Source organism: Bacteroides sp. 41_26 (genome assembly GCF_949740115.1).
Lineage (GTDB): Bacteria > Bacteroidota > Bacteroidia > Bacteroidales > Bacteroidaceae > Bacteroides > Bacteroides nordii.
Genome location: NZ_CATJGZ010000132.1, coordinates 1 through 54,246, shown reverse-complemented (window position 1 = coordinate 54,246; position 54,246 = coordinate 1). Strand labels below are relative to the sequence as shown.

Sequence of the window (54,246 nt, the reverse complement as noted above, 5' to 3'; positions counted from 1 at the left end):
TTTCCATGAAGTGATTGGTTCCGATAGCCCAGAAGAAAGACAAACGAGGAGCAAATGCATCGATATCAATACCCGCAGCCGTACCAGCACGAAGGTATTCCAGACCATCGGCCAGTGTATAAGCCAACTCAATATCGGCTGTTGCACCTGCTTCCTGCATGTGATAACCGGAAATAGAGATAGAGTTGAACTTCGGCATCTTCTGCGAAGTATATTCAAAGATATCAGAGATAATCTTCATAGAGAATGCAGGCGGATAAATATAGGTATTACGCACCATGAATTCCTTCAGAATATCATTCTGAATGGTTCCCGCCATCTCTTCCAACTGTGCACCTTGTTCAAGACCGGCATTGATATAGAAAGCCAGAATCGGAAGAACCGCACCATTCATTGTCATAGATACAGACATCTTGTTCAAAGGAATACCATCAAACAGGACTTTCATATTCTCAAGCGAGCAAATAGATACACCGGCTTTACCGACGTCACCTACTACACGTTCGTGATCGGGGTCGTAGCCGCGGTGCGTAGCAAGGTCGAATGCTACCGACAAACCTTTCTGGCCGGAAGCCAGGTTACGACGGTAGAAAGCATTGGATTCTTCGGCAGTAGAGAATCCGGCATACTGACGGATTGTCCAGGGACGAAGGGTGTACATCACTGAATACGGGCCACGCAGATAAGGAGGGAGTCCGGCTGCATATTCCAGATGCTCCATACCTTCAAGGTCTTCTTTTGTATAAACAGGCTTCACACTGATGTGCTCCGGAGTCTTCCAGTTACTTTCGATTCCGTTAGCCTTTTGCCACTCTGCACCGTTAGCGGGCTGAAATGCAGCATATATATCTAAGTTCTTAAAATCTTTTCGCATGTTCTTATTTACAATTTACGATTGAAGTTATTTCTTCAACAACTTAGCGTTAAACTCTTTAAGTGTATCGAGTACGTTGACACGCACATGAATGAAGTTTTCAATACCTGCGGCTTTCAACTCGTCCATGCAAGCAGGAGCACCGGCAACAATGAACATCGCACGGCCATTCACTGCTTTGAAGGCAGGAATAGCATATTCTGCATATTCATCGTCACTGGAACAAAGTACTACAATATCAGCCTTAGCAGCCATTGCAGCCTCCACACCAGCTTCAACCGATTCAAATCCTAAGTTATCAATTACCTCATATCCGGCACAAGCCAGGAAGTTACATGAATATTGTGCACGTGCCTGACGCATAGCCAAGTTACCAATGGTCAACATGAATGCTTTAGGACGTTTTCCGGAAGTCTCCGTTTCAAGACGCAATGCCTCAAACTCACTGGCAGCACGGTCAAAGTTCAGTGTAGCCACCTCTTTTTCGCAGGTATCGTGTCCGCCACAGCAGCATTTTGCTTCTACCGGCTTCTTTTCACCTGCTTTTTCGTTGAAGTTCGGGAACTGATTGGTACCCAACAGGATCTCACGACGCTGTGCTACAGCTTTGTGACGGGCTTTATTACTTTCATTCACAGCAGCCTGTACCGTACCGGCCTTGAGAGCAGCATAGAATCCACCTTCTTCTTCTACAGCCAGGAAAAGTTCCCATGCTTGTCTGGCAATGGATACTGTCAGATTTTCGATATAATAAGAACCTGCAGCCGGGTCAACCACTTTATCAAAGTGAGACTCTTCTTTCAGCAACAATTGCTGATTACGGGCCATACGCTCAGAGAATTCATCCGGAGTTTCATAAGTTTTGTCAAACGGAACAACCGTCATTGAATCTACACCTGCCAAAGCAGCACTCATCGCCTCTGTCTGTGTACGCAGCAAGTTCACATGAGCATCAAACAAAGTGAGGTTGAAAGTAGAAGTTTCGGCATGTACTCGCATCTTAGCAGCGCAACGACATTCGCCGTTTGCCCCTTTATTATCGCAATCGCGCAGACATTCGGGATTATAGAAAGCTACAATATTGGCCCATAGCATACGGGCAGCGCGGAATTTAGCTATTTCAAGAAAGTAATTAGAGCTAATGCCGAAGTTAAATTTGATCTTCTTAGCTACTATGGCAGCAGGTACTCCGGCCTCAGTGAGCTGATTCATATATTCATTACCCCATGCGAGTGCGTAACCCAGCTCCTGAGAGATATAAGCACCTGCATTATTCAGCGAAAGCGCATTTACATTGAGTACGCGATAGAAGGGTAACGGCTGAATAGCTTCAATCAAGGCTTTCGCCGTCTGAACCATATCCCCTTTCTCCTTCCCCCTAGAGAGCATTTTGTTGAAATAGTCAAAGTTGATAGATCCCTGCAACTTCTTCACATCATAATCTTTCTTTTGGAAATAAGCAACCAGAAGATTAGCCAGTTCTACTACATGTCCCTGACAGGTAGAGAAGTTGAGTTCAACACATTCTGCGCAAATATCGTTCAGCAAAGTCTCAATATAAGCTGCATTAAGTTCTTTTGCTTTTACATGGAAAGAGAGAGAGTCGATACCCTTATTCAATATATCAAGTGCCTTGGTATTTGCTTCTTGGGGGGATTCTACTTTAATTTCCTGACGAACCAGCCATTCGTTACTGTCTTTTTTCGTTCCTCTCAGATAAGGAAATTCTCCGGGAAGTGCATCGGTTGTTTTCAATCCTTCAAGGTCTTCCATACGATAGAAAGGTTTTACCTTGAATCCTTCGTTTGTTTTCCAAACGAGTTTCTTCTCAAAATCAGCGCCTTTAAGGTCTGCTGTGACTTTCTCCATCCACTTCTCGGTGGAAACAGGAGAAAAGTCTGAGAAGAGCTTTTCTTTACTGTCTGCCATAGTTTATTGTAAGTTTAAAACAAGATTAATATTATCTTTATCTTAATGAATCTTTCTAAGTGCTGCCAATAGCCTTACAAAGATAGACAAATACTTCTAATGCAATACTTTTTTTAGGGAAAATTCGCACTGCCGGATAGCAAGGTGTCACCAATAAATAAAAGAGAGAATTTGTTTGATTACCTGCTTTGTTATGACTAATTTTGCGGCAATTTTAATAAAAAACTACTATGGATTGGATACAAAGTTTATTATGGGATCCCAGCTCCGTAGCACACATCGTCTTTCTTTATGCCTTTGTGATAGCTGCCGGAGTACTCTTAGGGAAGATTAAAATCTTCGGAGTTTCATTGGGAGTTACCTTTGTTTTGTTCACCGGTATCCTGATGGGACACTTCGGATTTACCGGCGACATACACATTCTGCATTTCATCCGCGAGTTCGGATTGATATTGTTCGTGTTCTGTATCGGCTTACAGGTGGGGCCCAGTTTCTTCTCTTCATTCAAAAAAGGAGGAATGACACTCAATCTGCTTGCTGTAGGTATTGTGGTATTGAATATTGCCGTGGCGTTGACTATCTATTTCATTGCTAACGGCCGTATTGAATTGCCAATGATGGTGGGTATCTTATATGGTGCCGTAACGAATACACCGGGACTTGGTGCTGCACAGGAAGCATTGACACAACTCAACTACAACGGGCCTCAGATAGCCCTGGGATATGCATGTGCTTATCCGTTGGGTGTAGTTGGTATCATTGGTTCCATCATTGCCATTCGTTACCTTTTCCGTATCAACCTTGCGAAAGAGGAAGAAGAACTCAAAAATCAGGATGCTGAACATATGAAACACAAGCCTCATCTGATGAGCCTTGAGGTACGTAATGAATCGATAGACGGCAAAAGACTGATTCAGGTTAAAGATTTCCTTGGACGTCCTTTTGTCTGTTCACGCATCCGGCACGAAGGGCATGTCAGTATTCCCAATCATGAAACCGAATTTCATATGGGTGACCAGGTCTTTATTGTTTGTTCAGAAGAAGATGCAGAGGCTATCATTGCTTTCATTGGAAAAGAGATACAGGTAGACTGGGAAAAACAAGACATGCCGATGGTATCACGCCGTATCCTGATTACCAAATCCGATATAAACGGTAAAGAGTTAGGGGATATGCATTTCCGGAGTATGTTCGGAGTGAACATTACCCGCGTCAACCGTTCGGGTATGGACTTGTTTGCCGACCCGCATCTTACTTTACAGGTAGGTGACCGCGTCATGGTAGTAGGCCAGCAGGATGCTGTAGATCGCGTGGCAAGTGTACTTGGTAACTCTCTGAAGCGTCTGGATCATCCGAATATCGTGACTATCTTCGTAGGTATTTTCCTGGGTATCTTCCTGGGTAGTCTGCCGATTGCTTTCCCGGGTATGCCAACGCCGGTAAAACTTGGTTTGGCAGGTGGTCCGCTGGTGGTAGCCATTCTGATCGGCCGTTTTGGATACAAACTTCATCTGGTTACTTATACAACGATGAGTGCCAACCTGATGCTGCGTGAGATAGGTATTGTATTATTCCTGGCCAGTGTAGGTATCGAAGCGGGAGCAAACTTCGTACATACGGTGGTAGAAGGAGACGGTTTATTGTATGTGGGCTATGGCTTCCTCATTACCGTTATTCCATTGCTGATTATCGGTGCAATTGCACGTCTATATTATAAGGTGAATTATTTCACACTAATGGGGCTTATTGCCGGTAGTAACACCGACCCTCCCGCATTGGCTTATTCCAATCAGGCTTCAAATAATGATGCACCTGCCGTGGGATACTCTACTGTCTATCCGCTAACTATGTTCCTGCGTATTCTGGCGGGGCAAATGATATTACTGCTGATGATGTGATTATTTAATTGACAGTGGACAGTTGACAATTGACAGCTACTATGCAGCATGATAGCGCAGCTAACTGTCAATTGTCAATTGTCAACTGTCAATTCGACTATAGTTTCAGTTTCCTGGCAACGAACTCTTCTATAAACCTTACCGTTTCTTCAACGCCTAACACAGAAGAATCAATGCAAAGATGATAGGTTGCTGCTGCTCCCCAGGTTTTATAGCTATAATAGTTATAATATTCCGAACGCTTCTTATCCGCCTTCTCCATCATTCCTTCAGCATCTTCTTCACTGATGCCATGTATGCTTCGAAGCCGCGCGATACGGTCTTCTTTCGATGCAGATATAAAGATGTTGACACAACGAGGATGTTCACGCAGAATATAATCGGCACAGCGTCCGACGAATAGGCAGGATTTGGTTGCCGCCAGATTACGGATAACATCACTCTGAATTTTAAAGAGAGCATCATTGCTCAGACAATTGGTACAGGGCATAGCCCCGTCACTGATAAAAGGAAAGCGCATCCCAAACAATCCGCCTATAATGCCTTGCGAAGCCTTCTCATCGGCTTTCTCGAAGAACTCCCGGCAAAGTCCACTCTCTTCCGAAGCGAGATTAATCAACTCTTTATCATAAAAGTCGATTCCTAACCGGGCTGCCAGCCTCTCGCCTATATCTTTTCCGCCACTACCTAACTGACGACCGATATTAATAACATAATTACTACTCATAGTATATTTGTATATTGGTTCTGAAGCAAACATACGGAATATTTCTGAAAAGAAGAAAAATAATGTGCTAATTATTCAATGTGCCAATATGCCAATTGGCTGCGCTGTGGCGGAGCATTGCTTAGTGCATAAGTGATCCGAAATGAATCAGTTCACCACAGAGGACACGGAGGGCACAGAGATATTATTTTCTCTGATAAAACGCGGATAATCATAGAATTCTAAGACCTGCGCAAATATTTGTGCAGGTCTTAGAATTCTGTGTTTCAATAAAGATTTAAACTCTGTGCCCTCTGCGACCTCTGTGGTGAAATACCATACAGAAATGAACTATAATTTACCACATCTTGTTTTTCACTATCGATTCGGATTATTTATTACCAAATGGTAACTTTTCTCTCCATTTCTTGCCATACCTTTGCAGTATGAAAAAGAAAGAGAATATAGAAATGAAGGACAGTATCGACTTTGGGAGCATGGATATCTCCAGGTTGTTCCGTAAGTTATTAATACCAACAGTATTAGGGATGGTTTTCTCCGCTGTATTTGTAATAACAGATGGGATCTTTGTAGGCAAAGGTATAGGAAGCGACGCACTGGCAGCTGTAAATATTACTGCCCCTCTGTTTATGATTACTACCGGAGTAGGGTTAATGTTTGGGGTGGGAGCTTCTGTAGTTGCATCCATCCACTTATCGCACGGTAAACGTAAAGTAGCAGGTATTAATATCACACAGGCACTTGTGTTTTCATCTTTGCTGATACTTATCTTATCGGCACTTTGTTACTATTTCGTAGAACCGGTAGGCAGATTATTAGGAAGCTCGGAACGACTGTTGCCGCTGGTAGTAGAATACATGAACTGGTATGTCCCGTTCCTCACCTTCTATCTGTTGCTCAATGCAGGTATGTTCTTTGTGCGCCTGGATGGAGCGCCCAACTATGCCATGTGGTGTAATGCCATTGCGGCAGTTAGCAATATCGTACTCGATTACGTCTTTATTTTCATCTTCGGATGGGGATTGATGGGAGCGGCATTTGCCACAAGTTTGGGAACAATGATAGGAGGATTGATGATACTTATTTATCTGCTGCGTTTCTCGCGAACCTTCAGGCTTTATCCCATTAAGTTGAGCCGGAAAAGCAGGCAGTTGACTTTCCGCAACATCGGTTATATGGTAAAGTTAGGTTCCTCGGCATTCGTCAGTGAGGCCTCGATAGCCTGCATGATGTTTTTAGGCAATTATGTATTTATCCGTCATTTAGGCGAAGACGGGGTAGCAGCCTTCAGTATCGTTTGCTATTTCTTCCCCATTATATTTATGGTGTACAATGCCATTGCACAATCGGCACAACCCATTATAAGTTACAACTTCGGAGCAGGCAGCAGCAAGCGAGTAGAGCAAACCTTCCGACTCTCTATAAAGACCGCCCTTTTTTGCGGCATCTGCTTTTTTATAGTAACCGTTTTGTGCAACCGCAACATTGTGTCGTTATTTATCGACCGCAGCTATGGTGCTTATGACATCGCTGTAGCAGGAATACCATACTTCGCTATCGGATACATCTTTTTTGCCTTCAACATTGTGGGCATTGGTTATTACCAAAGCATCGAACGGGCACACAGGGCTACGATTATCACCCTGCTGCGTGGTGTGGTATTTATGTTCATCGGCTTTCTGGCATTGCCTCATTTCTTTGGAGTGCCAGGCATTTGGCTGGCTGTTCCGTTGGCCGAACTATTGACTTTTCTCTATATTGTAGCAATTTATCTGAAAGATCGTTTCTTGTCCCACCGGGGAAATGTATCTTTGCAGCATGGAAACGTTTGAAGAGAAATTCCGGAACAGATATCAACTGTCTGAAGCAGATATATCAGCATTGCTGAGCCACATGGAAGAGGTACGGTTTAAAAAGAAAGAGGTAATTGTTCAGGAAGGAACAAAGAATACAAATCTCTATCTTATAAAAGAAGGTATCTGGCGGGGGCATTATCTAAAGGATGGCGTAGATACCAGTATATGGTTTGCCTCGAAGGGAGAAGCAGCTTTCTCTGTATGGGGATACGCAGATAACTCTTATTCACAAATAAGCATAGAGGCGATGTCTGACAGCATCGCCTATTGCATTTCAAAAACTGCATTAAATGAGTTGTATTCTACTTCTATCGGTCTGGCCAACCTGGGCAGACGGCTCATGGAACACCAGTTGCTGACTACGGAAAACTGGCTGATCAGCGCCGGCAGCCCAAGAGCCAAAGAACGGTACCTGACACTCATAAAAGAAACGCCGGAATTGTTGCTGCATGTACCGTTGAAGTACATTGCATCGTATCTATGGATCACACCACAATCATTAAGCCGAATAAGGGCGGGGATAGGAAAGGGGAAATAAGAACCTCTTTATTAAAGCTGTTCTATCTCTTCTCTTGTTAAGCCGGATATTTGGGTAATGGTTTCGACGGGTAAATTGAGCGCTTTCATATTACGCGCAATAGCTCTTTTCTCTTCCTGCCGTCCTTCCAACCGTCCTTCCAACCGTCCTTCCTGTAAGCCTTTCTCTCTTCCTTCCTGCAAGCCTTCTTCTCTTCCTTCCTGCAAACCCTCAAGTTTAGCGGTTCCCAACACATCATTTTGTATCATGATTGCGTCGATATGCCTGTCATAGGCTTGTCTGTCGGCTGGCTCCATATTATAATAGATCAGTTTCTTTCGTGCCTCTTCCAATCCCGGTGCTTTGGTGTCGGGACGGATACTGCCGGTTTTGAGATACTCTATCCACTCTTCCAGCGGAGTGACAGCTACTTTATTGAACTCATTGACACGGATAAGGAAATACTCCGGGAATATTTCGGCCGGTAGTTTACGCACAATGGCTCCTTTCTCTTTAGTGGTCACTTGCAGAAAATCTCCGGTATGTACGCCTACAAAAGCATTCTGACCATGATAGAGATAGTCATTACCCTGGCCTATGTCAAAATAGAGAATACTGATAGAGTATACTTTTTTGACGTCGGAGTAGATACTGCCCAGCTCAATGTGTTCGGTTATGGCTTTCGCCACTCCATATAGAATGCGTTCCAAGTAGTAGAGTTCACGAGTATTTTGTATCTCAACAATGATAATCTCATCCTTACTATTGCGGGCTTTGATGTCTACCCGGTTGAATTTATCTTCTTCACTTTGCTGGTTGCTTTCGCTTTCAAGTATCTCCAGAATATGAATATCCTCGCCCAATAGTACGGTAAGAAACCCTTCGAGCACGCCAAAATTGGCTTTGTTCCTGAGTAAGCGCTTCGCTGCCCAGTCAAATCGGATGTATCTGTCTTTCTGTCCCATAATGATCCTTCTTTTCACTTTCTACAAAGATACGCATTAATCGGAAAGAATGCAGAAGAAGAGAAGAAAAAAGAGACGAACGGAGTTTTTCAACGTTTCTATCCAAGGCTCATCTTTCTGAATTGACGGAACTGCCACCAAAGCATAATCCCCGAAACAAGGCTCGCTGCCAGATCGGATACCGGCATGCTTACCCATACGCCTGTCTGCCCATAGTATTGCGGGAGAATAAGCAAACTGGGAATGAGGAATAACATCTGCCGGGTGAGCGACAAGAAAATAGCTTTGCCTGCCATACCGATACTCTGAAAGAAATTGGATGCAACCATCTGGAACCCCACAATAGGGAAGAACATCACGACAATACGGTATCCTTCTGCCGCAAGCTGTATAAGCTCGGCGTCAGAAGTAAAGATGGAGGCAAGCAGATCGGGGATAAACATGCCAAGCAGAAAACCGGTAGTGGTAACAATAGTCGCTCCTATAATAGTCAGTTTCAGTACGCGGGTGACACGCGGATATTGCCGGGCACCAAAGTTATAACCGGCAATGGGCTGCATCCCCTGGTTCAATCCTAACACAATCATTACAAAGACAAAAACCAGCCGGTTGACTATACCAAAGGCTCCGATAGCAAGGTCGCCTCCATGACGTTTCAGCCCCTGATTGATAAGAATCACAATAAAGCAGGAAGCGAGATTCATCAGGAAGGGAGACATGCCGATGGCAAGAGAATCGAATACGATCTTACGCTTCAGACGGAAAATGCCCCGGTGGAAATGTAGCAATTCGTTCTTATTACTAAATAACCTGAACTGCCACAACAACGAAATAACTTGTGCTACAATCGTAGCAATGGCAGCTCCGCGAATCCCCCAATCAAAGACAAAGATAAATACCGGATCGAGTATGGTATTAATGACTACTGTAGCAATAGTGGCATACATCGCTTTCTGAGGATGCCCCGCAGAACGAAGCACCGCGTTCAAACCCAGATAAAGATGGGTAATGACGTTGCCCAGCAGAATCACCTCCATATAATCACGGGCATACCCGATAGTAGCCTCACTCCCTCCGAAGAAGTAAAGGATGGGATCGAGAAACAGTAACGTGAGAACGGTAAATGCCAGACCGATTATGATATTCAGCACCAGCACATTGCCAAGAACCCGTTGGGCTGTGTCATAATCTTTCTGCCCGAGTTTCACAGAAACCAGCGTAGCTGCTCCTACCCCTACCAACGAACCGAAAGCGGCCGCAAGATTCATCAACGGGAAAGTCAGCGCAAGGCCGGAAATAGCCATACGTCCCACTCCATGCCCGATGAAGATACTGTCTACCATGTTATAAAGAGAAGATGCAGTCATTGCGATAATAGCCGGAATGGCATACTGCATCAAAAGTTTTCCAATCTTTTCAGTACCCAACGCTGTGGGTGCCTTTTGTCCTGTTGTCATACCTGTTTCTTATATTCAGGGTGCAAAAGTAGTGTTTTTCAAAGAGGTGTACAAACGGAAGTTCACTTTTTGAAACTACGTAAAAGAGGTTATGTCTGTTTCAGTCTCACCCGAGCAATTCGTCCATTTAACACTTGTCACAAGAAAGCACAAAACACTATCTTTATAACACAAATACCCATTATTTACTAACAACACCCGAATACAAAATAGTATAACCAGAGAATCCGCATGAATAATACGCGCAAGAATATGCAAATTATCGCACAATAAAAGAATATACATGCAACATTCCTGCATATAAAGCCTCCTTTTGCTACCGGCAAAACTTCTGTTCCCCACCGGGGAAGGCTCCGCTCCTCACCGAGGAACACCTCGTTCCTCACCGGGGAACAACTTCTTCCTCACCGAGGAGCAATCGAAAGAGCAAAAAAAGAACTTTCTGACGCCTTTTTCGCCTATCTGACACAACAAAAAGGTACACTCACCTCTGTCATAATGAAAGAAATAGCGGAGAAATACCGCACAATAGCCCTACTTTTTCATTCATAAAGAGACAAACACACCATTATGCATCAGATAACAAGCAAAACGAATACTCCTAATCACCCTACAATCGAAAAAATAGTACCCACCCTCCGGCACACCACAACCAGCGTCTTCCTACCCCTACTTATATACATTTTGTCAATTTGACAATCTGTAATCACCGGTTTTACCCCCTTTCATTCCCCCCTCCTACCCCCCTTCGGGCAAATTAGCAGCCGGTTCATGCCGTAATATTAAAAATGTTTCGTATTTTTGCCACCAAATATTGAGTTAATACGTAACGAAATGAACCTATTAGAACTAAGTGAACAGGAAATCATCCGACGCAACAGTCTGAATGAGCTTCGTGCGATGGGCATTGAGCCTTATCCCGCAGCAGAGTATGTAACCAATGCTTTCTCTACCGATATAAAACAGGAATTCAAAGACGAAGACGAACCCCGCATGGTATCCATAGCCGGACGTATGATGAGTCGCCGCATTATGGGCAAAGCATCTTTCATTGAATTGCAGGATTCCAAAGGACGTATACAGGTGTACATCACCCGTGACGACCTCTGCCCGGGAGAAGATAAAGAGATGTATAATAGCGTATTCAAACGCCTGCTCGACTTAGGTGACTTTATCGGAATCGAAGGTTTTGTATTTCGTACACAGATGGGCGAAATCAGTATCCATGCCAAAAAGCTGACTGTACTGGCCAAGTCTATCAAACCGTTACCTATTGTAAAATACAAAGATGGTGTGGCGTACGACTCTTTTGAAGATCCCGAACTGCGCTATCGCCAACGCTATGTAGACTTGATTGTGAACGAGGGTGTAAAAGAAACATTCCTGAAACGTGCCACCATCATCAGAACCATGCGTGCCATACTGGATGAAGCCGGATATACCGAAGTAGAAACTCCGACTCTACAATCTATCCCCGGTGGAGCAAGTGCCCGTCCCTTCATCACTCACCACAACTCCTTAGACATGGACCTCTACCTGCGCATCGCTACCGAACTTTATCTGAAGCGACTGATTGTAGGCGGATTTGAAGGTGTGTATGAAATCGGGAAAAACTTCCGTAACGAAGGTATGGACAAAAACCATAATCCTGAGTTTACCTGCATAGAGTTGTACGTACAATACAAAGACTACAACTGGATGATGAGTTTCACCGAAAAATTACTGGAACGCATTTGTATTGCAGTAAACGGAAGCCCGGAAACTACCATCGACGGCAAAACAATCAGTTTCAAAGCTCCATATCGCCGTCTGCCCATTCTCGATGCTATCAAAGAAAAAACCGGATACGACCTCAACGAAAAGAGCGAAGACGAAATCCGCCAGATATGCAAGGAGCTGAACATGGAAATTGACGATACAATGGGTAAAGGCAAGCTGATAGACGAAATCTTTGGCGAATTCTGCGAAGGAACGTTTATCCAGCCCACTTTCATCACCGACTATCCGGTAGAGATGAGCCCATTAACCAAAATGCACCGCAGCAAGCCAGGGTTGACCGAACGCTTCGAACTCATGGTAAACGGCAAAGAACTGGCCAATGCATACAGTGAGCTGAATGACCCGATCGATCAGGAAGAACGCTTCAAAGACCAACTGCAACTAAGCGAAAAAGGCGACGACGAAGCTATGTTCATCGATCAGGACTTCCTCAAAGCTCTGCAATATGGCATGCCTCCGACATCAGGTATCGGTATCGGTATCGACCGCCTGACTATGCTGATGACCGGAAAGCCTTTCATTCAGGAAGTGCTATTCTTCCCGCAGATGCGCCCGGAAAAGGTCATCAAAAAAGACCCGGATTCCAAATATACCGAATTAGGCATCCCTCAAGACTGGGTAGCAGTTATCCAAAAAGCCGGATACAACCTGGTAGAAGAGATGAAAGAAGTGAATCCGCAGAAGTTACATCAAGATATTTGCGGCATCAATAAGAAATATAAATTGGAATTGACCAATCCTTCCGTGAACGATGTCACCGAATGGATACAGAAACTTAATTAAAAATGAGAAATTAGAAATTAAACAGGGAGGGGCATCTCTCGCCTCCTCCCTTTAATTTTTAATCTTCAATCTTTAATTTCTACAATATGAAACTACCCGGTAAGATAGCGATAATGGGAGGCGGAAGCTGGGCCACAGCCATAGCCAAGATGTTCCTTGCACAAGAGGACTCTATCAATTGGTATATGCGCCGTGACGATCGTATAGCCGACTTTAAACGACTTGGACACAATCCGGCTTACCTCACTGGTGTGAAGTTTGACATGAAACGCATTAATTTCAGTTCAAACATCAATGACATCGTGAAGGAATCGGATACACTCGTCTTCGTCACCCCCTCCCCTTATTTGAAGACTCATCTCAAAAAGCTGAAAACACGCATAAGAGACAAGTTCATTATTACCGCTATCAAAGGAATTGTGCCCGACGACAATCTCATCGTATCGGAATACTTCACGAAAGAATACGGCGTTCCTCCCGAGAACATAGCAGTGTTGGCAGGTCCCTGCCACGCCGAAGAAGTAGCTTTGGAACGTCTTTCCTATCTGACCATTGCCTGTCCGGACACGGATAAAGCCCGCATCTTCGCCCGCAGGCTGGGAAGTAATTTTATAAAGACTTCCATTAGCGACGACGTATCAGGTATCGAATACAGTTCCGTACTAAAGAACGTATATGCCATTGCCGCCGGCATTTGCAGCGGATTAAAATACGGCGATAACTTCCAGGCTGTGCTTATCTCCAATGCCATACAGGAAATGAGACGATTTCTCGACACCGTACATCCATTGAACAGAAACGTAGACGAATCTGTTTATTTAGGGGATTTGTTGGTAACGGGATACTCTAATTTTAGCCGTAATCGTACGTTTGGTACCATGATCGGCAAAGGATATTCGGTGAAGAGCGCACAGATAGAGATGGAGATGATAGCAGAAGGATATTACGGTACGAAATGTATCAAAGAGATCAATAAACACCACCATGTGAATATGCCGATACTCGATGCAGTCTACAACATTCTGTACGAACGTATATCACCAATGATCGAGATCAAGTTGCTGACAGATTCATTTAGGTGAAAAGAAGTAGCTTAGTAGTAAGTAGTCAAGTAGTTAAGTAGTAAGTAGAAGATAGTACTTGCTACTTGTTGGCAAGTAAAACCATCTCCTACTTACTACTTGACTACTTACTACTAAATCACTACTAAAAGAATATTTAAAACATATACATTATGATTAGTTTGAACATTGAAAAGACTTTGGGATTTATCTCTAAAGAAAAGGTTTCTGCCTACGAAGCTCAGGTAAAAGCCGCACAAGAAACACTGGAAAACGGTACCGGTAAAGGAAATGATTTTCTGGGATGGCTGCACTTGCCTTCTTCTATCAGCCCGGAACATCTGGCCGATCTGAAAGCTACCGCACAGGTATTGCGTGACAATTGCGAAGTAGTGATCGTAGCCGGTATTGGTGGCAGCTATCTCGGAGCCCGCGCAGTTATCGAGGCATTGTCAAACAGCTTCACATGGTTACAGGACAAGAAAACCGCACCGGTTATCATCTACGCCGGACACAATATCGGCGAAGACTATCTGTATGAACTTACCGAATTCCTGAAAGACAAAAAATTCGGTGTTATCAATATCTCCAAATCAGGTACCACTACTGAAACCGCCCTTGCCTTCCGCCTTTTGAAAAAACAGTGCGAAGACCAGCGTGGCAAAGAGATGGCAAAGAAAGTGATTGTAGCCGTTACAGATGCTCAGAAAGGTGCAGCACGCATCACTGCCGACAAAGAAGGATACAAATCATTTATCATCCCCGACAATGTAGGCGGACGTTTCTCCGTACTGACTCCAGTAGGGTTGCTACCTATCGCAGTGGCCGGATTTGACATTGAAAAACTGGTAGCCGGTGCTGCCGATATGGAAAAGGCTTGCGCGCTGAACGTACCCTTTGCAGAGAATCCTGCTGCTCTCTACGCTGCCACCCGCAACGAACTGTATAAGAACGGTAAAAAGATCGAAATACTCGTAAACTTCAACCCCAAATTGCATTACATTGGCGAATGGTGGAAACAGCTTTACGGAGAATCAGAAGGAAAAGAAAACAAAGGTATCTTCCCGGCTGCCGTAGATTTTTCTACCGACCTTCACTCGATGGGACAATGGATCCAAGAAGGCGAACGTACCATCTTTGAAACCGTTATCTCTGTAGATAAAGTAAACCACAAACTGGAAGTACCTTCGGACGAAGCTAACCTGGATGGATTGAACTTCCTGGCAGGCAAACGCGTAGACGAAGTGAACAAAATGGCCGAACTTGGTACTCAATTGGCTCACGTAGACGGTGGTGTACCCAATATGCGCATTGTTCTTCCCGAATTGAGTGAATATAACATCGGCGGACTGTTCTACTTCTTTGAAAAAGCTTGTGGCATCAGCGGTTATCTGCTGGGTGTGAACCCATTCAATCAACCGGGCGTAGAAGCATACAAAAAGAACATGTTTGCGTTGTTGAATAAACCCGGATACGAAGAAGAATCAAAAGCGATACGAGCAAAGCTATAAATAAAAGGCTATAAATCAGAAAGGCGGAACTTTAAAAGTTCCGCCCTTTCTATTTATATACAGTTCAAAGATTACTTTTTCGTTTCCGTTTTCAATTCTATCTTTTCCTGAGCACTTTCACATTCAGCTTTCGAAGACAGGTAGAAAGCCAATATGGCATCCGCATCGGCCACTGTCTTTACACATACCTCTACCTTTAATTCGGTATACTGTATCCCATCTTTAAACGTAATAACACCATTCTCCGGCTTCGACAAATCCGATTCGGAAGAAACTCCACCCGGTAAATCAAACCCTTTTATACCAAGCTGTTCTGCTGCTTCCTTCACTATAAACGTATTCAGATCCTCTCCGTTTCCATCCAGTCTCAATGAAACAGTCATTTCATCGCCTACTTTCAAAGAAGGCATCGAAGCCATATCTTTACTATAATCCTTCGTATCATCTCCAATGAAAAACCCCGTTATTTCAATAACAGGGCTCTCTGCCGAGCCAGAACACGAAACTAACAGCGGTAATAATAATGATACAAGAAGTAGCTTTTTCATGTTATGTAGTTCTCTTGATTATGCCACAAAAATACATAATATATCCGAATATGCAAAAAAAGCGTAACTTTGTAGCACAAAAAATCAATAGGTATCAAAGATATGTCTCAGAAAGAAATACACTTAAAAGCCGTACTATTCGATATGGACGGCGTTCTGTTTAATTCCATGCCCTATCATGCAGAAGCCTGGCATAAAGTAATGCAAGCCCACGGGTTCAATCTCAGTCGCGAAGAAGCCTATCTGCACGAAGGTCGTACCGGAGCCGGAACAATCAACATTGTCAGCCAGCGTCAACTGGGTCGGGAAGCCACTCCGGACGAAATAGAAAACATTTATCACGAAAAGAGTGAAGAGTTCAACAAATTCCCCGAACCCGAACCGATGCCGGGAGCCTGGGAGTTATTGCAAAAAATAAAAGAAGCCGGATTAATTCCTATGGTAGTTACCGGTTCTGGACAGCGATCACTACTGGACCGCTTGGAACACAATTTCCCCAACACATTCCACCCGGAATTGATGGTGACAGCTTTCGACGTAAAACACGGCAAACCACATCCTGAGCCCTACCTGATGGCTCTCGAAAAAGGTGGTTTCAATGCCAACGAAGCAATAGTCATAGAAAATGCTCCACTCGGCGTACAGGCAGGGGTAGCAGCCGGTATCTTCACAATAGCAGTCAATACAGGCCCGCTGGATAACAAAGTATTACTGGATGCCGGTGCAAATGCTCTGTATCCTTCCATGCAAGCTCTTTGTGACGGATGGGCCACCTTTACCAACAGCTTACAAGGAAATAAAAAAGCAGATGAAAAGCGCAAATGAACCGTAGAACAATAGTAGAACATTTGCTTCATACATAAAAATAAAAGGCTGTGCTTATTAAAAAGCACAGCCTTAAAGTAGCCCCGAAGGGAATCAAACCCTTATCTTAGGTACCGGAAACCTACATTCTATTCGTTGAACTACAGAGCCGGGTTGCATTTGCGACGACAAAAATAGATAAAAACTTCTTATCTTCCTAATCTTTCAGACATTTTTTCATTCTTCTTTCTATCCCCGCCTCCGAAAATGTGTTATTTTGAAACCGACATCAAGGAAATCTTTATCATATTGACATTCTTTTAGACGAAAAGCAATACATATTATAGATATTATTCCTATCTTTGTCGACAATTAACATATAATAAACCTATGAGTTATCTTATAAAACCTCAAAATTACAAACCTCTTCTTGACCTGAAGCAGACGGAACTTGGCATCAAACAGATAAAAGAGTTCTTCCAGATGAATCTATCGTCAGAACTGCGCTTGCGTCGTGTCACCGCTCCCCTCTTTGTACTCAAAGGGATGGGAATCAACGATGACCTGAACGGGGTGGAACGTCCTGTATCCTTCCCTATCAAGGATCTGGAAGATGCACAGGCCGAAGTTGTACACTCACTTGCCAAATGGAAAAGGTTAACACTTGCCGACTATCATATTGAACCCGGATATGGTATCTATACAGATATGAACGCCATACGTTCAGATGAAGAATTAGGCAACCTGCACTCATTATATGTAGATCAATGGGACTGGGAACGCGTCATGACAGCAGAAGAGCGTAACGTGGAATTTCTCAAGGAAATCGTAAATCGCATATACGCCGCAATGATCCGCACCGAATATATGGTATACGAAATGTATCCGCAAATAAAACCTTGCCTGCCGCAAAAGTTACACTTCATTCATGCAGAAGAACTCCGCCAGCTATATCCCACCCTGGAACCTAAATGCCGTGAGCATGCTATCTGCCAGAAGTACGGTGCTGTATTTATCATCGGTATCGGTTGCAAACTTGGTGACGGGAAGAAGCATGACGGACGCGCACCCGACTATGACGATTATACCACAAAAGGACTCAATGACTTACCGGGGTTAAACGGGGATCTTATGTTATGGGACGATGTTTTACAACGTTCTATAGAATTATCCTCTATGGGTATCCGCGTTGACAAAGAAGCTTTGCTACGTCAGGTAAAAGAAGAAAAACAAGAGCAACGCCTCGAACTTTATTTCCATAAACGCCTGCTGGACGACACTTTACCCCTGTCTATCGGTGGTGGTATCGGTCAATCACGCCTGTGCATGTTCTACCTCCGCAAAGCTCATATCGGAGAAATCCAGGCAAGTATCTGGCCCGAAGACATGAGAAAAGAATGTGAAGCATTTGACATACACCTTATATAAAAGCATCTCATACTATGAATGTACAAATAGAAGAGAGTTGGAAAGCTCACCTCCAACCCGAATTTGAAAAAGACTATTTCCGTACACTGACAGAATTCGTGAAAAGTGAATACAGTCAATACGCCATCTACCCTCCGGGAAAGTTGATTTTTAATGCTTTTAATCTCTGTCCGTTCGACAAAGTAAAAGTAGTTATTATCGGACAAGATCCTTATCACGGCCCCGGACAGGCACATGGCCTTTGTTTTTCTGTGAACGACGGAGTACCCTTCCCGCCATCATTGATCAATATCTTTAAAGAGATAAAAGCAGATATCGGTACCGACGCTCCTACTACCGGAAATCTAACACGATGGGCCGAACAAGGAGTGCTACTACTCAATGCCACCCTGACTGTACGTGCCCATCAAGCCGGTTCACATCAACGACGTGGCTGGGAAGAATTTACGGACGCTGCTATTCGTGCATTAGCCGAAGAGCGGGAACATCTTGTTTTTATTCTTTGGGGAGGTTATGCACAACGCAAAGGGGCGTTCATTGACCGTAATAAACACCTCGTGCTCAGTTCTGCACATCCCTCACCCCTATCTGCCTACAATGGTTTCTTCGGAAACAAGCATTTCAGTAGAGCTAATGAATACTTAAAGACATACGGAGAAACAGAAATCGTTTGGTGACGACTTTGTCTAAAATTATAAGTTGAGAGTTGAAAATTGCCGTACAGCATAATAGCACAGCAATCTTCAACTCTCAATTTTTACTTTCCTGAGAACCATAACTTCCGTTCTCAATCCGTTAACTGATATACCCTATCTTTTTCCACCTCTCTTCTCCAATCAGGCCGCACAGAACAAGCAATAATGCATAAATATACACTCAAGAATTGACGTTTTAGACTATTTAACACTACACTATCACACAAAAGATAGCTTTACCGATGCTTTAGAACATATTATAAAGATGTTTTAATAACCATTTGTTATTATTACAATGTTTCTTCATAAACAAAATTGTTATTTTCATATTTATTAATATATTTGCATTCAGAAATGGCATAATATACAAAATTAAACCTCAAGAAACTTATGATTAAAAAATTAATGTTATTATTAACATGTTTGCTGGCTGGCACAAACATAATAATAGCGCAAACCTCCAAAGTAACGGGCGTAGTAATCTCTGAAGAGGATAATTTACCGGTCGTTGGTGCCTCCGTTTCAATTATTGGTACTGATATGGGGACCATTACTGACATAGATGGCAACTTCACTTTATCAAACATTCCAAGCGCTGCACATAAAATACGAATATCATTCATCGGTCTGGCAACATACGAAGGTGAAATCAAACCCAACATGAAAGTTATCCTAAAATCGGATTCACAATTGGTTGATGAGGTTGTAGTAATCGGATATGGCACGGGCAAAAAATTAGGTTCGGTAGTAGGTTCAGTTTCTACGGTTAATAACAAAGTATTAGAAGCAAAACCAACTATGAATTTTGCAGATGCACTCCAGGGACAAGTTGCTGGTATGCAGGTATTCACTTCTTCGGGAGAACCTACAGCCACTTCTTCGATGCGAGTACGTGGATACACCTCCCTCAATGCAGGAACTTCACCTTTATATATATTAGACGGTGCACCGGTTTCAAATGACGTTTTCACTTCTCTCAATCCAAATGATATAGAAAATGTAACAGTATTGAAAGACGCCTCTTCAACCTCTATCTACGGTGCACGTGCAGCCAATGGAGTTGTCTATATTACAACCAAGAAAGGGAAAATGAGTGAAAAGGCAAATATTACGATTCGCGGACAATACGGAATCTCCCAATTACCAGATTTCAAAAAGGACATGATGAATGCACAGGAATTTATTCAGTTCAAATTAATGTGTGACCATTCTCTGGCTAATAATGCACAGTTTCAGGCTGATAAAGCCAAGATAGAAAAATATGGTTTAAGTATGGATTGGGCCGACTATGTATTGAGAGATAACACTCCAACCTATTCTATAGATGCGAACATAAGCGGTGCTTCAGGTTCTACAAATTATTATGTAAGTGCAGGTCATTTTGATCAGGAAGGAACCTCATTCCAATCGGGCATGACTCGCGAGAACTTCAGGGTTAATCTCAATACTAAATTAAAAGACTGGTTAAAGTTTGGAGTAAACTCCGCCATTTCCTATCAGGATTACGCAACCACTCTGGGTATCAGAGACAACAATGAAGGCGCCTGGGTTAATTCACCACTTATATTGGCACGTACAGGCCGCCCTATCGATTTTCCTTATGAAATCATAGAGAACGAAAATGGAACATGGTCACGCGGAGAAGATTTACTATACTTACCGGGAACAGGATATACTAACCCAATGATGATTTTCCGGAATTCATCTATCAAGAATGAACGAATTTTAGGTAACCTAAACACATTCATTGAACTAACTCCACTAAAAGGACTGACCATAAAAGGAGCACAGGCTTTTGAAGGATATATATATAAATACAGAGGAGTAAACTACCCTTGGGAAGATAATGAATTCAACGGAAATGTCTCTGAGCAGTTTCAAAGAGCAAGCAACTGGACTTTCACCAACACAGTTGAATATAAACATACATTTGCAAAGAAACATTTCGTGACGTTACTAGCGGGACAAGAATCAATCATACACAATGCAGATGGTTTCTCTGCTTCAGGCAAAGGTATTGAGGACAAACGACTGACTCAATTATCCGCCATTTCGGCTTCATCGGCAAAAGTTGACGGTGCACGTTCCGAGTACGTATTCAATTCCTATTTTTTCCGTGGAGAATATAACTATGACGAAAGATACTATCTGGATGCTTCATTCCGTAGAGATGGCTCTTCACGTTTCAGCAAAGACCATCGCTGGGCTTCTTTCTTCTCTGTTGGAGCCATGTATAATATCAAAAACGAAGCTTTCCTTAAGGACACAAAATGGTTGAATGATTTACGGCTAAAAGTCAGTTATGGAACCACTGGAAATTCAGAAATCGGAAACTATGCTTCCTTAGGTATGGTAGCTGGTAGTGGTAAATATAACTATAATAATCAAAGTGGCTGGGTAATTGGTACAGTTGGCAACTCCGATTTGACATGGGAAACTTTGAAAAACTTTTCAACAGGTATATCTACCCGGGTATTCGATCGTTTGGATTTCAGTATTGAATACTATCGAAAGAAAACTGTTGATATGCTAATGGACGTACCCTTCTCACTCACTACCGGACATTCCACCGGTATGGGAAATGTAGGTACTCTCTTGAATACCGGAGTTGACCTGAATATGAATCTTGACCTTTTGAACACCAACAACTTCAGATGGAGCGTATATGCCAATTTCAACTATAATAAAACCAAAATTGAATCTCTGTTCAATGGGCTGGACGAACTGGCATTTCCACAATATGGTTTGAAATACCAGGTAGGACATGATCCCAATGAGTATTACTCAGTGCTATGTGCCGGAGTAGATCCCAGAGACGGTTCGCTCATGTACTACGACTTAAATGGTAATAAAACCAAGACATTCACCATGGACAACATGCAATTTACCGGAAAGAAAATGTTTGCTCCTTGTAGTGGTGGTTTCGGAACATCTTTGGGCTGGAAAGGAATAACCATGATGATAGATTTTTCATGGATAGGTGAAAGATACCTCATTAACAACGATCGCTTCTTTACAGAAAATCCAACCAATTCAAATATGGTTAACATGAATAAACGCATGCTCAGCATGTGGCAAAAACCTGGTGACATCACTGATGTACCGCGCTATGGCACTGCAAGCGAGAATTTACTTCGCACCAATTACTTTTTAGAGAATGCAGCGTTTGTCCGTTTAAAAAACCTGACTATAGCTTATGAATTACCCAAAAACATATTGAAGAAAACCAAAATCATAGAAGGAGTCAGAGTATTTGCTACCGGACGTAATCTACTCACATTCACCCAATTCTCTGGTATAGATCCGGAAATTGATTCGAACCTGGCATTAGGAGACTATCCCAACTCAAGGCAATACACAATAGGACTGGAAGTTAAATTTTAAAGAACTACAAATATATGAAAACATTAAAGTCAATTATATTAACCTCTATCTTAACACTAACACTGGTATCCTGTGATATGGACAAGTATCCTTATGACAAGATCCCTTTAGATAGTGCTGCCAAGTCATTTGCTGATTGCCAGAAATTGCGCACAGGGATGTACCGCGACTTGCGGATCATCGGAGTTTCAGTCAATGCACTGGCATCTGAAATACAAGCGGATGGCTTTATTCCGCTCTCTTACTTTGGCAATCAACTCGGAGCCATCTACCGTTGGGAAGCAAACGCCTCAGAAAGTACTTTTTCTACTGTATGGAGTAATTGCTACGTCACTATTGCCCAATGTAATTTACTCATTAAAAGCATAGAAAAACTTCAGGAGGAAGATATATTTGAGGTAAGTGAGCAACCAATAATAAAAAACTATCTCGGAGAAGCATATCTGATCCGTGCTATTGCTTACTCTCAGTTAGCTGAAAAATTCTGTGCAGCTTATGACCCGACTACTGCAGGAAACCAATATGGTATCCCCTTGGTAGACGAATATACTCCAACATCCGATAACACTAAATATCCTTCACGTGCTACTTTAGCTGCAACCTATGACTTTATCAAAGAAGATATCAGGTTGGCCAAAGAAAACCTAAGTGCTAAAGGAGCGCAATCATCGGAATACCTGACAGTAGATGCCCTAAGCGCATTCGAAGCACGAATAGCCTTACTAACCAAAGACTACGACACCGCCATTGAAAGCTCCGAAAGCTTACTTAAAAGTGCACGGTATCCACTCATCAATAATGAAGCGAAACTCAAAGAGATGTGGAAAAATGATATTACTACGGAAGTAATCTGCCAACTATTCTGTTCTAAACAAGAATTGGCTCCTACTATTGGAAACTACTTCCTGGACGATATCAACGACAAACCGGTATTCCTCCCTTCTAAAGATATCATCAACTCGTTCAGAGAGAAAGATATACGCATCAACTGTTATTTTGCTTTCAAAGAGATAGCTTTCTCAACAAATCAAAAACAGAGATTAATAGTCTTCACTAAATATCCCGGAAATCCGGAAATGTATGAAGGGGTTAATAACTATGTGAATAAACCCAAAATTTTCCGTATTGCTGAACAATATCTTATCACAGCCGAGGCCTATTACCTGAGAGGAGAAGCGGGTGACGAATCAATGGCATATGATATATTATTTGAGTTAATGTCAGCTCGTGATGCCTCCATCCAATATGCACCGGTGACAGGATTGACCCTCAGAAATCTAATCCGTGCCGAACGCGAACGTGAGTTATTCGGCGAAGGATTCCGTCTTGTTGATTTAAAACGATACGGTGAAGAGTTCAGACGTCAAACACCTCAATCAGTACAACTATCCTATGAACTAGCTTTAGATCTGAATGTGAAAACGGATAACATACGTTGGGTATGGCCTATCCCTAAAGCGGAGATAGATGCTAATCCTCAAATTAAGAACCAACAAAACCCAGGTTACTAATCTCAACACATAAAATGAAACTGTTATGAATTATTTCAAATTACTAACCATATTCCTCTTATCATTTACTATGATTGCTTGTAGTAGTGATGAAGATTTTAATACCAAAGAAGCTACTGTTGAATTTCAATCGGCTGAAATTGAGGTAAAAGAGCTTACCTCCATCCTTAATCTGCCCATCGTAGTAAAAGGAGAGCGTAACGGACTCATAAAAGTACACGTTATCCTGAAAGAAAACAATAGTGGCTTTGAAAGTGAAAAAGCGATCCTCATAACGGAAGACCACCTATCCATTCCGATGCGAACAGAGTCAGTAAATGTGGAAACCCTTCTTTCAATAGCCAATGAGCAGATAGTGCAGAACCGTTCTTTTTCAATAGCAATTGCAGATGTAGAAGGGGCAACTGCCGGTTCAATAAATACGTGCAAAATTAATATAGTAGAAAACAGTCCTATAGAAGGAAAATACTCGATGGAAGGAAAAAGCCAGCTTCCGACTCCAACCGGAGTAACGGGCTATGCATGTACTCTTACTTCTGTAGACAATACCTTCCAACAGATATATTTAGACTTTGGACATGGTGGAGCTGCTATCGCAGATGTAGAAGAAACAGAAAATGAAGGAGAGTATAAATTGACTATTATAGCCAGCCAACCTGTAGGAATGTATAGTGATAACAGAGTCGAACTCACTCACAAACAGATATCAGGTGGTATGTGGGTTAAAACCTCCGACCCTATAACAGGTATTTACAAAGACAAGGTAATCAGCTTCGAAGTTGGTCATGCTCTCGGTTTAGAAATTCCGGCTTTAAACAGCTGGTTAGGTCTTGTAGGCAGTTACACTGATGACAATGGAAAATCGGTTCCATTAAAGTTCATTAAACAATAAATAGATTACTCACAATTAAAAAACATGCGCTTATGAAAAGATTATTACTTTTGTTGGCATTGCAATCAACAGCACTGGTAGCAATGGCCGAAGAGCCGGCAAAGCACCTCTTCTATGAAGACTTTGCAGCTGAAGAGAATTTCACCAATAATTGGGTGGTACTTGATAATAATAATGACAAATCAACCTGGCTGAATGACAGAGACAGTAACCCCGACGCTGATGGCGGAATAGGAATAGCAAGGTATCAGTATAACAGCAAGAATGCAGCAGATGATTATCTCACTACAAAAAATCCTGTTACCCTGAAGGCCGGAGCTAATTGTATCTCTTTTTACTATCGCACATCATCGTCAACTAATTATCCGGAAAGATTTGAAGTACTCTATGGAAAATCAAGTGACGTTTCCACAATGACGGTCATAGCGTCTTTGATAGACAAAAAATCCAAAGAATGGGTTGCCAGTATCAACGACTTTGAAGTAGCAGAAGCCGGAGACTATTACTTCTCTTTTCACGCTATATCAGAAAAGAATAAAGGAAGTATCTATATAGATAATATAGCTATTGATGAAGGTAGTTTTAATGGAGTTCCGGACATTGCTTTGGAAAATCTGATACTTCCTCCTTCCGATTGTACATTGGGAAGTAGCCCTATCAAAGTAACTGTCAAAAACTTAGGAACAGGACCTATCAACGGTTTCAGCCTATATTATGAACTGGAAGATGAAGATATCAAAGTAACACAAGAATTTACCGACATAATAGCTGTAGATGCTTCATTGGATGTTACTTTTACCACACCTGTTGATTTTTCATCTGTAGATCAAGGATACAATATAAAAGTAGTAGCTCAGTGTGCAGGGCAAACGAATTTTGCCAATGATACGGTGGCTGGTCGTGTTATCAATCTGTCACCTGCCCTATTACCGTTTGAATCTAACTTCGAGAAAGCCATTGATCTGCTAAACTGGAATCCTATAACCCCTAATGGTTGGATTTATAAGTCCGGAGCTTATAAAGCAGAAGTACCTTCTTCTTTATTATCCAGATGTATTCATATGGAACCGGGTAACTATCGTCTCAGCTTCAATTACAGTGCAGGAAGCGAACTGCTTATCGGAGGTATAAAATATGACCTGTTTAACATTACATTTGGAAAGAGTGGAAGTGATATGGCTAACTGGAGCGAATTAGGGAAATTCAAAGAATTTACTAATTATACTACAGTTAAGAAAGATATAACATTTACTGTAACCGAAGAAGGTAACTACGGTATCAGCTTCAACGCAACCGAATTATCTTATCTTGAGATATTCAGCATCAGCGTAAGTAAGATTTTGGAACATGATATTAAGGTAGAATCAATCACCAGCGAAGAGAAATACCCAAGAATGATTCCTCAATTCCACATCAAAAATACAGCACAGAAGTTTGAAGTAACTGTTGCAAACTATGGACAACAGGTTGAAAACAACATCAAACTGAACGTGAAAGCTTATGATGATGTTTTAGCAACTACCACCATCCCGACCCTGGCTGTAGGAGAAACGAAGAAGGAAACCTTCAATTTCAATCTGGATAATATAGTAAGCAGTAAAGAGCAAGTACCTGCTTTCTCTGTCGAAGCTAGCATTGCTCAGGATGATGACCTTGTAAACAATACAGCTCAGCTTACAACGATTGTAACCGATTCTATTTATGCCTGGGATAACCCAACCGATTTCAAATTTGGTGTAGGTAGTGGTAGCGGTCCCGTTGCATTTGGTGCAGCATTCACTATACTGAAAGAGGACGTATTAACCTCACTCAGCCTTGGTTTCATGCTTAAAGAAGAACAAGCCAACGATAAAATCACCCTGAACGTATATAAAATAAACACTAATAATAACTCAGAGATAGGAGCAACGATGGTTACTAAATCTGTACTCAGAGGTAAAGGTGGAGAAGAAATCGTTTACAAACTCCCTGAAACAAATCTTGCTCCCGGTAAATATATGTTTGAGGTAAAACAAGAAAGTGCAGTGAACATGGGATTAGTATGTGACCAATCAAAAGATGGATTAATTGCAGCATCCAAAAATGGATTCATGAGTGAACTACCTGGTTATGGTGCTCCTTATATCCGTCCAAACTTTGGCAAGAATGCTCCTACTGGTATTAAAAATGATACTACTGTGAAAGCAGAATTATCACTTTATCCAAACCCTGCAAGCGAGCTGGTCAACATCAAGACCAATGGAAACCAGATTAAAAATATTACGATCCATAATCTACTCGGACAAACTGTACTTACTGCTACAGGTAATGAAACATCTGAACAGAGTATGAATATCAGTACACTTAGTTCAGGAACTTATCTGGTTGTAATTGCTACCGATGCAAAAACAGAAACAGTAAAACTGATTGTAAAATAGAAATATTCTATAAATAAAAAGATCAAAGCCAACTAGTCATCGAACTAGTTGGCTTTTTTATTTCTTTAAAGTTCTATGGAATATATACTTAAAAGCAGAGGGAGGTTTTTAATACCACTGTATATTACTCTGCGTCTGACTTCTTTGCTCCCACTTTAAATCCTGCAAGATACTTGCATTAGCACTGATCTTAAAGTTATAGTATTTCCAACGTCCAAAAGGAGAGAGACTTGCTGACATATTGAAACAGTGTAAGTCACGGGAAATAGTCATTGACGTCTGAGTTACTTCTTTCGCCTGAAAATCGTAACCGGTATTAAAAGACACCTGCCAGTTATTTGAAAGCTTGATATTACCGGAAGCATTAATATTGTGCGTATAAGTAAACGGATAACGCATTGAATGCACATTAATAGGCTTACTCTGATCTTCACGAATATTAAATGAATAGTTCACACTCAAAGACCATGGCATCTTGAACACCTGATAACCATCAGCGTCCGCCTGTGCCTTCTCCACTTTTTTTGTGGTTCCGGTATCATTTCCGGCATCCATATCTTCGCTGTCTTCCCCATTCTGATCCTTGTCTTTATCCTTCTGATCCTTGTCGTCTTTAGGCCCAAACCATTTCTTCCAAGTTTCATTATTGAAGGTATAATTAAATGAAGATCCCCAACCGGAGAAACGTCCGAAACGTCCGTAAGACCATTCTGTACGATCACCAGTCACAACCCTGCCCTCTTTATCAAACGTATAGGCATATGTAGCAAACGTAGAATTCAGATTGAAAGTATAGTTCTTTGTCAGTTTTAAGCGTAGACGCAAAGTAAGGTCACTCCACGGTCTCTTCTCAGCAGCCATATTATAAGAAATATAACCTCCTAATTCATCAATCAGACTTATCTTTTTAATAGAGTCATTCCGGTCCTTAAACTTCATCTCTATATTGTTCGACAAATCAAAAGTCACTGTCCCCTGTTTCTCACGTGGCGCTGTACCGAACTGCTGACTGGTATAAGGAGAAAAATACGACATGTTTCCATTGGCATCTTCATGTTCCTGCCAATACTTCCCAAAACCCGGCGCACCGCTCACACTCACCTGCGGAGTAACAACATGACGAATCTGTATCTCTTTCTTCTTCATAAAAAGAGGCTTATACATACCATAAAGTTTCGTACTCAATCCCAAAGAGAAATTATAATTGGACACGCGATTAAATCCATAAATAGTATCGGTAGCCACCCATTGACGCTTTTCCTCATCATAATAATTATCAGTCTTATGGGTATACCAGCGTTCTGTGTAATTGAATGACGGGGTCAGATTGAAATATTTGAAAAGAGTAAATGTAGCACTTACTGGTATGGTGTGCTGCATAGCATTTTTCCAATCCTTTACCAGATTTGATTTAAACAACCGATCATCTTTAGTTGTAATAGAATTTGTCAAACGACCGGTATATTGAAATGAAATCTTTTCATACCAACGCTCTGCACCTGTTGCTTTTTTCCTCTTGAACGGAAAACGGCGGGTCAATGAAATGTTAAGGTCAGGTAATGTTACCGCAATAGAAGAATCCTTCATTGTTTGCGCTATATTGGCAGTACCCGAAAGTGTCAGACCGATATCCGGAAAAGTGCGTGAGTAACTGACGCTTGATGTTTTGGTATTCTGTGTCAATAACTGCGAATTATACAAGTTACCGATATTGGTACGTTCGTAACTACTGGTTGAGAAGTTTACACTTGCCGAAAAAGTAGCATTGGGGTTTGCTTTAGGATCCTGCCGATGACTCCATACAATCTTAAAGTCTTTTGATACCGAATAGTCCGGCATATTCTTATCTCCCGTCTTCGTCACTTGATAATCGGCCATCAAAGAACCGGAAAACTTATAACGCATGTTGTAATTCGTCTCCAGCCCCAGCCTCCACGAACCTTTCGTAAAGATATCACCTGTTACTTTCAAATCCATCAAATCACTGATAGCAAAGTAATATCCTCCATCCGATAGACCAAATCCACGGGCAGAATCATCAAGAACAGTAGGCATAATAAACCCGGAAGAATAACTGCTGGAAAAGGGAAAGAAGAAAAAGGGTACAGCCAATGGTAACGGTACATCTTCCACCACCAGATAAGCGGGCCCCGTTACCACATTCTTTTTCGGACGGACTTTAGCTTTTGTTAGTTGAAGATAAAAGTGAGGATGATCATGATGATCACAGGTAGTATACCTACCATTCTGCATAAACAGCTCATCATCAGCACCTTTTTTCGCATTATTACCGGTTACATATCCTTCACCTTGCTGACTGACAACGTTATTAATATATCCTTTTTTACTCTTAAAATTGTAGCGGATAGCCTCGGTGTCATAAGAAGTATCACCGTCTTTAAAAACAGGTTTTCCGGTTTCTACTCCCAGTGAATCTTTCACACCACGAGCATACACCGTACTACTATCCATATTCATAGTGATAATTTGTGCTCCCAGCTCTACCTTCTGATAGTTCACTTTTCCATCTCCGTAAAGGTGAGCATATCCTCCTTCTTCAAAAACAATGGAATCGTTTGCCGAATAGATCACCGGAGCATCCAGCGGTTGTTTCTTAATGGGTTTAGCAACAACTGAATCTGTTCTTACCGAGTCAGTCGTCAAAGAATCTGCATTCAGAGCTGCCGGAGGGTTAAATGTCTCTACACCTCCTTCTACTCCCCTGTTTCGGCGACGTTGAGACATGGCCTCATCAGGAAGCACCAGTAAGACAAACAGTAGTATAAATGATATTAATGTATTTGCTTTCAATGGCGTCATTAACTAATAGTTTACGCTTGAAGGGGCAAAAGTACACAATCTTCATCAATTATACATCGGAATCTCTCTTTTTAATTATTTTTTAGTGCTACAAGAATAGCTCACACCAGCGATTGAAACGGCTCAGTCCCTCCTCTCCATACTTCGCAATACTTTTCCGGGCACCTTCTACCGTTTTTTCTCTGTCAAGATGAGTCTTTGAGTAGAATTTATCCGCAAAACATATTACCTGTTCTTCCATACTCACAGGAAGCATTTCGCGATGAGGAATCGGAAGCTGTTGACGAATAATTTCCTTCAATGAAAGCCCGGCACCCGTATGCCTTTCACATACCAAAGCATGTAACGGAAAACCTTCTTTACGCATTAAATCCGCTCCCAGATAACCATGGCAGATGTAAGGTTCTGTTCCAAAACAATAAATAGGAGCAGCATCCGTCAGAAAAATACCAAGATCATGAAGCATGCCTGCTTCATAAAGAAATGTTTCATCAAGATTTAACTCCGGATGCCGCGCAGCTATCCACAGTGCTTTGTCGGCCACCGACTGGCTGTGTACTAATAAAATATGTTTCAATTCATTATCCTGCGGATAGTATTTATCAATTATATCAATCGGATTCATAACTTCACCTATTATAACTTGTAATAATCAATACAAATAGATATTTTTGTGCAATATTACTAAAAAATACCGAGATGCACCGAAAAATAATCTTCATTCTCACCAGCCTGTTTATCGGCATTAGCACCCTCTTTGCAGAAGGCACTCTCGTTACCGGAGCAGAACGTACCGAAGAATACCTGCCACTGTTGAAAGGGAAACGGGTAGGAATGGTAGTTAACCACACCTCCATTGTTGGTGAAGAACAAACCTGCCTGCTCGATACCCTTTTACAACTAAACATTAATGTAGTGAAAGTGTTCGCCCCGGAACACGGCTTCCGTGGCAATGCTGACGCAGGTGAAACGATAAAAGACGGAAAAGACAGTCGGACAGGAACTCCCCTCATCTCACTCTATGGGAATAATAAAAAGCCTACCATGCAACAATTGCAGGATATAGATATTATTATATTCGACATACAAGATGTAGGAGCACGATTCTATACCTATATCAGTACAATGTTTTATGTAATGGAGGCTTGCGCTGAGAATGGGAAAGAGATGATTGTACTTGATCGGCCCAATCCTTGCGACTATATAGATGGCCCCATTCTTCGTCCTGCTTTCCGTAGTTTTGTAGGTATATTGCCTATCCCTATACTCCACGGTTGTACCATTGGCGAACTGGCTCTCATGATAAATGGTGAAGGGTGGATAAATAAAACCCCGGACGCTTGCCGGTTGACAGTCATTCCCATGACGGGCTGGGAACACGGCCAACCTTATTCTCTTCCCATTAAGCCCTCGCCTAATCTGCCCAATGATCAGGCTATACGGTTATACGCTTCTCTCTGTCCGTTTGAAGCAACCCGTATCAGTGTGGGGCGGGGTACAACCTTCCCATTTCAGGTGCTCGGTGCACCGGATAAAAAGTATGGTGACTTTACATTCACTCCGCATTCACTACCCGGTTTTGACAAGAATCCCATGCACAAAGACCAACTGTGTTATGGAGAAGATTTAAGAAGAGTTGCCAATATAGATGGATTCACTCTACGTTACTTCCTGCGCTTTTACTGGAAATCAAATGCCGGGAGCGCATTCTTCGACCGGGCACGCTGGTTCGATCTTCTAATGGGTACAGATACTGTACGTAAAGAGATTTTAGCAGGAAAAAGTGAAACAGAAATACGGGCAGGATGGAAGACGGAACTGCAAAAGTACAAAGAAATGCGGGAAAAGTATCTACTATATTGATTCGGAACACGAATGTTTCATCTTGTTTCAATCCTTTGAGAAAATATTCTCAACGCATTGAAACTAAATTCTCACCGTATTGAGAAATCTTTCTCAATAGGTTGAAACAAAATTCTCAACTTAATGAAACAAAGCGAAACCTTAAAGGACAGCATATACTCCCTCCCATCAAACAATTAATAAACAACAATTATAGACACATAGCAATATGGAAACAATTCAAATACAATACTATCAATCCATATGCGGGAAGTTAATACTTGGATCTTTTGAAGAGAAGCTCTGCATGTGCGATTGGATGAATGAGGAACGTAGAGCAGTAATTGACAAACGACTACAGAACACACTACATGCTAAATATGAAATAGGAAATTCTGAAATAATAACGGAAGCAATGGCGCAATTAGATGAATATTTCTCTCGAAAAAGAACTGCATTTGATATTCCATTAGCCTTTATCGGAACAGACTTTCAAAAAGCCGTATGGAATGAATTACTTAATATTCCTTACGGAACAACCATATCTTACGCAAAACTATCGCAAAGATTAAACAATCCTAAGGCCATCCGTGCAGTAGCAGCAGCCAATGGTGCAAATCCCATTTCCATATTTGTCCCTTGCCACCGTGTTATTGGCAGCAATCACAAATTAACCGGATATGGTGGTGGGCTAGCAGCCAAAAAGATATTATTAGAATTAGAAGCAGGCATAAAACACCTACTGTAAGAGAATAACAAAAAAACTAAGAAAGCTTGGATAACGATTTATCAATCGTCCTTAATGCCCTTTTAATGATATATTTTGTTTCTATCGTGTCGCTTTCTTTCTCCCATCGTTTACAAAGTTCTCTCACAAATTCAGGTTGTGTCTTGCTTGCATCGTTCAACCAATTCCCAACGCTGTTCTGAACATACTTGGATTTATCGGATTTTAATGGTTCTAATATAGATAATCCTAATTTAGGATTTTGTTTCAAAACCTCAATATGTTCACACCAAACACCTCGTGGCCTGGTTGCTTCACTTGCAAACCGTCTTATGTTTTCATCACTATCCATTGCCCATGTAGACAATATCGCAATGCTTTCAGATAGATTTCGTATAATACTTTTCCTCACATCAGCCCAAGCACACTCTCTAACATTAAAATGTCTGTCTGTAGCAAATGGTCTTATTTCCTGAAGCATTTGCCCAATACCCAATTCTGTGTTTTTTCCTATAATGTAAGTTGCCCAGCATCTAACTATATCCGATTGATGCGTTGAAATAATATATAAAAGTTCGCTGTCATTATGAACCTTTATCTGTTCAAAAATCCCTGTTGCAATTATTTCATAAACTGTTTTTGGAGTTCGTTTTTCCAGCTTATCTATCTGATTCAAAATCGGTTGTACATATTTCCCCCTGCAGCATTGGCCTAACAGGTTCTCGAGCAATTTCATCCGATCTACCCCAAGATACTCCACCAAGTTGGCCGATTCTATTTCGCCATGATTCAGTTGATTCAATACATCTTCAGGAATATCTTTGATAGATCTTGCTCCTTTCCTTTTAATTTCTGCCATTCTGATTTTTTTAGATTTTCATCGGTTTGAATTAACCGATTGATGAATAAACTTTTAAATACTGTTCCAAGATACACCTAAAATTGGTAAAGTCATTTATTAAATGATAAAACGTATATCTGTTTTTCCGAATTATCCTTAAATGCTTCTTCTTCAAAACCGCCAAACTTGTGAAGAACATTAAATCCAGCACATTCCAGATATGAATCTAATTCTTGAGGAAAAAACAATCTCATATCCATATTTTGGATTGAATGAAACTCACCATTTATAAAATAATGCCATTCGATACGATTTATTTGGGTTGCGCTTTCATAATGCATTATTTGTTTTATCAATACTTCTCTTCCATCGCTAGTTGTATATTCAGCAACTACTTTTTGTTCTTTTTCGCCTTCAACAATATATTGAATATTAGGGTTAAAGCAATCAAGCAAAAATAAGCTCCCTTCTTTGAGATGATTCTCAACCCTCTTTAACGTCTTAAATAAATCTTCATTTCTATATAAATGATGGATTGAATTGAATGGGATAAAAATAAAATCAAACTTTTCCTGCAAGTTTAATGTTCTAATATCTGCTTCAATGAAATTAATCTCTAATCCTGCTTCAGAAGCTTTTACCTTTGCCTGTTCAAGCATGGATGAAGTGTAATCAACCCCACAAATATTGTATCCTTCCTTTGCAATTGGAAGCGTAAGTCTGCCTGTACCACAGCAAAGTTCAAGTATCCTAGCATCCTTATTTTTCGGCAACCACTTTTTGTAAAATTGCAAATCAGACAGGAAGGTGTTTAATCCATCATAAATATTTGCGTCATAAATCAAATCACCTACCTTATAATCAGTATTCATCTTATCCCCCATATTATAAACTATTAATTATCATTACTTTACAATTATCACCCTATTTCTTTCTCTTTTTCCACAACTGATAACTATTGATAATATTTTGCCACAAAACATAACTTCCCGGAGCAACAGAGGAAAGAGGATTCAAATATGTATGGGCCATCCAAATAGCTAAAATGGTATTCTTTTGCCCTAATGCTTGACCACCACTAATGCGATCATTATACAAACTACCGAGTGTTTTTCCAAAAAAGAATTGCAGGCAGCAAACTACCAAAGCTGCAAGAGCAATCATGATTTCAGTTATCCCATCTGCCGGATCGTTAATTAAAGAAGAGAGGGTCTGTGCAGTAACAATAGCTAGAGATACAGCCCAAAGATAGAATGCCAGTTCGTGATAATTCAACAATGTACGGTGTACGCGAGGTACAAAACGTTGTAAAAACCATGCAACTAAAAAAGGACAAATCAATAAAGGGAAAACTTTACTCAATATCAACAAAAAAGAATCAAAGAAACTAATATCGGCATGTACCTCAATCAATGGAAACAAAATCGGAACAGCAATAGCAGCACCAATATTACCGATCAATGTATAAGTAGTCAAGCTGGCAGCACTCCCCCCTAATTTAGAAGTAATTACAGCAGCAGCAGTAGCTGTAGGGCAAATAATACAAACCATTGCTCCTTCTGCTACAATCTTATTAAAACGGAAAAGAAGTAAATAAACAGCAATAGCTCCAAATATCTGAATCAAAAGTAACCATAAATGCAGAGGCTTCGGCTTTAAATCACGAGGAGACACCTTACAAAAAGTGAGTAGCAACATGGTAAAAATAAGTACCGGAGTCAAGAAAGAAAGAGTGATAAATAATGGATAACCAACGGCCCCCACCAACATGGCAATGGGCAATGTCCAATTCTTCAGGAACTTAAGCATCGCTATATCATTTATAATTTTAAAACACAAAGTAACAACGAATCATGGAAATAAACCCATGAAATATGGAAAAAAATACAAAACTTAATAGTGAATAGCAAGTTTTCAGCAAAATTCTGCTACATTTGCATCGTCATTCCATATAAAATGAGACGTCATAGATACTACATATTATATACATTCATTTGCTTTTGGCTACTTAGCTCCCCGCTTTGTATCAGTAATTCATGGGCAAAAGACTTTGTTGTCGTGATTGACCCCGGGCACGGTGGGCATGATCCTGGAGCCGTAGGTAAGATTTCTAAAGAAAAGAATATCAACTTGAACGTTGCATTAAAGCTGGGAAACATGATCAAAAAAAACTGTGATGATGTGAAAGTAATCTTTACCCGCACTAAAGATGTATTTATCCCACTGAATCGTCGTGCAGAAATAGCCAATAATGCCAAAGCCGATCTGTTTATTTCCATACATACCAACGCATTAGCCAATAACCGCACTGCCAAAGGTGCATCCACCTGGACGCTCGGTCTTGCCAAATCGGACGCTAACCTCGCTGTTGCACAACGTGAGAATTCAGTAATCCTTTACGAAAGTGATTATAAAACCCGTTATGCCGGCTTTAATCCCAACTCGGCCGAGTCGTATATCATCTTTGAATTTATGCAGGATAAATATATGGAGCAAAGTGTGCATTTGGCGTCCCTGGTACAAAAACAATTCCGCCATACCTGCAAGCGAGTAGATCGTGGAGTGCACCAAGCCGGATTTCTTGTACTAAAAGCAAGCGCAATGCCAAGTATCCTGGTAGAACTGGGATTTATTTCAACTCCTGAAGAAGAACGTTATCTCAACTCCGAAGAAGGAACCGGTACATTGGCTAAAGGAGTCTATCGTGCTTTTCTTACTTATAAGAAAGAACATGAGATTCGACTGACAGGCGTCAGCCGTACCATCATTCCTGATGATGAAGAGATGTCGGAGAACGAACTGGCAGCCACACAGCCCAAAGAAGAAAAAACAGACAGTGCACCAGTCCAAACGGAGTTGGTAGCACAAGCTAAACCACAGCAACGTCCTATCACAGTAGAAAGTGCAACAAATAGTGGAGAAATAACGTTTAAAATACAGATACTAACTTCGTCAAGTCCACTGACCAAAAACGATAAACGTTTAAAGGGATTGAAAGACGTAGATTATTATAAAGAAAAAGGATTGTATAAGTACACTTATGGAGCCTCAACCGATTATAATAAAGTATTAAGAAGTAAACGTGCTATTACAGATAAATTTAAGGATGCTTTTATTATAGCTTTCCGGGATGGAGAAAAAATGAATATTAACGCAGCAATTGCAGAGTTTAAAAAGAAACGAAATAAATAAGAGAACAGAAATGAAATACATTACAAAAGAAGTCAGAATAGGAATAGCGGGAATCATTGCCCTGTGTATACTCGTTTATGGTATCAACTATCTGAAGGGAATCAATATGTTCAAACCTTCAAGTTATTTCTATGTAAAATTCCAGAATGTAAACGGATTGGCTAAATCAAGCCCCGTTTTCGCTGACGGAGTACGCGTCGGTATTGTACGTGACATTTATTATGACTACAATCAAGCTGAAAATGTAATAGTAGAAGTAGAATTGGATACAGAGCTCCGCATCCCTAAAGGAAGTTCTGCCGAATTGGTATCCGAATTGATGGGTGGTGTAAGAATGAATATCCTTCTGGCAAACAATCCCCGGGAAAAATATGCAATAGGAGACACAATCCCAGGTAAATTGAATAATGGAATGATGGAAAGTGTAGCTGCACTCATGCCACAGATAGAACAAATGTTACCGAAATTGGATTCTATTATGATCTCCCTAAATACCATCCTGAACAACCAAAGCATTCCCGCCACGCTGCACTCTGTAGAAAAGACTGCTGCTAATCTTGAAGTAGCAAGTGGACAACTAAAGGTATTAATGGGACGCGATATTCCACAGTTGACAGGTAAACTAAATACAATCGGAGATAACTTTATTACCATCAGTGGAAACCTAAAGGAAATAGATTATGCTACTACATTCAAGGAAATTGAACAAACACTAGCCAACGTAAAAATGGTTACAGAAAAGCTTAACAGCAAAGACAACACAGTAGGATTGTTACTAAACGATCCGCAACTTTACAACAATCTGAATGCAACAACTGCTAATGCTGCAAGCCTGCTTGAGGACTTAAAAGAACACCCCAAACGATATGTACACTTCTCTTTATTTGGAAAGAAAGATAAGTAAGAAATTAGCGTTATATAGATTTTATCTAAATAACATCACATCCAATTGCAAGTCTTAAAAGCTTTGAAAAGTGCATAGATAGACTGAAAGAAATAAAATATAGGAATACTTATTTAAATATCTTTTTCCTGCGATATCACCATAACATTCTATTAGACAGAATATTATAAAAAAGCAATAGCCCCAACAATGGGGCTATTTTATCGGAGGATCATAAGTATCTGAAAGTAAAGACATTATTCTTTCAGCGAGAAACACAAGAAAAAATAGATTTGTTTTTCTCAAATAAGATTCCCAATTTTGCAAACGTAGAAGTTTTGCTTAATTAATAAATGTATTATAGCCGTTATGAGTGAATCCAATCATGTCGGGCTGTGGAACCGCTGTCTTGAAATAATTAGAGACAATGTTCCCGAATCGACATATAAAACTTGGTTTGTTCCCATCGTACCATTAAAATATGAGGACAAAACGTTAATTGTACAAGTACCCAGCCAGTTTTTCTATGAATTTCTGGAAGATAAATTCGTGGACTTGTTACGCAAGACTTTGTATAAAGTCATAGGCGAAGGAACCAAGTTAATGTATAATGTAATGGTAGACCGGACTTCAATACCGAATAAAACGGTAAATCTTGAAGCCAGCAACCGTTCTATAGCCGTGCCACAAACAAGTGTAATTCGTGGTAGTGGCAATAAAGCACCCAACCTATTACATGCTCCTGCACCGCAAGACCTGGACCCACATTTAAACCCCAATTATAATTTTGAAAACTTCATTGAAGGATACAGTAACAAGCTATCAAGAAGCGTTGCTGAGGCCGTAGCTCAAAATCCGGCTGGTACTGCCTTCAATCCCTTGTTTTTACATGGTGCATCAGGAGTAGGAAAAACTCACCTGGCCAATGCCATCGGAACAAGAATAAAAGAACTGTATCCCGGAAAAAGAGTATTGTATGTATCAGCACATCTTTTTCAGGTACAATATACCGACTCTGTTCGTAATAATACTACAAACGATTTCATCAACTTCTACCAGACAATCGATGTACTGATTATTGACGATATTCAAGAATTTGCAGGCGTTACCAAAACGCAGAATACTTTCTTCCATATTTTTAATCATCTGCACCAAAACGGCAAGCAATTGATTCTAACTTCTGACCGTGCACCTGTATTATTACAAGGAATGGAGGAGCGCCTTCTTACCCGTTTTAAATGGGGAATGGTAGCTGAATTAGAAAAACCAACGGTAGAATTACGCAAGAATATTCTGCGTAATAAAATTCATCGTGATGGATTACAGTTCCCTCCGGAAGTTATTGAATATATTGCAGAGAATGTAAATGAAAGTGTACGCGACCTTGAAGGTATCGTTATTGCTATCATGGCACGTTCTACTATTTTCAATAAAGAAATAGACCTCGATCTGGCGCAACACATTGTACGTGGTGTTGTTCGTAATGAAGCCAAAAGCATTGGTATTGATGATATCATCAATGTGGTATGCAAACATTTCGGACTAGATACTACTGCCATTCATACTAAATCACGAAAAAGAGAAGTGGTACAAGCTCGTCAGGTAGCAATGTATCTGGCCAAAACACATACAGATTTCTCTACTTCAAAGATTGGCAAGTTTATTGGTAATAAAGATCATGCAACTGTACTCCATGCCTGTAAAACCGTAAAAGGACAGTGCGAAGTAGACAAAAGCTTCCGTTCTGACCTGGAGAATATAGAATCATTACTAAAAAAGAAAGGAAATTAAATAAAAAAAGAGAGGCAATATCGTAATATAAGTATTGCCTCTCTTTTTTATTGTTTATATAAACCCTTGCTGTTTCAACACCTTCAACAGATTCTCAGACATAAACTCATTATCCTTTTTCGTATAACGGACATCTGTAAACACCTGAGCCAACGTTTCCTTCCGGTTTTCTTCTACAAATTGTTTACTTTCAGGTAACGACTCCTTGTAAGCATACAGTTTATCAATATCCTTCTCCGTATAATCATGATAATGCTCCTCATGAATAGCAGCCTCTAAAGGCAATCGATCTACTTGGGCAGGAATACCATCGGGATAACCTACCGTCACTGTAGTTATCGGGAAAACAAGTTCCGGAAGCTTCAAGATATCAATAATCATTTGTGGATTATAAGTAGTAGTACCCAAATAGCAAATACCCAATCCTGCTTCTTCTGCCAATGTGCAGAAAGTTTGTGCTACCAGCAATGTATCCATCGCCGCGTTCATAAATGACATCAAGTTATTATACCCCGGTATTGCTTTACGTTGCTCGCACCATTTTGTGAAACGGCGAAAGTCTGCGCAAAATGTAAGTACTACCGGTGCTCCTTTCACCATTGGTTGATTAAAGTGTGCAGGAGAAAGTTTTTCTTTCATTTCGCTGTCACGTGTGATAACAACGCTATATAACTGCATTCCTCCCATAGTAGAAGCACGGAAAGAAGCTTCAAGCAAATCATTTAACAAATCAGATGAAATATCTTTTTGTAAGTACTTTCTGATTGTTCTTCTATTCTTAACGGTCTCAATCATATCTTTTTTCCTGCAAAGATATAAAAAGAATTTTTATTTTGCCATTCATGCTAAATAGATTAATTTTCTTTTTGGAAAACTTTAAGCATTAAACAAAACAACCATTTTATTGTTTATCAATAGCTTATCATTTAGAAATGGAAAACTTACAGCCATCCAGCAATTTATCTCATTTTTATTTTGATATACCAAAAAACATTCATAGCTTTGCAGCACGTTTGTTAATGATAGGTAAGCTTCTACACATTTTCTTATTTATTAAAGTAATCTAAGACACATACCAACGTGGAAAAACAAATTTATTCTTACGAAGAATCCTTTGAAGAATCTTTACGTTATTTCAAAGGAGACGAACTTGCTGCCAGAGTTTGGGTAAACAAATACGCAGTTAAGGATTCTTTCGGAAATATTTACGAGAAATCTCCGGAAGACATGCATTGGAGAATTGCAAATGAAGTGGCACGTATCGAAGCCAAGTATACAAATGGCCTTAGTGCAGAAGAATTATTCAACCTGCTCGACCACTTTAAATACATTGTTCCCCAGGGTAGCCCAATGACAGGTATTGGTAATGACTATCAAGTAGCTTCATTATCCAACTGTTTCGTAATTGGAGTAGATGGTGCAGCTGACTCCTATGGTGCTATCATCAAAATTGACGAAGAGCAAGTACAATTAATGAAAAGACGTGGGGGTGTAGGTCATGATCTTTCACATATCCGCCCTAAAGGCTCTCCGGTAAAAAACTCGGCACTGACTTCCACTGGATTGGTTCCTTTCATGGAACGTTATTCTAACTCCACCCGCGAAGTGGCACAGGACGGACGTCGGGGTGCATTAATGTTGAGCGTATCTATCAAACATCCGGATTCAGAAGCATTTATTGACGCCAAGATGACGGAAGGAAAAGTAACCGGAGCCAATGTTTCCGTAAAATTGGACGATGCATTTATGCAGGCCGCAGTAGAAGAGAAACCTTACATACAGCAATATCCGATTGATTCGGCCAATCCAACTACCACTAAAGAAATTGATGCTTCTACCTTATGGAAAAAGATAGTGCACAATGCATGGAAATCAGCAGAGCCGGGTGTATTGTTTTGGGATACAATTATCCGTGAGTCTGTACCCGATTGTTATGCAGACCTGGGATACAAAACCGTTTCGACTAATCCTTGCGGCGAAATCCCTTTATGCCCTTACGACTCTTGCCGTTTGCTGGCTATCAACCTTTACTCATACGTGGTTAATCCGTTCAAGCCAGATGCTTACTTCGATTTCGATCTGTTCAAGAAACATGTGGCACTTGCGCAGCGTATCATGGATGATATTATCGACCTTGAACTTGAAAAGATCGAGCGTATCATGAAGAAAATAGACGAGGACCCAGAAAACAGTGAGGTAAAACGTACCGAACGCGAACTATGGGAAAAGATCTATAAGAAGAGCGGTCAGGGAAGACGTACCGGTGTAGGTATTACCGCCGAAGGTGACATGCTTGCCGCGTTGGGTCTGCGATACGGTACAGAAGAAGCGACGGAATTCTCTGAAGAAGTTCATAAAACTGTAGCTCTTTGCGCTTATCGCTCGTCAGTGGAAATGGCCAAAGAACGCGGTGCCTTTGAAATATACGATACAGAACGCGAAAAGAATAACCCGTTCATCAATCGTTTGCGCGAAGCAGATCCGGAACTGTATGAAGATATGAAAAAGTACGGACGCCGTAACATAGCCTGTCTTACTATCGCTCCAACCGGAACAACAAGTCTGATGACGCAAACAACTTCGGGTATAGAGCCTGTGTTCCTGCCTGTATACAAACGTCGCAGAAAAGTAAATCCGAACGATACCAATGTCCATGTTGACTTTGTAGACGAAACGGGAGATGCCTTTGAAGAATATATCGTATTCCATCATAAGTTTGTGACCTGGATGGAAGCCAACGGATACGACCCTGCTAAACGTTATTCTCAGGAGGAGGTTGACGAACTGGTAAGCAAATCACCCTATAATAAAGCTACTTCTAACGACGTAGACTGGTTAATGAAGGTAAAGATGCAAGGACGTATCCAGAAATGGGTAGACCACTCCATCAGTGTAACTATTAATCTGCCAAACGATGTAGACGAGGATCTCGTAAACCGTTTGTATGTGGAAGCTTGGAAATCGGGCTGTAAAGGTTGTACAGTATACCGCGACGGTTCACGTTCAGGAGTATTGATCTCTGCCAAACCTGAAAAGAAAGAGGGCTTGCCTCCTTGCAAACCACCTACCGTAGTTGAAACCCGCCCATCTGTATTGGAAGCCGACGTAGTACGTTTCCAGAATAATAAAGAGAAATGGGTAGCATTGGTAGGTTTACTTGATGGACATCCTTATGAAATATTCACCGGTTTGCAGGATGATGACGAAGGAATCTTCATTCCGAAGAGTGTTGTTGCAGGCCGTATCATTAAGAATGTAGACGAAAACGGAAACAAACGCTACGACTTCCAGTTTGAGAACAAGCGCGGATACAAGATGACAATCGAAGGTCTGTCCGAGAAGTTTAACAAGGAATACTGGAACTATGCAAAACTGATTTCCGGAGTGCTTCGTTACAGAATGCCAATTGAACAGGTTATCAAACTGGTAGGTTCCCTGCAACTGGATAGTGAAAATATCAATACCTGGAAAAATGGTGTGGAACGTGCATTGAAGAAATATATCCAGGATGGTACGGAAGCTAAAGGTAAGAAATGCCCGAACTGCGGAAACGAAACACTGGTTTATCAGGAAGGATGCCTGATATGTACGACGTGTGGGGCTTCAAGGTGTGGGTAAATTGATATTCTTTCTTTTGCCTTGATGCAAAAGAAAGAACCAAAGAAAAGATCAAGGCTGCATTTACTTCGCTACAAAACTCCGGTAAAAAGCTAAAGGGGCTCGAACTCGCTTCGCTCAGACAATCACCCCCTTTGACGCTTTTTGCCGGAGTTTTGTTTAACGCTACGTAAATGAAGCCGAGGGAACCATTCGGCAGGAATGCACTAATATAGTATGAATGAGATTAAATTATGGAGCGATTTATTTGCTATCTGTTACAGAATAAAAGATAAATAGGTTCTAAAGTTCTATATGTAAATAGGATCTCAAAACATAACCCAAATCCCCCCGGTCCTGCCATAACCGCTGCGGCCTCATTTTTTCTCCGTTAAGCGAATGCCCGTAGCGGAGCGTTAAAAAGGGGCGATTGTCTGAGCGAAGCGAGTTCGAGCCCCTTTAGCGGAACGAAGGAAGTGAGTAGGAGAAAAAATGCAGCCTTGATCTTTTCTTTTGGTATCTTTTCTTTTGCATCAAGGCAAAAGAAAAGTACATCCCAACACAAACGTTTGCATAACATTTTAAATTACTTCTAAGAATTCAGATACACAATATATAAAAAGAATGTCTTATACTTGCATAATCAATCGTTCATAATCAAAATCTAATATATATGATAGTATCATTTAATATTGAATATCGTACCAGCTGGGGAGAAGAAGTAAGAGTCACGGGCTCCATCCCCGAATTGGGAGAAGACAATCCCGAATGCTCCATTCCCCTTCACACTGTAGATGGAATTCACTGGACAGCAGAGACTGAAATACAAGTCCCCAATGAAGCATTTGTGAACTATAGTTATCTCATCTGGCAAGACGGGAAAGTGGTCCGCAATGAGTGGAATAGTTTTCCCCGCCGCTTATATCTAACAGGTGACAGTAAGAAAAGATACTGCATCAATGACTGCTGGAAGAATCTTCCGGAACAGCAGTACTTCTATAGTTCAGCTTTCACTGAATCATTGCTGGCACATCACAGTAAAGCCGGTGTACCTCAAAGTTACAAAAAAAGCCTGGTGATAAAAGCATATGCTCCACGCATCAACGAAGACTATTGTGTGGCTATCTGTGGCAATCAGAAAGTATTGGGTGATTGGAATCCTGACAAAGCATTGCTAATGAGTGATATCAATTTCCCAGAGTGGCAGGCCGAGATGGATGCAAGCAAACTTAAATTCCCATTGGAATACAAATTCGTTCTCTACAATAAAAAGGAGAAACGTGCCGAAACATGGGAAAATAATCCAAATCGCTATATGGCTAACCCGGAATTGAAAGCGAACGAAACGCTTGTCATCTCCGACCGGTACGTCTATTTTAATATCCCCGCATGGAAAGGTGCCGGCGTAGCTGTGCCCGTATTCTCGTTAAAATCAGAAAAAAGCTTTGGCGTAGGAGACTTCGGAGACCTGAAACGTATGGTTGACTGGGCTGTAAGTACGAACCAGAAAATAGTACAGATCCTGCCAATTAACGATACGACGATGACTCACACCTGGACGGATTCTTATCCGTACAACAGCATCTCTATCTATGCCTTTCACCCCATGTATGCCGATCTCAAAAAGATGGGTACACTGAAAGACAAAAAAGTAGCTACCGCCTTTAATCAAAAGCAGAAAGAGCTAAATGTACTTTCTACAATAGACTATGAAGCAGTGAATCAGACAAAGTGGGAATACTTCCGTCTCATCTTCCGTCAGGAAGGTGAAAAGGTGTTAGCTTCCAAAGCATTCAAGAAATTCTTTGAAGCCAACAAAGAGTGGTTGCAGCCATACGCTGTATTCAGTTATCTGCGCGATGCTTTCAAAACGCCTGACTTCCGCGAATGGCCCCGCCATAACGTATACAACGCAGAGGAGATAGAAAAGATGTGTCAACCGGGATCTGTCGATTATCCCTTTATCTCAATCTATTTCTATATCCAATTCAACCTACACCTGCAATTGCTTGAAGCAACTACATATGCCCGTGAAAACGGGGTAGTACTGAAAGGTGACATTCCTATCGGTATCAGCCGTAACAGTGTGGAAGCCTGGACGGAACCCTATTATTTCAACCTAAACGGACAAGCTGGTGCCCCACCCGATGATTTCTCTGTAAACGGACAAAACTGGGGATTCCCAACCTATAATTGGGATGTTATGGAGCAAGATGGTTACAGCTGGTGGATGAAACGTTTCCGGAAAATGGCGGAATACTTCGATGCCTACCGCATTGACCATATTCTGGGCTTCTTCCGCATTTGGGAGATACCGATGCATGCCGTTCACGGACTGTTAGGACAGTTTGTACCCGCCCTGCCAATGAGCCGGGAAGAAATAGAAAGTTATGGACTTCCTTTCCGTGAAGAATTCCTGCAACCTTATATACACGAATATTTCCTGGGACAGTTATTCGGGCCACACACCGATTATGTGAAACAGACATTTATCGAGCCAACCGATACCTGGGAGGTATACCGTATGCGTGATGAGTTTGATACACAACGTAAAGTAGAAGCCTTCTTTGCCGGAAAAACTGATGAGGGCAGTATATGGATTCGTGACGGACTGTACGCACTGATCAGTGATGTATTGTTTGTGCCCGACCGCCAGGAAGCAGATAAATACCACCCGCGTATCAGCGTACAGCACGACTTTATCTACCGTTCACTAAACGACTGGGAAAAGGCTGCCTTCAACCGCTTGTACGATCAGTATTACTATCATCGCCATAACCAGTTCTGGCAGCAGCAAGCAATGAACAAGTTGCCACAGTTGACACAATCTACCCGTATGTTGGTATGCGGTGAAGATCTCGGCATGATCCCCGACTGCGTCCCGTGGGTAATGAACGACCTGCGCATTCTCAGTCTTGAGATACAGCGCATGCCAAAGAATCCAACTTATGAATTCGGTCATTTGAATGAGTATCCATACCGTTCTGTCTGCACCATCTCAACGCACGACATGTCTACTTTACGTGGCTGGTGGGAAGAAGATTATCAACAGACACAGCGTTACTACAATACCATGCTTGGTCATTATGGTGCCGCCCCGGCAGTAGCTACTCCGGAATTGTGCGAGGAAGTAGTCCGCAACCACCTGTACAGTAATTCCATCCTCTGTATCCTCTCTTTGCAGGATTGGCTGGCAATAGATGGAAAATGGCGCAACCCAAACGTACAGGAAGAACGTATCAATATACCTGCCAACCCACGGCACTATTGGCGCTATCGCATGCATCTGACGCTGGAGCAGTTGATGAAAGCAGAAAGCCTGAACGAGAAAATAAAAGAGTTGATTAAACAGACAGGAAGAAAGCCGGAAAAATAAGCTCCTGTCATCTCCTGATTTTCATAAAAAGCGCCTCTCCCTATCAAATCAATCCGGGAGAGGCGTTGTTATTATCAAGATATCCTGTATCTTTGCGGCCATAAAATGAAACAAACACAACAATGGAAGATAACAAAAGCAAACGCGTTGACTTTGTAGACCTGACCAAAGGCGTTTGCATCATTCTGGTAGTTATGGCCCACATTGGCGGAGCATTTACCAGGTTTGATGAAGACTCTATGGTATCTTGTTTCCGTATGCCGCTTTATTTCTTCATATCCGGTATCTTCTTTAAATCTTATGAAGGCTTTCTGGGTTTCTTACTTCGTAAAATCAACAAGCTACTTATTCCATTCACCTTTTTTTATGTCGGAGCTTTTCTGTTAAAGTATGTCGTATGGAAAATAGCCCCCGGTGTTTTTCATCTGCCGGTGCAATGGAGTGAATTACTTGTTGTGTTTCACGGGCACGATTTAATCAAGTTCAACCCTCCTATCTGGTTTCTTATTGCACTGTTCAATTGTAATATTCTATTCTATTTACTCCATTTCTTACGAGACAGACACTTGAAACTGGTATTCGTTCTCACTCTGCTCATCGGAGCAATCGGTTTCTTTATGGGGAAATACCGTTTTGAGCTGCCACTGTATATAGATGTGGCCATGACAGCTCTGCCATTCTACGTTGCAGGTTTCTGGATACGCCGTTACAATTTCTTTCTCTTTCCGCATCGGTTCGACAAGCTGATCCCTCTGTTTATCATTGCCGCACTTGCCATCATGTATTTCGTTGCTTTCACCCCGGGGATGCGTACCAATAGTTATCATGGCAATATCTTCCAGTTCTATATAGCCGCTTTTGCCGGTATCTTTATGATTATGTTGCTGTGCAAGAGGGTGAAACACATACCTGTAGTCTCTTACTTAGGACGTTATTCGGTAATCACGCTTGGTATTCATGCACCGATACTTCATTTTTCCGGTCAACTCGTATCACGGTATATTCATAACGAATGGGCATTAGCCTTCACGCTACTATTCATAACATTGGGCATCTGTATTGCCGTAACGCCCTTCTTCCTGAAAGTAATGCCCCAGGTGGTGGCACAGAAAGATTTGATAAGAATCAGGTAAGAGTTCTATCCGGTTTGTTGTATCTTTGTGAAAGTATTCATTTTTTCAAGCCTAAATACAGTCATGAATATAAACGCCAGTTATATACATTTAGAGAATATACTCTTCTTTGCCCATCACGGAGTAACTACACAAGAAACGATTGTGGGGAATGAGTTTTATATCAACCTGAGATTAAAAGTAGATTTCGCACACGCCATTACGACAGATGCAGTAGAGGATACTGTAAGTTATGCCGACGTATATACCCTACTGAAAGAAGAAATGGGAATCCCCTCCAAGCTGCTGGAACATGTATGCGGACGTATTGCAGAAAGATTATTCCGGGATTTTCCTGCCATTGAAGAAGTAGAAATAAAGTTGTCCAAACGGAATCCACCCATGGGAGCAGATATTGATGCGGCAGGTGTGGAGATGTTTTGCACCAGAAAATGAGCGATGAGGGGGAAGAATTTCACCCCATTATTGAGTACTTTTCCCCGGCTCTGGGGAGGAATGTCCTCGGCTCCGGGGAAGGACATCCTCGGCTCCGGGGAGGAAGCTGTTCCCCGGAGCCGGGAATATCAGTCAAGAATCGATTGAATTCAGCATGGGGATAACGCAGAAGGGAACTCATTTTTGAGTCCCCCCATCGCCTGCCGAACCTCCCCGTGCGGGAAGCACTACTTCTTTTTCTTCCGTTTGTTTACCGATGCTACCGCTTCGGTCACTACCGGTTTATTTTCAAACCGCTTGGTATAGCCGGAATAATCGGGATGAGTCCGTTCATAATCGGGATCCACAAACAAAGGACTTGATATGATATGGTCAGCTGTAGAGCGGTTGCAACAGAATACAATGTTCTCCACACCAGCCAAACGGGTCAATGCTTTCACATCCGTGTCGTGTGGTTGCAGCGTCATCGGATCAGTAAAGAAGAACAGATAATCGATCTCTCCGTCCACAATACGCGAACCCATCTGCTGATCACCTCCCAACGGACCGGATTTCAGAATCGTAATGTCCCATTCAACATCAGGATGCTTCTCTTTCAATGCTTCAAGAATCAGTGTGCCGGTTGTACCCGTACAATAGAACTTATGTCCCATCAACAGTTCTGAATTCCAAAGCACCCATTCAATCAGATCTCTTTTCATGGCATCATGTGCCACCAGACCTATTTTTCTTACTAACTTCTTTTCCATTTGCGTTATCCTTTAAAGTCAGACAATTGGGAGAAACGTTTCCGTCCCTTCACATAAAACTGCCACAAGATACTGCTTTTTATTCGTTCGGGAATAGAATCGACATAAGTTTTTCTCAGATTTTCTTCACGGGCCTTCAGGAAATAAGAACGAAGCCGCTTATATTCACTCCGTGCATAAAACACAGCTTTAACATTACCCAACTGCCCTTTCAATAAGTATTGAAGGGCGGCTACATAGTCGAGAAAAGCCCGTACGCGCATCACCTTATTCAGCTCCTGTGGAGGAAGATTTTTATAAAGCATGACAAGATTATTACGAAAATTGAGATAAGTCTTCCGCGGACTCTCTTTTTTCAAAGTTGCCGCCCCCACATGATAGACAACACTTTGAGGGATACAAACAATACTCTTCCCGCGTGAGCGAAGCCGCCAGCAAAGATCTATCTCCTCCATATGGGCAAAAAAGCGGGCATCGAGTCCACCCGCATCCATATAATCCGTCCGGCGGATAAACAAAGCTGCTCCCGTAGCCCAAAATACCGGAGCAATCGTATCATACTGTCCCCGGTCCTCTTCCACTTCATTCATCACACGCCCCCGGCAAAAAGGATAGCCGTAACGGTCTATGTATCCACCAGCCGCACCAGCATATTCAAACATCTGCTTCTGTCGCCAACTACGTATTTTGGGCTGGCAGGCAGCTACTTCAGGATGGGCATCCATATAGCTGACAAGTGGTTCGAGCCAATTCTCCGTTACTTCTACATCCGAATTAAGCAGAACCACATATTCTGCATCCACCTTTTGCAAAGCAAGATTGTATCCTTCTGCAAAGCCGTGGTTCTCTTCCAACAAGATCAAACGAGCCATTGGGAAATCATCCCGAAGCATGGCAACAGAAGAATCCGTAGAACCATTATCGGCCACACAAACCTCTATATCATCACTATCGGAATGGCAAAGTACCGACGGAAGAAAAGAGCGAAGCATTTCACAACCGTTCCAGTTTAATATAACAACAGATATCTTTTTCATCGTCTTTATAGAATAGTGCCTTTCAATGCTGTACCATCTTCATTAAGCTCTCCCAGCAATACATTGACCATTTTGTTATCCAACGAAGGGTCATTTTCCACTTCTACCCGGATATAATTGGCTGTAAAACCATGCATCGGCATGCCCGCCTTGGTCTTTTCCATAAGTACAGGCATTGTCTGCCCGATGTGACGGACATAAAAAGCCTGCGTTTTTTCGTCCGAAAGAGCCAGTAACCTCTGGCTACGCTTATGCTTTTCTTCGGGAGCTACCACATAATCTATCTTCAAAGCCTGAGTACCGGGACGTTCCGAATAACTGAATACATGCAGCTGGGTCACGTCCAATCCGGCAATAAAGCGGTAGGCATCTTCAAAATATTCCTCCGTTTCGCCACGTGTACCCACAATTACATCTACTCCAATAAAGGCATCGGGCATCACTTCCTTGATCTTCTTTATTTTGGAAGCAAACAAAGCCGTGTCATAACGACGACGCATTAACTTCAGTACATCATCCGATCCGGATTGCAAGGGTATATGGAAATGTGGCATGAATCTGCGGGAATGGGATACGAATTCAATAATTTCATCCGTCAGCAAATTGGGTTCTATGGAAGAAATCCGATAACGCTCAATGCCTTCCACTTCATCCAGCGCTTTCACCAGATCAAAGAAAGTCTCTCCGGTAGTTTTACCAAAATCACCAATATTCACACCTGTAAGTACAATCTCTTTTCCACCTTCGGCAGCTGCCTGACGAGCTTGCTCTACCATAGAAGCAATCGTTCCGTTCCGGCTCCGCCCGCGGGCAAAGGGAATCGTACAATAAGAGCAGAAATAATCACAGCCATCCTGTACCTTCAGGAAAAAACGGGTACGATCCCCGCGTGAACATGAAGGTGCAAACGAACGAATATCTTTTGTAGCCGTTGTATACGCTTCTCCGGCTTCATGCTTTTGCAAATCGCCCAAATACTGAAGCAGATCCTTCTTTTGCTCAGCGCCCAGCACAACATCAACTCCCTCAATCTTCGCCACATCGCCCGGCTTAAGCTGCGCATAACATCCCGTCACCACAACAAAAGCTCCCGGATGCTGTTTCACCAACCGATGAATAGCCTGCCGACATTTCTTATCTGCCATCTCCGTCACCGAACATGTATTAACCACACAAATATCCGCACGCTCACCTTTACGTGCCGTACGCACACCTGCTTCACGCAGGATTTTACCAATAGTCGAGGTCTCTGAGAAATTCAATTTGCAGCCTAAAGTATAGTAAACAGCTGTCTTATCCTGAAATACAGTGGTATCTATCATAATTTTAACAAACGCATATTGGATGCAAAGTTACACAATCTATGAGAATTAAGTATTAAAAATTAGGAATTAACAACTAAAGGATTTAACCTCTCCACAGACTTTAATTACTATTTTTTAATTCCTAATTAAATTATTATTCCTATTTTTGCACAATTCACTAAAAAACGTGCAATGATAAAAGAGAATTTTATTAAGCTATACGAAAATAGCTTTCAAGAAAACTGGGACCTGCCTTGTTATACCGACTATGACGAGGACTCTGGTTACACATACGGGCAAGTGGCTGAAGAGATAGCCCGCCTCCATCTATTATTCAGACATTGTAGCCTCCGACGTGGTGATAAAATAGCCGTTATCGGAAAAAATAATGCCCGATGGTGCATCGCTTATATGGCAACAATCACCTATGGCGCAATCATCGTGCCGATTCTTCAGGACTTCAATCCGAACGATGTACACCATATTGTGAATCATTCGGAATCTGTTTTTCTCTTTACCAGCGATACCATTTGGGACAATCTCGAAGAAGAAAAACTGACCGGACTCCGCGGTGTATTTTCGCTTACTGATTTCCGCTGCCTGTATCAGCGCGACGGCGAAACGATACAGAAATTCATCAAGCATCTGGACAATGAAATGCACCGTGCATACCCCAAAGGATTCCACCGGGAAGATGTGCAATATACCACGCTTTCCAACGATAAAGTCATGTTGCTGAACTATACCTCCGGTACCACAGGCTTCAGTAAAGGCGTCATGCTGACAGGAAACAATCTTGCAGGAAATGTCACCTTCGGAATCCGCACCGAATTACTAAAAAAAGGAGATAAAGTACTCTCCTTCCTTCCGTTAGCACATGCTTATGGTTGTGCGTTCGATTTTCTAACGGCCACGGCTGTAGGTACGCACGTCACCCTGCTCGGCAAAACCCCTTCTCCGAAGATCATAATGAAAGCTTTCGAGGAAGTAAAACCCAATCTGATTATTACTGTTCCGCTCGTTATCGAAAAGATATACAAAAATACAATCCAGCCTCTTATCAATAAAAAAGGTATGAAATGGGCATTAAGTATACCCTTACTTGATAGCCAGATTTATGGTCAGATTCGTAAAAAGCTGATCGATGCATTAGGAGGACGTTTCAAAGAAATTATCATTGGCGGAGCCGCTATGAACCCGGAAGTAGAAGAATTCTTTCACAAGATCAAATTCCCATTTACTATTGGTTACGGAATGACAGAATGCGGTCCGCTCATCAGTTATGCCCCATGGAATGAATTTATCCCTACCTCTTCCGGTAAGATACTTGACATTATGGAAGCACGCATTTACAAAGAAAATCCCGAAGCCGAAACAGGAGAAATCCAGGTACGGGGTGAGAATGTTATGACCGGTTATTACAAAAATCCGGATGCTACCAAGGAAGTATTCACCGAAGACGGTTGGCTGCGTACAGGTGACTTGGGAACCATGGATGCCAATGGCAATATCTTCATTCGCGGACGATTGAAAACAATGATTTTAAGTTCGAGCGGACAAAATATATTCCCGGAAGAAATCGAAGCCAAACTAAATAACCTGCCTTTCATTCTCGAAAGTCTTGTTATTGAAAGAAATAAGAAGTTGGTAGCCCTTGTATATGCAGATTACGAGTCTTTAGATTCATTAGGCCTCAATCAACCGGACAATTTAAAGACCATCATGGATGAAAATCTGAAGAATCTGAATGCAACTGTAGCCAACTATGAGAAGATAAGTCAAATACAACTCTACCCAACAGAATTTGAAAAAACACCTAAGAGAAGTATTAAACGCTATCTATATAATAGTATAGCAGTGAATTAGGTATGTTTTAAAACATGTTGTGAGACAAATAGAAAGTGTACTTCAAAAAAAAATATAAAAAAAGTTGGCTTTTCGAGAACAACGTATTCTAAAAGTACATATCTTTGCAGCGTTTTAATAAGCAATTGATTGTATTACAGATTTTAAAAGCAAAGAAAATGAAAAAATTAGTTTTAGTATTCGCAGCTATCGCAGCAGTATCATTCGCATCTTGTGGAAACAAAGCAGCTGAAGCAGCAAAAGCAGAAGCAGATTCTATCCGTATCGCTGACTCAATCGCAGCAGTAGAAGCAGCAGCAGCTGAAGCAGCAGCGGCAATGGATACAGTAACTGTTGATAGCGTAACAGTAACAGAAACTGTAGTAGCTGAATAATTTTAGCTCTGAGAGAATTGAAAGTCTGGCGTGTAAAACACGAACAGACTTTTTTTTGTGCCTTAACCTCCCCCTTTCCGCCCAACATAAAAAAAAATACACTTAGCAGGTACTCGATATATACCCCATATTGAATATTTCCAATTAACACTATTAACAGATATCTGAAATACAGAAATTCTTTATTATAAAAGTACGTACTTTACATACTCAAGAATACGTTTATCTGGAACATAAAAGTACCTATTTAACACTCTATTAAATACTATTCTTTATATCGGATACATTAGATTATTTCCAAATTGAATATCAACCAATTACAGTTAAACAAGACTTTTCTTCCACCTCATCCTACAAATCTTCAAAAGAGATAGTTATCTTTTAAGCAAGCTCCCCTCCCCCTGACCTTGGTACATAAAAAAAGCCCAATCTCTTTCGAGATCAGGCTTCTTTATATTTAGTAAGTTCCAAATCTTATTCAGCAACCACTTCAAAAGGAATTTCTACAGAAACTTCCTTATGCAGTTTTACGATAGCCTTATAAGAACCAACTTCTTTTACTGCATCTTTTACTACGATTATCTTTCTGTCGATTTCGTGGCCTAACTTTGCCAGTGCTTCAGCAATCTGAATGTTACTTACAGAACCGAAAATAGTTCCCGTAGAGCTAACTTTAGTTGCAATAGTCAAAGAAACACCCTCCAATTTAGCAGCAATTGCTTCAGCATCTTTCTTGATTTTCTCAAGTTTATGAGCACGCTGTTTCAAGTCTTCAGCCAACATTTTCTTTGCAGAAGGAGAAGCGATGATAGCTTTTCCAGTCGGGATCAAATAGTTACGACCATAACCAGACTTAACAGTTACGATGTCATTCTTATAACCCAAGTTTACTACGTCTTCTTTCAATATAATTTCCATACTTTTCCTCCTTCTTATTTCATCATGTCAGTTACATAAGGCAGCAATGCCAAGTGACGAGCTCTCTTCACAGCCTGCGCGATACGACGTTGGAACTTCAAAGAAGTACCTGTAATACGACGCGGAAGGATTTTTCCTTGTTCATTCAAGAATTTCTTCAAGAATTCAGGATCTTTGTAGTCGATATACTTAATACCACTCTTTTTGAAACGGCAGTACTTTTTCTTCTTAACGTCTACTGACGGCGGAGTTAAATATCTGATTTCTGATTGAACTTGTTGTGCCATGATTAATCCTCCTTTTTGTTTGATTTAACACTTCTTCT

Annotated in this window: 42 protein-coding genes and 1 tRNA gene; 25 read left to right on the top strand and 18 right to left on the bottom strand. The window is 41.4% G+C overall.

The window, feature by feature from the left end; all coding sequences use genetic code 11:
* Positions 1-874, bottom strand: an 874-nt coding sequence (locus QX565_RS19940) for a methylmalonyl-CoA mutase family protein (protein ID WP_289294101.1), incomplete at its 3' end; no start/stop codon positions are given.
* A gap of 27 nt (positions 875-901) precedes the next feature.
* Entirely contained in the window at positions 902-2,803 is a 1,902-nt protein-coding gene (gene mutA, locus QX565_RS19935; protein ID WP_289294099.1) for a methylmalonyl-CoA mutase small subunit, read from the bottom strand.
* A 230-nt stretch (positions 2,804-3,033) separates the two neighbouring features.
* Here mutA and QX565_RS19930 point away from each other — a divergent pair, with 230 nt between their 5' ends.
* Complete coding sequence (locus QX565_RS19930; RefSeq protein WP_221649545.1) at positions 3,034-4,701, top strand: putative transporter; 1,668 nt, start codon at positions 3,034-3,036, stop codon at positions 4,699-4,701.
* A 97-nt stretch (positions 4,702-4,798) separates the two neighbouring features.
* Here QX565_RS19930 and QX565_RS19925 read toward each other — a convergent pair whose 3' ends face one another.
* Positions 4,799-5,461, bottom strand: a complete 663-nt coding sequence (locus tag QX565_RS19925; RefSeq protein ID WP_025866722.1) for a cytidylate kinase-like family protein — start codon at positions 5,459-5,461, stop codon at positions 4,799-4,801.
* A gap of 416 nt (positions 5,462-5,877) precedes the next feature.
* Between QX565_RS19925 and QX565_RS19920 the strand changes: the two genes are divergently transcribed.
* The gene (locus QX565_RS19920) at positions 5,878-7,260 is read left to right on the top strand and encodes an MATE family efflux transporter (protein ID WP_289294104.1); all 1,383 of its coding nucleotides are present in this window, start codon (positions 5,878-5,880) and stop codon (positions 7,258-7,260) included.
* Positions 7,247-7,822 (top strand): Crp/Fnr family transcriptional regulator, encoded by a 576-nt coding sequence (locus QX565_RS19915; RefSeq protein ID WP_195350749.1) that lies wholly within the window; start codon positions 7,247-7,249, stop codon positions 7,820-7,822. The genes QX565_RS19920 and QX565_RS19915 overlap by 14 nt, the downstream gene beginning before the upstream one ends.
* Before the next feature lie 11 nt (positions 7,823-7,833).
* On the opposite strand, the gene QX565_RS19910 is transcribed toward QX565_RS19915, so the two are convergent.
* On the bottom strand, positions 7,834-8,766 hold the full coding sequence (locus tag QX565_RS19910; protein ID WP_195350747.1) for an Rpn family recombination-promoting nuclease/putative transposase: 933 nt from the start codon (positions 8,764-8,766) through the stop codon (positions 7,834-7,836).
* A 98-nt stretch (positions 8,767-8,864) separates the two neighbouring features.
* Entirely contained in the window at positions 8,865-10,223 is a 1,359-nt protein-coding gene (locus QX565_RS19905) for an MATE family efflux transporter (RefSeq protein WP_289294096.1), read from the bottom strand.
* An 834-nt stretch (positions 10,224-11,057) separates the two neighbouring features.
* Between QX565_RS19905 and lysS the strand changes: the two genes are divergently transcribed.
* The 3 genes from lysS (at position 11,058) to QX565_RS19890 (ending at position 15,357) form a co-directional block, all read left to right on the top strand.
* Complete coding sequence (gene lysS, locus QX565_RS19900; RefSeq protein ID WP_044095590.1) at positions 11,058-12,785, top strand: lysine--tRNA ligase; 1,728 nt, start codon at positions 11,058-11,060, stop codon at positions 12,783-12,785.
* A gap of 86 nt (positions 12,786-12,871) precedes the next feature.
* Entirely contained in the window at positions 12,872-13,867 is a 996-nt protein-coding gene (locus QX565_RS19895; RefSeq protein ID WP_002562504.1) for an NAD(P)H-dependent glycerol-3-phosphate dehydrogenase, read from the top strand.
* A gap of 152 nt (positions 13,868-14,019) precedes the next feature.
* A complete protein-coding gene (locus QX565_RS19890) occupies positions 14,020-15,357 on the top strand; it encodes a glucose-6-phosphate isomerase (protein ID WP_195350742.1) in 1,338 nt (445 codons plus the stop codon).
* 71 nt (positions 15,358-15,428) lie between these two features.
* On the opposite strand, the gene QX565_RS19885 is transcribed toward QX565_RS19890, so the two are convergent.
* Positions 15,429-15,905, bottom strand: coding sequence for a DUF5035 family protein (locus tag QX565_RS19885; RefSeq protein WP_025866719.1), 477 nt, complete (start codon positions 15,903-15,905; stop codon positions 15,429-15,431).
* A gap of 102 nt (positions 15,906-16,007) precedes the next feature.
* Between QX565_RS19885 and QX565_RS19880 the strand changes: the two genes are divergently transcribed.
* Complete coding sequence (locus QX565_RS19880; RefSeq protein ID WP_289294094.1) at positions 16,008-16,730, top strand: inorganic diphosphatase; 723 nt, start codon at positions 16,008-16,010, stop codon at positions 16,728-16,730.
* Positions 16,731-16,808: 78 nt separating this feature from the next.
* Here QX565_RS19880 and QX565_RS19875 read toward each other — a convergent pair.
* A tRNA-Arg gene (locus QX565_RS19875) sits at positions 16,809-16,880 on the bottom strand.
* A gap of 219 nt (positions 16,881-17,099) precedes the next feature.
* Between QX565_RS19875 and asnA the strand changes: the two genes are divergently transcribed.
* The 6 genes from asnA to QX565_RS19845 all read left to right on the top strand — a co-directional run bounded on the left by asnA (position 17,100) and on the right by QX565_RS19845 (position 27,036).
* The gene (gene asnA, locus QX565_RS19870; RefSeq protein ID WP_007486978.1) at positions 17,100-18,137 is read left to right on the top strand and encodes an aspartate--ammonia ligase; all 1,038 of its coding nucleotides are present in this window, start codon (positions 17,100-17,102) and stop codon (positions 18,135-18,137) included.
* Between the two features lie 14 nt (positions 18,138-18,151).
* On the top strand, positions 18,152-18,814 hold the full coding sequence (locus QX565_RS19865) for a uracil-DNA glycosylase (protein WP_221649538.1): 663 nt from the start codon (positions 18,152-18,154) through the stop codon (positions 18,812-18,814).
* Between the two features lie 408 nt (positions 18,815-19,222).
* Positions 19,223-22,216: a SusC/RagA family TonB-linked outer membrane protein gene (locus tag QX565_RS19860; protein WP_289294091.1), complete on the top strand. Its 2,994-nt coding sequence runs from the start codon at positions 19,223-19,225 to the stop codon at positions 22,214-22,216.
* Positions 22,217-22,230: 14 nt separating this feature from the next.
* Positions 22,231-23,727, top strand: a complete 1,497-nt coding sequence (locus QX565_RS19855; protein ID WP_289294089.1) for a RagB/SusD family nutrient uptake outer membrane protein — start codon at positions 22,231-22,233, stop codon at positions 23,725-23,727.
* A 25-nt stretch (positions 23,728-23,752) separates the two neighbouring features.
* Positions 23,753-24,619, top strand: a complete 867-nt coding sequence (locus QX565_RS19850) for a hypothetical protein (protein WP_221649535.1) — start codon at positions 23,753-23,755, stop codon at positions 24,617-24,619.
* Between the two features lie 32 nt (positions 24,620-24,651).
* Positions 24,652-27,036 carry a T9SS-dependent choice-of-anchor J family protein gene (locus QX565_RS19845; RefSeq protein WP_221649534.1) on the top strand — a complete coding sequence of 795 codons (2,385 nt, stop codon included), beginning with the start codon at positions 24,652-24,654 and terminating at the stop codon, positions 27,034-27,036.
* 108 nt (positions 27,037-27,144) lie between these two features.
* Here the strand turns inward: QX565_RS19845 and QX565_RS19840 are convergent, their stop codons facing one another.
* Positions 27,145-29,856 carry a putative LPS assembly protein LptD gene (locus tag QX565_RS19840; protein ID WP_289294086.1) on the bottom strand — a complete coding sequence of 904 codons (2,712 nt, stop codon included), beginning with the start codon at positions 29,854-29,856 and terminating at the stop codon, positions 27,145-27,147.
* A gap of 88 nt (positions 29,857-29,944) precedes the next feature.
* A complete protein-coding gene (locus tag QX565_RS19835; RefSeq protein WP_221649532.1) occupies positions 29,945-30,481 on the bottom strand; it encodes an HD domain-containing protein in 537 nt (178 codons plus the stop codon).
* Between the two features lie 74 nt (positions 30,482-30,555).
* On the opposite strand from QX565_RS19835, the gene QX565_RS19830 reads away from it, so the two are divergent.
* Both QX565_RS19830 and QX565_RS19825 read left to right on the top strand, forming a co-directional pair.
* Positions 30,556-31,719: an exo-beta-N-acetylmuramidase NamZ family protein gene (locus QX565_RS19830; RefSeq protein WP_289294084.1), complete on the top strand. Its 1,164-nt coding sequence runs from the start codon at positions 30,556-30,558 to the stop codon at positions 31,717-31,719.
* 208 nt (positions 31,720-31,927) lie between these two features.
* Positions 31,928-32,446 carry a methylated-DNA--[protein]-cysteine S-methyltransferase gene (locus QX565_RS19825; protein WP_289294083.1) on the top strand — a complete coding sequence of 173 codons (519 nt, stop codon included), beginning with the start codon at positions 31,928-31,930 and terminating at the stop codon, positions 32,444-32,446.
* 16 nt (positions 32,447-32,462) lie between these two features.
* Here the strand turns inward: QX565_RS19825 and QX565_RS19820 are convergent, their stop codons facing one another.
* The 3 genes from QX565_RS19820 to QX565_RS19810 all read right to left on the bottom strand — a co-directional run bounded on the left by QX565_RS19820 (position 32,463) and on the right by QX565_RS19810 (position 35,075).
* Positions 32,463-33,284: a DNA alkylation repair protein gene (locus QX565_RS19820; protein WP_221649529.1), complete on the bottom strand. Its 822-nt coding sequence runs from the start codon at positions 33,282-33,284 to the stop codon at positions 32,463-32,465.
* 92 nt (positions 33,285-33,376) lie between these two features.
* A complete protein-coding gene (locus QX565_RS19815) occupies positions 33,377-34,138 on the bottom strand; it encodes a class I SAM-dependent methyltransferase (protein WP_289294102.1) in 762 nt (253 codons plus the stop codon).
* A gap of 52 nt (positions 34,139-34,190) precedes the next feature.
* A complete protein-coding gene (locus QX565_RS19810; RefSeq protein WP_289294080.1) occupies positions 34,191-35,075 on the bottom strand; it encodes a transporter in 885 nt (294 codons plus the stop codon).
* A 147-nt stretch (positions 35,076-35,222) separates the two neighbouring features.
* Between QX565_RS19810 and QX565_RS19805 the strand changes: the two genes are divergently transcribed.
* The 3 genes from QX565_RS19805 to dnaA all read left to right on the top strand — a co-directional run bounded on the left by QX565_RS19805 (position 35,223) and on the right by dnaA (position 39,132).
* Positions 35,223-36,458 (top strand): N-acetylmuramoyl-L-alanine amidase family protein, encoded by a 1,236-nt coding sequence (locus QX565_RS19805; protein WP_289294078.1) that lies wholly within the window; start codon positions 35,223-35,225, stop codon positions 36,456-36,458.
* A 10-nt stretch (positions 36,459-36,468) separates the two neighbouring features.
* Complete coding sequence (locus tag QX565_RS19800; protein ID WP_221649525.1) at positions 36,469-37,362, top strand: MlaD family protein; 894 nt, start codon at positions 36,469-36,471, stop codon at positions 37,360-37,362.
* 348 nt (positions 37,363-37,710) lie between these two features.
* Complete coding sequence (gene dnaA, locus QX565_RS19795; RefSeq protein WP_221649524.1) at positions 37,711-39,132, top strand: chromosomal replication initiator protein DnaA; 1,422 nt, start codon at positions 37,711-37,713, stop codon at positions 39,130-39,132.
* A 54-nt stretch (positions 39,133-39,186) separates the two neighbouring features.
* Here dnaA and QX565_RS19790 read toward each other — a convergent pair whose 3' ends face one another.
* Complete coding sequence (locus QX565_RS19790) at positions 39,187-39,927, bottom strand: NADPH-dependent oxidoreductase (protein ID WP_221649523.1); 741 nt, start codon at positions 39,925-39,927, stop codon at positions 39,187-39,189.
* 285 nt (positions 39,928-40,212) lie between these two features.
* Between QX565_RS19790 and QX565_RS19785 the strand changes: the two genes are divergently transcribed.
* The 5 genes from QX565_RS19785 to QX565_RS19765 all read left to right on the top strand — a co-directional run bounded on the left by QX565_RS19785 (position 40,213) and on the right by QX565_RS19765 (position 47,820).
* A complete protein-coding gene (locus QX565_RS19785) occupies positions 40,213-42,750 on the top strand; it encodes an adenosylcobalamin-dependent ribonucleoside-diphosphate reductase (RefSeq protein WP_289294076.1) in 2,538 nt (845 codons plus the stop codon).
* A gap of 652 nt (positions 42,751-43,402) precedes the next feature.
* Positions 43,403-46,105: a 4-alpha-glucanotransferase gene (locus tag QX565_RS19780; RefSeq protein WP_289294075.1), complete on the top strand. Its 2,703-nt coding sequence runs from the start codon at positions 43,403-43,405 to the stop codon at positions 46,103-46,105.
* Between the two features lie 122 nt (positions 46,106-46,227).
* Positions 46,228-47,238 (top strand): acyltransferase family protein, encoded by a 1,011-nt coding sequence (locus QX565_RS19775; RefSeq protein ID WP_289294073.1) that lies wholly within the window; start codon positions 46,228-46,230, stop codon positions 47,236-47,238.
* 63 nt (positions 47,239-47,301) lie between these two features.
* Positions 47,302-47,673 carry a dihydroneopterin aldolase gene (gene folB / locus QX565_RS19770; RefSeq protein WP_289294071.1) on the top strand — a complete coding sequence of 124 codons (372 nt, stop codon included), beginning with the start codon at positions 47,302-47,304 and terminating at the stop codon, positions 47,671-47,673.
* 3 nt (positions 47,674-47,676) lie between these two features.
* Complete coding sequence (locus tag QX565_RS19765) at positions 47,677-47,820, top strand: hypothetical protein (protein WP_289294070.1); 144 nt, start codon at positions 47,677-47,679, stop codon at positions 47,818-47,820.
* Between the two features lie 80 nt (positions 47,821-47,900).
* Here the strand turns inward: QX565_RS19765 and QX565_RS19760 are convergent, their stop codons facing one another.
* The 3 genes from QX565_RS19760 to mtaB are packed head-to-tail and all read right to left on the bottom strand — an operon-like array spanning position 47,901 to position 50,781.
* On the bottom strand, positions 47,901-48,422 hold the full coding sequence (locus tag QX565_RS19760) for a methylglyoxal synthase (protein WP_289294068.1): 522 nt from the start codon (positions 48,420-48,422) through the stop codon (positions 47,901-47,903).
* A 5-nt stretch (positions 48,423-48,427) separates the two neighbouring features.
* On the bottom strand, positions 48,428-49,459 hold the full coding sequence (locus QX565_RS19755) for a glycosyltransferase family 2 protein (protein ID WP_289294066.1): 1,032 nt from the start codon (positions 49,457-49,459) through the stop codon (positions 48,428-48,430).
* 5 nt (positions 49,460-49,464) lie between these two features.
* Positions 49,465-50,781: a tRNA (N(6)-L-threonylcarbamoyladenosine(37)-C(2))-methylthiotransferase MtaB gene (gene mtaB, locus QX565_RS19750; protein WP_289294064.1), complete on the bottom strand. Its 1,317-nt coding sequence runs from the start codon at positions 50,779-50,781 to the stop codon at positions 49,465-49,467.
* 174 nt (positions 50,782-50,955) lie between these two features.
* Between mtaB and QX565_RS19745 the strand changes: the two genes are divergently transcribed.
* The gene (locus QX565_RS19745) at positions 50,956-52,629 is read left to right on the top strand and encodes a long-chain fatty acid--CoA ligase (RefSeq protein ID WP_221649516.1); all 1,674 of its coding nucleotides are present in this window, start codon (positions 50,956-50,958) and stop codon (positions 52,627-52,629) included.
* 158 nt (positions 52,630-52,787) lie between these two features.
* Positions 52,788-53,003 (top strand): hypothetical protein, encoded by a 216-nt coding sequence (locus QX565_RS19740; protein WP_002562533.1) that lies wholly within the window; start codon positions 52,788-52,790, stop codon positions 53,001-53,003.
* Positions 53,004-53,477: 474 nt separating this feature from the next.
* Here the strand turns inward: QX565_RS19740 and rplI are convergent, their stop codons facing one another.
* Positions 53,478-53,921: a 50S ribosomal protein L9 gene (rplI, locus tag QX565_RS19735; protein ID WP_221649515.1), complete on the bottom strand. Its 444-nt coding sequence runs from the start codon at positions 53,919-53,921 to the stop codon at positions 53,478-53,480.
* A gap of 14 nt (positions 53,922-53,935) precedes the next feature.
* Complete coding sequence (gene rpsR, locus QX565_RS19730) at positions 53,936-54,208, bottom strand: 30S ribosomal protein S18 (protein ID WP_004307964.1); 273 nt, start codon at positions 54,206-54,208, stop codon at positions 53,936-53,938.
* Positions 54,209-54,246 lie beyond the last annotated feature (38 nt).

What these genes read in the sequence shown, in the direction of transcription:
- mutA (WP_289294099.1), bottom strand. Translation starts at nt 2,803, where the DNA reads ATGGCAGACAGTAAAGAAAAGCTCTTCTCAGACTTTTCTCCTGTTTCC.
- QX565_RS19930 (WP_221649545.1), top strand. Translation starts at nt 3,034, where the DNA reads ATGGATTGGATACAAAGTTTATTATGGGATCCCAGCTCCGTAGCACAC.
- QX565_RS19925 (WP_025866722.1), bottom strand. Translation starts at nt 5,461, where the DNA reads ATGTTTGCTTCAGAACCAATATACAAATATACTATGAGTAGTAATTAT.
- QX565_RS19920 (WP_289294104.1), top strand. Translation starts at nt 5,878, where the DNA reads ATGAAGGACAGTATCGACTTTGGGAGCATGGATATCTCCAGGTTGTTC.
- QX565_RS19915 (WP_195350749.1), top strand. Translation starts at nt 7,247, where the DNA reads ATGGAAACGTTTGAAGAGAAATTCCGGAACAGATATCAACTGTCTGAA.
- QX565_RS19910 (WP_195350747.1), bottom strand. Translation starts at nt 8,766, where the DNA reads ATGGGACAGAAAGACAGATACATCCGATTTGACTGGGCAGCGAAGCGC.
- QX565_RS19905 (WP_289294096.1), bottom strand. Translation starts at nt 10,223, where the DNA reads ATGACAACAGGACAAAAGGCACCCACAGCGTTGGGTACTGAAAAGATT.
- lysS (WP_044095590.1), top strand. Translation starts at nt 11,058, where the DNA reads ATGAACCTATTAGAACTAAGTGAACAGGAAATCATCCGACGCAACAGT.
- QX565_RS19895 (WP_002562504.1), top strand. Translation starts at nt 12,872, where the DNA reads ATGAAACTACCCGGTAAGATAGCGATAATGGGAGGCGGAAGCTGGGCC.
- QX565_RS19890 (WP_195350742.1), top strand. Translation starts at nt 14,020, where the DNA reads ATGATTAGTTTGAACATTGAAAAGACTTTGGGATTTATCTCTAAAGAA.
- QX565_RS19885 (WP_025866719.1), bottom strand. Translation starts at nt 15,905, where the DNA reads ATGAAAAAGCTACTTCTTGTATCATTATTATTACCGCTGTTAGTTTCG.
- QX565_RS19880 (WP_289294094.1), top strand. Translation starts at nt 16,008, where the DNA reads ATGTCTCAGAAAGAAATACACTTAAAAGCCGTACTATTCGATATGGAC.
- asnA (WP_007486978.1), top strand. Translation starts at nt 17,100, where the DNA reads ATGAGTTATCTTATAAAACCTCAAAATTACAAACCTCTTCTTGACCTG.
- QX565_RS19865 (WP_221649538.1), top strand. Translation starts at nt 18,152, where the DNA reads ATGAATGTACAAATAGAAGAGAGTTGGAAAGCTCACCTCCAACCCGAA.
- QX565_RS19860 (WP_289294091.1), top strand. Translation starts at nt 19,223, where the DNA reads ATGATTAAAAAATTAATGTTATTATTAACATGTTTGCTGGCTGGCACA.
- QX565_RS19855 (WP_289294089.1), top strand. Translation starts at nt 22,231, where the DNA reads ATGAAAACATTAAAGTCAATTATATTAACCTCTATCTTAACACTAACA.
- QX565_RS19850 (WP_221649535.1), top strand. Translation starts at nt 23,753, where the DNA reads ATGAATTATTTCAAATTACTAACCATATTCCTCTTATCATTTACTATG.
- QX565_RS19845 (WP_221649534.1), top strand. Translation starts at nt 24,652, where the DNA reads ATGAAAAGATTATTACTTTTGTTGGCATTGCAATCAACAGCACTGGTA.
- QX565_RS19840 (WP_289294086.1), bottom strand. Translation starts at nt 29,856, where the DNA reads ATGACGCCATTGAAAGCAAATACATTAATATCATTTATACTACTGTTT.
- QX565_RS19835 (WP_221649532.1), bottom strand. Translation starts at nt 30,481, where the DNA reads ATGAATCCGATTGATATAATTGATAAATACTATCCGCAGGATAATGAA.
- QX565_RS19830 (WP_289294084.1), top strand. Translation starts at nt 30,556, where the DNA reads ATGCACCGAAAAATAATCTTCATTCTCACCAGCCTGTTTATCGGCATT.
- QX565_RS19825 (WP_289294083.1), top strand. Translation starts at nt 31,928, where the DNA reads ATGGAAACAATTCAAATACAATACTATCAATCCATATGCGGGAAGTTA.
- QX565_RS19820 (WP_221649529.1), bottom strand. Translation starts at nt 33,284, where the DNA reads ATGGCAGAAATTAAAAGGAAAGGAGCAAGATCTATCAAAGATATTCCT.
- QX565_RS19815 (WP_289294102.1), bottom strand. Translation starts at nt 34,138, where the DNA reads ATGAATACTGATTATAAGGTAGGTGATTTGATTTATGACGCAAATATT.
- QX565_RS19810 (WP_289294080.1), bottom strand. Translation starts at nt 35,075, where the DNA reads ATGCTTAAGTTCCTGAAGAATTGGACATTGCCCATTGCCATGTTGGTG.
- QX565_RS19805 (WP_289294078.1), top strand. Translation starts at nt 35,223, where the DNA reads ATGAGACGTCATAGATACTACATATTATATACATTCATTTGCTTTTGG.
- QX565_RS19800 (WP_221649525.1), top strand. Translation starts at nt 36,469, where the DNA reads ATGAAATACATTACAAAAGAAGTCAGAATAGGAATAGCGGGAATCATT.
- dnaA (WP_221649524.1), top strand. Translation starts at nt 37,711, where the DNA reads ATGAGTGAATCCAATCATGTCGGGCTGTGGAACCGCTGTCTTGAAATA.
- QX565_RS19790 (WP_221649523.1), bottom strand. Translation starts at nt 39,927, where the DNA reads ATGATTGAGACCGTTAAGAATAGAAGAACAATCAGAAAGTACTTACAA.
- QX565_RS19780 (WP_289294075.1), top strand. Translation starts at nt 43,403, where the DNA reads ATGATAGTATCATTTAATATTGAATATCGTACCAGCTGGGGAGAAGAA.
- QX565_RS19775 (WP_289294073.1), top strand. Translation starts at nt 46,228, where the DNA reads ATGGAAGATAACAAAAGCAAACGCGTTGACTTTGTAGACCTGACCAAA.
- folB (WP_289294071.1), top strand. Translation starts at nt 47,302, where the DNA reads ATGAATATAAACGCCAGTTATATACATTTAGAGAATATACTCTTCTTT.
- QX565_RS19765 (WP_289294070.1), top strand. Translation starts at nt 47,677, where the DNA reads ATGAGGGGGAAGAATTTCACCCCATTATTGAGTACTTTTCCCCGGCTC.
- QX565_RS19760 (WP_289294068.1), bottom strand. Translation starts at nt 48,422, where the DNA reads ATGGAAAAGAAGTTAGTAAGAAAAATAGGTCTGGTGGCACATGATGCC.
- QX565_RS19755 (WP_289294066.1), bottom strand. Translation starts at nt 49,459, where the DNA reads ATGAAAAAGATATCTGTTGTTATATTAAACTGGAACGGTTGTGAAATG.
- mtaB (WP_289294064.1), bottom strand. Translation starts at nt 50,781, where the DNA reads ATGATAGATACCACTGTATTTCAGGATAAGACAGCTGTTTACTATACT.
- QX565_RS19745 (WP_221649516.1), top strand. Translation starts at nt 50,956, where the DNA reads ATGATAAAAGAGAATTTTATTAAGCTATACGAAAATAGCTTTCAAGAA.
- QX565_RS19740 (WP_002562533.1), top strand. Translation starts at nt 52,788, where the DNA reads ATGAAAAAATTAGTTTTAGTATTCGCAGCTATCGCAGCAGTATCATTC.
- rplI (WP_221649515.1), bottom strand. Translation starts at nt 53,921, where the DNA reads ATGGAAATTATATTGAAAGAAGACGTAGTAAACTTGGGTTATAAGAAT.
- rpsR (WP_004307964.1), bottom strand. Translation starts at nt 54,208, where the DNA reads ATGGCACAACAAGTTCAATCAGAAATCAGATATTTAACTCCGCCGTCA.